This is a genomic window from Burkholderia arboris, from assembly GCF_038723655.1.
GTDB lineage: Bacteria > Pseudomonadota > Gammaproteobacteria > Burkholderiales > Burkholderiaceae > Burkholderia > Burkholderia arboris.
The window spans coordinates 230,687-288,357 of the sequence record NZ_CP109823.1; the positions used below are offsets into that span (position 1 = coordinate 230,687).

45 protein-coding genes and 1 pseudogene (1 of these 46 cut by a window edge) are annotated in these 57,671 nt (G+C 66.7%); 21 read left to right on the forward strand and 25 right to left on the reverse strand.

The annotated features are described in order from the left end of the window. Window positions 1-676: 676 nt before the first annotated feature. Both OHZ10_RS33745 and OHZ10_RS33750 read right to left on the reverse strand, forming a co-directional pair. A complete protein-coding gene (locus OHZ10_RS33745; protein ID WP_342706354.1) occupies window positions 677-2,047 on the reverse strand; it encodes an MFS transporter in 1,371 nt (456 codons plus the stop codon). Window positions 2,048-2,389: 342 nt separating this feature from the next. Beyond that, window positions 2,390-3,772: a spinster family MFS transporter gene (locus tag OHZ10_RS33750; RefSeq protein ID WP_226196021.1), complete on the reverse strand. Its 1,383-nt coding sequence runs from the start codon at window positions 3,770-3,772 to the stop codon at window positions 2,390-2,392. Between the two features lie 651 nt (window positions 3,773-4,423). On the opposite strand from OHZ10_RS33750, the gene OHZ10_RS33755 reads away from it, so the two are divergent. Together OHZ10_RS33755 and OHZ10_RS33760 are read left to right on the forward strand one after the other, a co-directional pair. After that, complete coding sequence (locus OHZ10_RS33755) at window positions 4,424-4,786, forward strand: hypothetical protein (protein WP_063805294.1); 363 nt, start codon at window positions 4,424-4,426, stop codon at window positions 4,784-4,786. Between the two features lie 56 nt (window positions 4,787-4,842). Beyond that, complete coding sequence (locus OHZ10_RS33760; protein WP_342706355.1) at window positions 4,843-6,087, forward strand: aromatic ring-hydroxylating dioxygenase subunit alpha; 1,245 nt, start codon at window positions 4,843-4,845, stop codon at window positions 6,085-6,087. A gap of 137 nt (window positions 6,088-6,224) precedes the next feature. Here OHZ10_RS33760 and OHZ10_RS33765 read toward each other — a convergent pair whose 3' ends face one another. From OHZ10_RS33765 to OHZ10_RS33775, 3 genes are read right to left on the reverse strand one after another with little or no spacing between them, the layout of a single operon-like run. Next, window positions 6,225-7,859, reverse strand: a complete 1,635-nt coding sequence (locus OHZ10_RS33765) for a GMC family oxidoreductase (protein ID WP_342706356.1) — start codon at window positions 7,857-7,859, stop codon at window positions 6,225-6,227. 3 nt (window positions 7,860-7,862) lie between these two features. After that, entirely contained in the window at window positions 7,863-9,359 is a 1,497-nt protein-coding gene (locus OHZ10_RS33770; protein ID WP_340626003.1) for an aldehyde dehydrogenase family protein, read from the reverse strand. 21 nt (window positions 9,360-9,380) lie between these two features. After that, window positions 9,381-10,274 carry an MBL fold metallo-hydrolase gene (locus OHZ10_RS33775; RefSeq protein ID WP_256087364.1) on the reverse strand — a complete coding sequence of 298 codons (894 nt, stop codon included), beginning with the start codon at window positions 10,272-10,274 and terminating at the stop codon, window positions 9,381-9,383. A gap of 521 nt (window positions 10,275-10,795) precedes the next feature. Between OHZ10_RS33775 and OHZ10_RS33780 the strand changes: the two genes are divergently transcribed. Together OHZ10_RS33780 and OHZ10_RS33785 are read left to right on the forward strand one after the other, a co-directional pair. Next, entirely contained in the window at window positions 10,796-12,451 is a 1,656-nt protein-coding gene (locus OHZ10_RS33780) for a methyl-accepting chemotaxis protein (protein WP_342706357.1), read from the forward strand. A gap of 276 nt (window positions 12,452-12,727) precedes the next feature. Next, a complete protein-coding gene (locus OHZ10_RS33785) occupies window positions 12,728-13,507 on the forward strand; it encodes an enoyl-CoA hydratase/isomerase family protein (RefSeq protein ID WP_059241631.1) in 780 nt (259 codons plus the stop codon). 25 nt (window positions 13,508-13,532) lie between these two features. Here OHZ10_RS33785 and OHZ10_RS33790 read toward each other — a convergent pair whose 3' ends face one another. The 6 genes from OHZ10_RS33790 to OHZ10_RS33815 all read right to left on the reverse strand — a co-directional run bounded on the left by OHZ10_RS33790 (window position 13,533) and on the right by OHZ10_RS33815 (window position 20,960). Then, window positions 13,533-14,543, reverse strand: coding sequence for a LysR family transcriptional regulator (locus OHZ10_RS33790; protein WP_342706358.1), 1,011 nt, complete (start codon window positions 14,541-14,543; stop codon window positions 13,533-13,535). A gap of 301 nt (window positions 14,544-14,844) precedes the next feature. Further along, window positions 14,845-16,026: a CaiB/BaiF CoA transferase family protein gene (locus OHZ10_RS33795; protein WP_059241636.1), complete on the reverse strand. Its 1,182-nt coding sequence runs from the start codon at window positions 16,024-16,026 to the stop codon at window positions 14,845-14,847. Between the two features lie 18 nt (window positions 16,027-16,044). After that, a complete protein-coding gene (locus tag OHZ10_RS33800; protein ID WP_342706359.1) occupies window positions 16,045-17,997 on the reverse strand; it encodes an AMP-binding protein in 1,953 nt (650 codons plus the stop codon). A gap of 15 nt (window positions 17,998-18,012) precedes the next feature. After that, window positions 18,013-19,218: an acetyl-CoA C-acetyltransferase gene (locus OHZ10_RS33805; protein WP_340626005.1), complete on the reverse strand. Its 1,206-nt coding sequence runs from the start codon at window positions 19,216-19,218 to the stop codon at window positions 18,013-18,015. A gap of 92 nt (window positions 19,219-19,310) precedes the next feature. Then, window positions 19,311-20,060, reverse strand: a complete 750-nt coding sequence (locus tag OHZ10_RS33810) for an SDR family NAD(P)-dependent oxidoreductase (protein ID WP_256087368.1) — start codon at window positions 20,058-20,060, stop codon at window positions 19,311-19,313. Between the two features lie 24 nt (window positions 20,061-20,084). Then, a complete protein-coding gene (locus OHZ10_RS33815) occupies window positions 20,085-20,960 on the reverse strand; it encodes a MaoC family dehydratase (protein WP_342706360.1) in 876 nt (291 codons plus the stop codon). A gap of 240 nt (window positions 20,961-21,200) precedes the next feature. Between OHZ10_RS33815 and OHZ10_RS33820 the strand changes: the two genes are divergently transcribed. From OHZ10_RS33820 to OHZ10_RS33850, 7 genes are all read left to right on the forward strand, one after another. Then, entirely contained in the window at window positions 21,201-22,352 is a 1,152-nt protein-coding gene (locus OHZ10_RS33820) for an acyl-CoA dehydrogenase family protein (RefSeq protein WP_069751392.1), read from the forward strand. 664 nt (window positions 22,353-23,016) lie between these two features. After that, window positions 23,017-23,211 carry a hypothetical protein gene (locus OHZ10_RS33825; RefSeq protein WP_342706361.1) on the forward strand — a complete coding sequence of 65 codons (195 nt, stop codon included), beginning with the start codon at window positions 23,017-23,019 and terminating at the stop codon, window positions 23,209-23,211. Between the two features lie 273 nt (window positions 23,212-23,484). Beyond that, window positions 23,485-27,003 (forward strand): pyruvate carboxylase, encoded by a 3,519-nt coding sequence (locus tag OHZ10_RS33830; protein ID WP_342706362.1) that lies wholly within the window; start codon window positions 23,485-23,487, stop codon window positions 27,001-27,003. 437 nt (window positions 27,004-27,440) lie between these two features. Continuing rightward, window positions 27,441-28,310, forward strand: coding sequence for an IclR family transcriptional regulator (locus tag OHZ10_RS33835; protein WP_176042088.1), 870 nt, complete (start codon window positions 27,441-27,443; stop codon window positions 28,308-28,310). Window positions 28,311-28,317: 7 nt separating this feature from the next. Further along, on the forward strand, window positions 28,318-29,106 hold the full coding sequence (locus tag OHZ10_RS33840) for an IclR family transcriptional regulator (protein ID WP_059241651.1): 789 nt from the start codon (window positions 28,318-28,320) through the stop codon (window positions 29,104-29,106). Between the two features lie 103 nt (window positions 29,107-29,209). Further along, complete coding sequence (locus OHZ10_RS33845; RefSeq protein WP_342706363.1) at window positions 29,210-29,923, forward strand: nitroreductase; 714 nt, start codon at window positions 29,210-29,212, stop codon at window positions 29,921-29,923. A 120-nt stretch (window positions 29,924-30,043) separates the two neighbouring features. After that, window positions 30,044-30,457 carry a YybH family protein gene (locus tag OHZ10_RS33850; protein WP_256087371.1) on the forward strand — a complete coding sequence of 138 codons (414 nt, stop codon included), beginning with the start codon at window positions 30,044-30,046 and terminating at the stop codon, window positions 30,455-30,457. A 47-nt stretch (window positions 30,458-30,504) separates the two neighbouring features. On the opposite strand, the gene OHZ10_RS33855 is transcribed toward OHZ10_RS33850, so the two are convergent. Continuing rightward, window positions 30,505-31,392, reverse strand: a complete 888-nt coding sequence (locus OHZ10_RS33855; protein WP_342706364.1) for an alpha/beta hydrolase — start codon at window positions 31,390-31,392, stop codon at window positions 30,505-30,507. A 573-nt stretch (window positions 31,393-31,965) separates the two neighbouring features. Here OHZ10_RS33855 and OHZ10_RS33860 point away from each other — a divergent pair. Next, window positions 31,966-32,589 (forward strand): TetR/AcrR family transcriptional regulator, encoded by a 624-nt coding sequence (locus OHZ10_RS33860; protein ID WP_059241659.1) that lies wholly within the window; start codon window positions 31,966-31,968, stop codon window positions 32,587-32,589. A gap of 51 nt (window positions 32,590-32,640) precedes the next feature. Here OHZ10_RS33860 and OHZ10_RS33865 read toward each other — a convergent pair whose 3' ends face one another. The 5 genes and pseudogenes from OHZ10_RS33865 to OHZ10_RS33885 all read right to left on the reverse strand — a co-directional run bounded on the left by OHZ10_RS33865 (window position 32,641) and on the right by OHZ10_RS33885 (window position 38,355). Beyond that, window positions 32,641-33,540: an alpha/beta fold hydrolase gene (locus tag OHZ10_RS33865; protein WP_059242455.1), complete on the reverse strand. Its 900-nt coding sequence runs from the start codon at window positions 33,538-33,540 to the stop codon at window positions 32,641-32,643. 246 nt (window positions 33,541-33,786) lie between these two features. Further along, window positions 33,787-34,896 (reverse strand): porin, encoded by a 1,110-nt coding sequence (locus tag OHZ10_RS33870; protein WP_256087375.1) that lies wholly within the window; start codon window positions 34,894-34,896, stop codon window positions 33,787-33,789. Between the two features lie 776 nt (window positions 34,897-35,672). After that, on the reverse strand, window positions 35,673-36,494 hold the full coding sequence (locus OHZ10_RS33875; protein ID WP_256087376.1) for an SDR family NAD(P)-dependent oxidoreductase: 822 nt from the start codon (window positions 36,492-36,494) through the stop codon (window positions 35,673-35,675). 82 nt (window positions 36,495-36,576) lie between these two features. Continuing rightward, window positions 36,577-36,771, reverse strand: a pseudogene (locus tag OHZ10_RS33880) (aldehyde dehydrogenase family protein); the annotation flags it as partial. Between the two features lie 144 nt (window positions 36,772-36,915). Then, window positions 36,916-38,355, reverse strand: coding sequence for an MmgE/PrpD family protein (locus OHZ10_RS33885; RefSeq protein WP_342706365.1), 1,440 nt, complete (start codon window positions 38,353-38,355; stop codon window positions 36,916-36,918). Window positions 38,356-38,675: 320 nt separating this feature from the next. Here OHZ10_RS33885 and OHZ10_RS33890 point away from each other — a divergent pair, with 320 nt between their 5' ends. The 8 genes from OHZ10_RS33890 (at window position 38,676) to OHZ10_RS33925 (ending at window position 48,894) form a co-directional block, all read left to right on the forward strand. Next, the gene (locus tag OHZ10_RS33890; RefSeq protein WP_340626014.1) at window positions 38,676-39,488 is read left to right on the forward strand and encodes an enoyl-CoA hydratase/isomerase family protein; all 813 of its coding nucleotides are present in this window, start codon (window positions 38,676-38,678) and stop codon (window positions 39,486-39,488) included. A gap of 61 nt (window positions 39,489-39,549) precedes the next feature. After that, on the forward strand, window positions 39,550-40,440 hold the full coding sequence (locus OHZ10_RS33895; RefSeq protein WP_342706366.1) for an SMP-30/gluconolactonase/LRE family protein: 891 nt from the start codon (window positions 39,550-39,552) through the stop codon (window positions 40,438-40,440). Window positions 40,441-40,469: 29 nt separating this feature from the next. After that, the gene (locus OHZ10_RS33900) at window positions 40,470-41,960 is read left to right on the forward strand and encodes an aldehyde dehydrogenase family protein (RefSeq protein ID WP_342706367.1); all 1,491 of its coding nucleotides are present in this window, start codon (window positions 40,470-40,472) and stop codon (window positions 41,958-41,960) included. Between the two features lie 35 nt (window positions 41,961-41,995). Beyond that, a complete protein-coding gene (locus OHZ10_RS33905) occupies window positions 41,996-43,471 on the forward strand; it encodes an aldehyde dehydrogenase family protein (protein WP_342706368.1) in 1,476 nt (491 codons plus the stop codon). 43 nt (window positions 43,472-43,514) lie between these two features. After that, window positions 43,515-44,585 (forward strand): zinc-binding dehydrogenase, encoded by a 1,071-nt coding sequence (locus tag OHZ10_RS33910; RefSeq protein ID WP_342706369.1) that lies wholly within the window; start codon window positions 43,515-43,517, stop codon window positions 44,583-44,585. A gap of 36 nt (window positions 44,586-44,621) precedes the next feature. Further along, on the forward strand, window positions 44,622-46,031 hold the full coding sequence (locus OHZ10_RS33915; RefSeq protein WP_256087380.1) for an MmgE/PrpD family protein: 1,410 nt from the start codon (window positions 44,622-44,624) through the stop codon (window positions 46,029-46,031). Window positions 46,032-46,120: 89 nt separating this feature from the next. Beyond that, on the forward strand, window positions 46,121-47,410 hold the full coding sequence (locus OHZ10_RS33920) for an MFS transporter (RefSeq protein WP_256087381.1): 1,290 nt from the start codon (window positions 46,121-46,123) through the stop codon (window positions 47,408-47,410). 59 nt (window positions 47,411-47,469) lie between these two features. Next, window positions 47,470-48,894, forward strand: a complete 1,425-nt coding sequence (locus OHZ10_RS33925) for an MmgE/PrpD family protein (protein WP_059241674.1) — start codon at window positions 47,470-47,472, stop codon at window positions 48,892-48,894. A gap of 162 nt (window positions 48,895-49,056) precedes the next feature. On the opposite strand, the gene OHZ10_RS33930 is transcribed toward OHZ10_RS33925, so the two are convergent. The 6 genes from OHZ10_RS33930 to OHZ10_RS33955 form a co-directional block, all read right to left on the reverse strand. Beyond that, entirely contained in the window at window positions 49,057-49,908 is an 852-nt protein-coding gene (locus OHZ10_RS33930) for a CoA ester lyase (protein WP_342706370.1), read from the reverse strand. A 3-nt stretch (window positions 49,909-49,911) separates the two neighbouring features. Continuing rightward, on the reverse strand, window positions 49,912-51,102 hold the full coding sequence (locus OHZ10_RS33935; RefSeq protein ID WP_342706371.1) for a CaiB/BaiF CoA-transferase family protein: 1,191 nt from the start codon (window positions 51,100-51,102) through the stop codon (window positions 49,912-49,914). 10 nt (window positions 51,103-51,112) lie between these two features. Beyond that, entirely contained in the window at window positions 51,113-51,970 is an 858-nt protein-coding gene (locus tag OHZ10_RS33940) for an FAS1-like dehydratase domain-containing protein (protein ID WP_342706372.1), read from the reverse strand. 80 nt (window positions 51,971-52,050) lie between these two features. Further along, a complete protein-coding gene (locus OHZ10_RS33945; protein ID WP_342706373.1) occupies window positions 52,051-52,983 on the reverse strand; it encodes an electron transfer flavoprotein subunit alpha/FixB family protein in 933 nt (310 codons plus the stop codon). Window positions 52,984-52,999: 16 nt separating this feature from the next. Beyond that, window positions 53,000-53,749 carry an electron transfer flavoprotein subunit beta/FixA family protein gene (locus tag OHZ10_RS33950; RefSeq protein WP_340626022.1) on the reverse strand — a complete coding sequence of 250 codons (750 nt, stop codon included), beginning with the start codon at window positions 53,747-53,749 and terminating at the stop codon, window positions 53,000-53,002. A gap of 20 nt (window positions 53,750-53,769) precedes the next feature. After that, window positions 53,770-54,942, reverse strand: a complete 1,173-nt coding sequence (locus tag OHZ10_RS33955; protein WP_059241687.1) for an acyl-CoA dehydrogenase family protein — start codon at window positions 54,940-54,942, stop codon at window positions 53,770-53,772. Window positions 54,943-55,054: 112 nt separating this feature from the next. On the opposite strand from OHZ10_RS33955, the gene OHZ10_RS33960 reads away from it, so the two are divergent. Then, window positions 55,055-55,984, forward strand: a complete 930-nt coding sequence (locus OHZ10_RS33960; RefSeq protein WP_059241689.1) for a LysR family transcriptional regulator — start codon at window positions 55,055-55,057, stop codon at window positions 55,982-55,984. Between the two features lie 101 nt (window positions 55,985-56,085). Here the strand turns inward: OHZ10_RS33960 and OHZ10_RS33965 are convergent, their stop codons facing one another. Then, entirely contained in the window at window positions 56,086-56,919 is an 834-nt protein-coding gene (locus OHZ10_RS33965) for an AraC family transcriptional regulator (protein WP_059241691.1), read from the reverse strand. A gap of 143 nt (window positions 56,920-57,062) precedes the next feature. Beyond that, window positions 57,063-57,671: the end of a class I adenylate-forming enzyme family protein gene (locus OHZ10_RS33970; protein ID WP_342706374.1), read on the reverse strand. The gene runs 888 nt beyond the window's last position; 609 of the gene's 1,497 nt are visible here — the last part of the coding sequence; the start codon falls outside the window, past its right edge — the gene reads right to left on this strand; it ends in the stop codon at window positions 57,063-57,065.

Here is a 57,671-nt window from a genome sequence, read left to right on the forward strand (position 1 = left end):
CTGTGAGAAGGGGCGATATTCTAACGCTGCGCGAGGATTCACCGAAAATCGGCCGTGACGTGCGATGGCCGCGGTCGCGGCGACACAGGCCGGCCGCGCGTTGCTTCGACGCGTGACATTCGACAGCGATGGCATGACGCTGGACCATTTGTCTGGATCCGTTCTCGAAGGTTGCGGGATCGCACCTCAGTCTGGCAAGTCGATCGTCGCGGAGCAGGCGGGACATGAAACAGGATCGCGAACGAGACGAGCGATTCGGGTAAGGGGCCGCTTGCGCAGTGTCGGCATGTTCTCCGGCGAAGGCGACGGCAACATGCTTGTGCGCTTCGGCGCGCGTACGGAGATCACGCCGCACGCGATCGCCCCCCCTGGCCCCGTACGGCGGGTAGGACAGCGTGGCAATGGCGGCCCCGGCAGATCGCAGGAACGACGCAGGTGAGCGATCCGCCGCCGATCTTGACGGTACAGGCGCGCCATCCATGATCGCGTCTACACGCGAAGCACAATCCGCCGGGGAAGCGTCCGACCTCGCCGGGCTCCCGAGCTTCATCGATGCGATGGCTCACCGCGCGCGTCGGCACGACCATCCCATCCCCCGGGTTCGCGCGTCGTCCCGTTGCGCGCTCCGGCACGCCGGGGGATCGGTCGTCATCGCCGGCCTGAGCCGGCCGGTTCGTCAAGTCACCGGCGGTGCGTGCCCGTGATCCCCGAACCCCCGAGCGTCGTCGTATTCCCGCGAAATATCCTTGTTCGTATAGTCCCCGAGCTTCGACGCGGCGGCCACGCTCAGCACCGCACACACCAGCACGTACACCGCGATCGCATACCCCGAGTGGTAGTAGGCGAACAGCGCCGTGGCGATGAGCGGTGCCGGACCACCTGCAATGACCGAAGCGAGCTGATAACCCATCGACGCGCCGCTATACCGCAACCGCCCGGTGAACGACTCGGCAATCAATGCAGCCTGCGGTCCGTACATCATCGAATGCGGAACCAGCGACAATACGATGGCCGCGAAGATCCATACCGGATTCCGGCTATCGACCATCGCGAAGTAGACGAATCCGAACACGCCGACGGCAACCGCACCGATCATGTACATCCGCCGCCGCCCGATCAGGTCCGACACGTGCCCGAACAGCGGAATGGTGAAGAACTCGACCACGGATGCGACCAGCACCGCCGCCAGCAGCAGTTCGCGCGTGACGCCCAGCGCCGTGATCCCGTAAGTGAACACGAACGCCGTGTAGATATAGAACGGCGCCTGTTCGGCCATCCGCGCGAACGCCGACAGCACGATATCCTTCGGCTGCTTGCGCAGGACTTCAAGCATCGGCGTCTTCTCGATCCGGCGCTCGGCCAGCAGCTTCGCGAAGATCGGCGTCTCGAGAATGTTCAGACGGATATACAGCCCGATCGCAACCAGTACGATGCTGAGGAAAAACGGTACGCGCCAGCCCCACGCGACGAACGCACTGCCGGAAATCCAGCTCATGGCCAGCACGGCCAGGTTGGCGAGGAACAATCCCGCTGGCACGCCGAACTGCGGCCACGACGCGACGAAGCCGCGATGCGCATTGGTGCGCGCCCACTCCATCGACATCAGGACCGAGCCGCCCCATTCGCCACCGACACCGACGCCCTGGATGAAACGCAGTACCGTGAGGATAACCGCGCCCCAGATGCCGATCGCGGCGTAGGTCGGAACGAAGGCCACGGCGAACGTGGCGAACCCCATCAGCAACAGGGTCACGATCAGTGTGGCCTTGCGTCCGATGCGGTCCCCGTAATGGCCGAAGATCGCCGCGCCGACAGGCCGTGCGACAAAACCGACGGCATAGATCAGGAACGCCTGCAGCGTGCCGACGAGGGGGTGGGATTGCGGGAAATACAGCTTTGCGAAGACCAGGCCGGTGACCGTGCTGTAGAGGAAGAAGTCATACCATTCGATCGTGGTGCCAATCGTGCTGGCGATGACGGCGCGGCGCAACTGGCGCCGGGATTCCTCGTCGGAGAGGGGCGTGGCCGCGGATTGCATGGCAGCCATTTTGATATCTCCCGGGAAAGGGCGATAGAGAAATAAACCATACGCCCGGCGACAGGTTCCGGCAAGCGCGATCTGCGGCGCCCAAATCTTTCAATCAGGCATCCTTATATATCATCATATGATGTTGAATTGTCATTCGCCGAGACGGCAATGAGGTTGGCGTGATGGACGAACTGAATGCACGCGGATGTGACGTGAGGCGGAATGTTGCGACCAATCAGGCAGTGAGTCTCGCGTCGAATAAAAGAGAAGTCACTTGCCGAATGGCTGCAAAAAACGTCTCGGGTCGGCAGCGCGCGACGTCGGCCGCGGCGCTTACCGATCCTGTCCAAATCCCACAAGTCAGCCCACCTGAACGCCACGCTCCTCCGCAAGCAACCGACGATAGTGAGGCAGTGCGCCGAACAGCAACCACACCGCGAGCGCGGACGCGATCGTACAGACGATCCCGATCGAATCGCCGACCATCTTCGGATTGCCGAACACGCGATCGGTGAAGAGGGCGATCAGCGTCGGTCCGAGCCCGAAGCCGATCAACTGCGCGAAGAACGAGTAGAGCGCGCCGACGGTGCCGCGCATGCGGCTGGGCGCGACGAGTTGCAGTGCGGCGGCCATGCACCCGGTCGGCAACGTGAAGAAAAACACGGTGCCGCCGGCTGCGACCAGCGTGCCCGTCGCACCGGGCGCAAACGGGATGCTCGCGCAGCACAGCAGCATCGGGATCATCGCGAACGCGGCCGTGCGCAACGGCGCGTCCTCGTAGCCGCGCCGTTCGAAGCGGCGCACGATCCAGGGGCCCGCCAGTGCGCCCGCAATCCCGCAGCAGACCACCAGCGCGCCGAAACGAAACCCGACGAGCGCAGCGGGCATGCCGTGCGAACGGATCAGGTAGGTCGGCATCCACGCGGGCATGCCGAGCACGACGATGGCGAGCATGCCGACGCCGAGCAAAATGCGCGCGTAGAACCCACGCCGCGCCCACAGAAATGCAGCGGATTCGCGGGTCGAGAACTGGCGGTCGTCCGCACTGCCGCTGACGACCCTGCTGCGCATGGGCTCGCGCACTGTCAGCCAGACCAGCAACGCAAACAGCATGCCCGGCAGCCCGATCAGCACGAATGCAAGCTGCCAGGTCTCGAACCCGGCGAGCATCGGAAACTGCTGATGAACGTCGCGGGCGAACGAGATGACCAGGCCGCCGGCGACGAGCGAGAGCCCGCCACCCAGCATCGGGCCGAGAATGAACACGCTCATCGCGCGCGGCATCTGCTTCGCCGAGAAGCAGTCGGCGATCATCGACAGCGCGATCGGGAACACGCAGGCTTCGCTGGCCCCGACACCGAAACGCGCGAGGAACAACCCCTGGAACGTCGTGGCCTTGCCGCACAGGGCCGTGAAGATGCACCACAGGCAAATGCCGACCAGCAGGATGTTGCGTCGATTGGTGACGTCGACGAGGCGGCCGAAGAGCGGCGACGCGATCAGGTACGCGGAAATGAACGCGATGCCCTGAACGAGACTGAGCTGCGTGTCGGAAATGGCGAGCGAATGCCGGATCGGGTCGACGAGCAGGTTGAGAAGCTGGCGGTCGATGTACGCGAGCGAATACGCGAACGTGATGATGCCCAGGATGTACCACGACCGGAGGCTGTCGTGAACGACCCTCGTCGAGGATCGTCCCGATAGCGCGTCTTCCAGGCCGCCGACGGGCGGCACTTCATTCATGGCATTCCTCATCTTGTCTCCGGTACGATCGTTTGATGCGTGTAAAAGGGGATGTCGACGCGGCATGCCGCTTGCGCGTCAGGCCAGTCATGGGCATCCGGTCAGCCTGGGTGGTCGTTCGACGCATCGACGATTCCGCCGGTACGCATTCGATTACCAAACTATCGTTAGGTAGTTTGGCGTGACGCAAAGTGATGTGCCATGAGTGTTATCCACTAAGCATGGCCGCCGCGGGCCGTGAAACGTGTGACGACTTTCGTGCGATGCGCCCCGGCATGCCGTTCGCAGCGTTCGGCGCGCTCGACTCCGATCCGCAAGCGCGCCGCGTTCCTGCCGGAACCGGCATCCGCGTCCGGGTTAGACCGGATGGAGTGATCGCCAGCATCGAATCAATCTATCGTTCGTTAGGTAAACGGGCGATGCCGAAGAGGCCGTATCCGCTTGCAATCCGCTCCTTGTTTCCACGTACGAAATGCGAAGCGTCGACGGTGGAACACGCATTTGCCCGCGTTGCCGGTCGACACCGGAGATGAGGCCGCACGAACGGCCCGGTGCCGATGCCGCGAGGTCACGTATCACGCTGTGACACGACGCAATGCGCTGCGGCCCATCCCGGGCGCAGGCATTGCGTTCCGGAACTGGAGGAGCACGATGACTGACGATGTATCACGCGATTCGCAGCGCTTGCCGGAAGGCTTCGAGGCGCTCGAACCGTTTCTCGACCGATGGAACGCGCCGACGTCGCACGCGCGCTGGATCCATCGCGCGGCCATGCCGTACGCGGAGATCGTGACGTTCTACGAAGCGATGTCCGGGCGGGCGGAGGAGGCGACCGTCCATCTCGAGCAGTTTCCGCTCGACGACATGCCGGTGCCCGCGCAGAACCTGTTTCGCCTGCTGCTCGCGATGTGCCATGCGGCGATCGCCGTCGAAATGCACGAGGCCTCGGGCATCCGGCATGCGCCGCCCGTTCACGCATTGACGATCACGACCGGCTTTCAGCCGCACGGCTGATCGCGCGTCGTCGGGCCGATCAGGCCCCGCCGTCCCCATCCCTTTCAGGAGCTGGCATGAACCACCCTGGTGAACTCAAACCGAGCTTGACCGAATCCGTCGGCCTGTCGACGAAACCGATGCCGACCACGCTGTACACGGATCCGGAGCAATACGAAATCGAACGCGAACGGATCTTTCGTCGCGCCTGGCTGATGGTGGGCCGCGTCGAGCGGATTCCGAAACCGGGCGATTTCTTCGTCAAGGATCTTGCGGTCGCCAAGGCGTCCGTGATCGTCGCACGTTCGGAGGACGGCAAGGTCCGCGCGTTTCACAACGTCTGCGCGCATCGTGCGAATATCGTCGAGCACCGGCCGAGCGGCAACGCAAAGCGTTTTGTCTGCCGTTATCACAGCTGGGGCTACAACAACGCTGGCGAGCTGGCGAACGTGCCTGACGAAGCCGGCTTCTTCCATCTCGACCGAAAGAAATGCGGGCTGACGCCCGTCGCGGTCGATGTGTGGGACGGCTGGATCTTCATCAACCTGGCGCCGGCGCCGGAGGTCGGTCTCACGGAATTCCTCGGGCCGATGGCCGACGCGCTGTCCGGCATCGACTATCCGGACGCCGACAACGCGATCGTGCTGCGCGGGGAGTTCAAGGCGAACTGGAAAGCAGTGGCCGAAAACTTCAGCGAGGTGTATCACATCGCGTCGATCCACCCGAAGACGTTCGGGCCGATCTACACGGGCAAGGAAAATCCGTTCGGGCGGCCGCTGGGCGCGAACCTGCGCGGCGCCCATCGCTCGTTCTCGCTGTGGCTGAACCAGAGCGTCCCGGTGCCGGAGCACGCGAAAGTGATGCGCTGGCTGTTCTCGGCCGGCGAGACGGTGACCGGCACGCGCAACGTCACGCAGGCCAATCCGCTTACCGAGCACCGCGGCGTGAACCCCGAGCGGCATCCGGACTGGTCGCAGGACGTGAACTGGTTCTTCCCGAACTGGCATCTGCAGATCTCGGCGAACCAGTTCTGGACGCATGAATTCTGGCCGACGTCGGCGAATACGACCATCTGGGAAGCGCGCTTCTACAACAAGAAACCCAAGAGCGTGCGGGAACGCCTGCAACTCGAGCATTTCACGTCGCACATCTCCGACGGCATGCTCGAGGATCTCGGCAACATCGAGTCGATGCAGGCCGGCATGGAGACGGGCGCAAAACCGTTCATCCATTTCAACGAGAGCGAGATCCTGTGCCGGCACGGGCTCGAGCAGGTAGTCCGGTGGTCGTCGGCGTCGACCGTGAAGGACGCGATCGCGTAGCGCCTGCGTCGGCGACCGGCTGCCGCTGATCGCCGACGCATCGGTCTGCCTGCTTGTAACGACGCGTGAAAGCAGCAACGTGCAACTGCCGGGCCTGCCCACGGCCGCCCGGCGTGACGCGATGTGCAAACGCGTGCTCAGAACGCCGCTTTCGCATCCTGTACCAGCATGTCGGCCGCCTTCTCGCCGATCATGATGGTGGCGGCGTTGGTCGCGCCCGAGATCGGCATCGGCATCACGGACGCATCGGCGACGCGCAGGCCCTGCAAGCCGCGCACGCGCAGCCGCGCATCGACCACCGCCATCGGGTCGCTGTCGGGCCCCATGCGCGCGGTGCCGTTGTGGTGATAGACGGTGCCGCCACGCTGGCGCGCGAACGCGAGAATCTCGTCGTCGGTGCGTACGTGCTTGCCGGGGAACATCTCGTCGACGTAGTACGGCGCGAACGGCCGCGCCTGCAACACGGCCCGCGCCATCTTCACCACGGCCACCATCGCGCGCTGGTCCGATTCGTCGGCCAGGTAGTTCGGTTGCACTTCGGGCAACTCGTCGATGTTCGCGGAACGCGCACGGACCCAGCCGCGACTGTCGGGGCGCTGCTTGTGGCCGCCCAGCGTCATGCCCGGATAGTGATCGAGGAGGCCGGGCAACCCTTCCTGATAGCTGCCGGGCGTGAACGAAACCTGCAGGTCGGGCCGCGTCAGCGAGGGTTCGGAGCGGAAGAAGAAGCGCATCGGCACCGGGCCCATGCTGAGGATGCTCGGCCGGCCGAGGAAATACCGGGCGATCTCGCGGGCAAGCGGCAGCCCGCGCCCGCGCTCGTTGATGGTGGCGACGTCCTTCACCTTGACGGCCACGCGCAGGTTGAAGTGATCGACGAGGTTCGCGCCCACGCCGGGCAGGTCGATCTGCGGTTGCACGCCGATGGCGCGCAGATGGGCGCTTTCGCCGATGCCGGAGATCTGCAGCAGGCGCGGCGTGTTCAGCGCGCCCGCCGCGACGATCACCTCTCGGTTGGCGCGCACCTCGCGCTCGGGCGCACCGGTGCCGCCGGACCGATACCGCACGCCCACCGCGCGGCCGCCTTCCAGCAGCACGCGCGTCGTGGGGCTATCGGTGCGCAGCGCCACGCGTCCGGTCCTGATGGCCGGATGCAGGTAGGCCCTCGCGGCGCTCCAGCGCCGCGGCGTGCGGCCGCGCGTGTCGATCATGAAATGCCACGGGCCGACGCCGTCCTGCGCTTCGGCATTCGAGTCGGCCACATACGGATAACCGAGGCTCTCGACAGCTTCGATGAACAGGTCGCACAGCGGCGCCGGCATGATCGGGTCGGTCACGATCAGCGGGCCGTTGCGGCCGCGGTAGCGATCGTCGCCGGGCCCGATGCGCGTCTCGGCCTTCTTGAAAAACGGCAGCACGTCGTCGTAGCCCCAGCCCGCATTGCCGAGCGCGGCCCAGCCGTCGAAATCGGCATGCTGCCCGCGGTTGTAGACCATCCCGTTGATCGAACCCGATCCGCCCACGACCTTGCCCTGGGTCAGTTCGATGGTGCGCCCGTCGGTGCCCGCGATCGGCCCGCTGCGAAAGCGCCACACCAGCCGGTCGTTGAACAGGTTCTTGATGTAACCCGCCGGAATGTGGATGAACGGGTTGGTATCGGGCGGGCCGGCTTCCAGCACGCACACGGTATGGCCGGCCTCGGCCAGCCGCGCGGCCACCACGCTGCCGCCGCTGCCCGCGCCGACGACCACATAATCGAAGGTTTCGGTCATGACTCAGGCATCCAGATTGAAATTGATGGTCTTCAGCTCGGTGAACGCCTCGATCGTCGACCAGCCGCCTTCGCGCCCCACGCCCGAGCGCTTGATGCCGCCGAACGGCGCGTTCGGAATGCTGGCGAAGCCGTTGACGCCGATCGAGCCGCTCCTCACCGCGCGGGCGACGCGAAACGCGCGGCTGACGTCCGTGGTGTACACGCAGCCGGCGAGACCGTATTCGCTGTCGTTGGCGATGCGCACCGCTTCCTCTTCCGTATCGAACGGAATCACCGACAGCACGGGGCCGAAGATTTCTTCCTGCGCAATCGTCATGTCGTTGCGCACGTTCGCGAAAAGCGCCGGTTCGACCCAGTTGCCGTTGCCGGATGCGCCGTCGGGAGCACGGCCGCCGGCCAGCAGCGTCGCGCCTTGCTGCCGGCCGCTTTCGACGTATTCGAGCACGCGCGCCTGGTGGCGCCGGGAGATCATCGGAGCGGACGTGGTGGCGGCGTCGAACGGATCGCCGAACCGCACCTTCGCGAGCTGTTCCTGCGCGTGATGCAGGAACTCGTCCATGATCGAACGATGCACGAGCGCGCGGGAAGGCGTGGTGCAGACCTGTCCCGACAGGAAGGTCGAACAGAGGCCCATGATCGCCTGCGCCGTGGCCGGCACGCTGCGCGTGTCGGGAAAGACCAGCGCCGCGCTTTTGCCGCCCAGCTCCAGCGACAGGCGTTTCATGGTCGGCGCGCTCGCCACCGTGATGCGTTCGCCGACGAGCGGGCTGCCGGTAAACGTCACCTTGTCGACGCCGGGGTGCGATGTGAGCGCCGTGCCCGTTTCGGTCGCGCCGGTCACGAGGTTGAACACGCCGGGCGGCAAATCGCTGTCGGCCAGGATCTGCGCGAGCCGGCTCACGGCGAGGTTGGTGAGTTCGGACGGCTTGACGACGACGGTACAACCGCAGGCCAGCGCGGGCGCCACTTTCATTGCGAACGTCATCACCGGGCCGTTGTACGGCAGGATCGCCGCGACGACGCCGACCGGGTCGCGGAAGGTCATGTACTGCATGTTCGACGCGCCCGAGAAGATCGGCAGCGTGTCGCCGTTGATCTTGTCGATCCAGCCGAGGAAATGGTCGAAGATGTCGGCGGCCGCTTTCGCCGACACGCGCGAGTTGCGGCTGAACGTGTACGGAATGCCGTTGTCGAGGGTCTGCAACCGGGCGATTTCGTCCTCGGCTGCGTACAGTCGCTCGACGATCGGCTGCAACATGCGCTTGCGATCCTGCGCGCGCATGCGCGGCCACGGGCCTTCGTCGAACGCCTTGCGTGCCGCGGCCACTGCGAGCGCGACGCCGCGCGTGCCGGCTTCGGCGAAGCTGGTCATGACCTCGTTCGTGCAGGGGTTGATCTGGTCGAAACGCGCATCGGGCCAGTCGAGCCACTGGCCGTCGATGAAAAGGCGGCCCGGGCTGACATTCAGCGCATCGAGCCGGGAAACGAGACTGAGCATGGGTTCAGAGAGATAAGGGGGTTACTTCGTCACCCCGGTGAAGACGTAGCCGCCGTCCGGGTCCTTGCTGATCAACCCGAACGACGGGGAACAGAAATGCGTGCAGGTAAACAACGTGGCGCTGCCGTCGAGGCGTGACAGCAGCGTGTGCCGAGTGGCCGCCGACTGCGCGTTGTCGTAGTCCAGCACCAGCGCCATGTCCGGCCTGGCGACCTGCACCGGATGATGCATCGCGTCGCCGCCGATGATGAATTTTTCCGTGCCCGCGTCGACCTCGATCGCGATGTGGCCGATCGAGTGCCCCGGCGTGGAGAACACCGAGATGCCATCGCCCAGGTCGGTGTCGCGGTCGATGAAATTCGCGAGCCCCGCATCGACGACGGGCTGGATGGATTCCTGGAACGAGATGTCCTGCGCGGCGTACATCGCGTCGTTCGGGTCACCCTGTTGCGCAAACGCGTATTCCGTCTTGCCGAAGTGGTAGGTCGCGTTGGGAAAGGTGGGCTGCCACCGGCCGTCCTGCTTGTACGTGTTCCAGCCGACGTGATCGAAATGCAGGTGCGTGCACAGCACGTCGGTGACCGCGTGGCGGTCGATGCCGGCCTGCTCCAGCGTCGCCAGGAATTCCAGCCGCAGATCGGCGAACGCGTCGAAGCCCGCGACGTGCTTGTCGTTGCCAACGCAGGTGTCGACCACCAGCACGCGCGTGCCGGTCGTGACGATGAAGCACTGGCTGACGGCGCGCATGCGGTGTTCGTCATCCACGTAGGGCGGTTTCATCCACGGAATGGACTTCATCACGTCGGGCGTGGCTTCGGGCAACAGCACGCCCAGAATTCCGCTGATGTCCATCTCGACGATCTGCACGATTTCCGCATGGCCGATCCGGGAACGAATGGTATGCAGCAGCGGCATGGCGTTTTTCCTTGGAGAGGGTTGGAGTGAGCGCGTTGTCGAAGGGCGCTCCGGTGGATTGACCGACCTCCACCTTCGAGAAAGGTCTTATGAGGGCCCGTACGTGGATATCCGATTCAACCACGGCGTACGTCGTTAGCGTCGCGTTTGCCGAGTGCTGTTCCGTACATCGGAGAATGCAGGCGTGATCCGCGCTTCGTCCATGCAACGCGACCTGATCGGCGCGAAATGCATTTGCTGGCGATGGCCCTCCCGCCAGAGCACATGAATGCACTGTGCTCACCAATGTACGGAACACTAAATAATGCAAAATTGACGGGGAATTATTGCCATAAGTAGCATGGGTCTCGCTGCTTGTCGTTGATTTCAGGCTGCTGCTGCGCTCGTTCGTTGATCGCTGCGCCGGCGTGGCAGACGCGGGCGAAAGTCGGGGGAGGGTAACGCAACCCCATGCGGGTGACCGGATGGATCGGCGCCCGATGCCAAAAACATATCGATAACAACGAGGAGATGCCACGATCATGAAGTTGTCATTCAAGCAGAAGCTCGGGGTGCCGCTGGTCCTGAGCTTGCTCTGCCTGATCCTGCTGTCCGTCACCGATGCGTACCGCAGTCGCGAGATGCGCCTCGACGAGCGCAAGTCCGATCTCGTGCATGCAACCCAGATTGCGCTCGCCACGGTCGAGTTCTATGTGAAGCGAGCCACTGCAGGAGAAATGAGCGCCGAGCAAGCGCAAAAGCAGGCGATGGACGTGATCCGCGGCATGCGTTACGGTGAAGCAGGCAGCGGCTATTTCTCGATCGTGAATTCGAAGGGCGTGGTGTTGATGTACCCATTCGACGCGTCGATTCAGAACAAGTCGTTGAGCGAACTGAACCCGAAGGCCGCCGCGATCGTCCAGCAGCAGATTGACCTGGTGGCAAGAACCGGCAGCGGATTCCAGCGCTTCGACTATCCGAAGGAAACGTCAGGGGTAACGACGGACGCTGCGCGGGTCGCATACATCGACACCTATCGTCCGTGGGACTGGATCATCAATACCAGCCTGTTCGTCGATGACATCGACAGCGCGTTTCAGGCGAGCCTGCTGCAAAGCCTCGGCCTGTGTGCGCTGATCGCGCTGGCGATGAGCGGCATCGTCGTGGCGCTCAATCGCGGGATCGCCCGGACGATGGGCGGGGAGCCGGGCTATGCGGTCGAGATTGCCGGGCGAATCGCGGCCAACGATTTTACGGCGGCCATCGTGACCGCGCCGAACGACCGCGCCAGCCTGCTCTACTCGATGAAGCGCATGCAGGCGAATCTGTCCGGCGCAATCAACGGCATCAAGGTGAGCGCCCATTCGATTGCATCGGCGGCCGCGCAGATCTCGGCCGGCGATCAGGATCTGTCCCGGCGTACGGAGATGCAGGCCGCTTCGCTGCAGGAGACCGCGGCGAGCATGGCCGAACTCTCGTCGAGAGTCGGCCAGAACACCGACAACGTCCGGCAGGCGAGCCAGGTCGCGGTGCAGGCCGTGCGGGTGGCCGAGCGTTGCAACGGTGTCGTCGCGCAGGTGGTCGATGCGATGGGCAGTATCGATGCCAGCTCCGGCCGGATCGCCGAGATCGTCGGCATCATCGAAGGCATCGCGTTCCAGACCAACATCCTGGCGCTCAACGCTGCCGTGGAAGCGGCGCGGGCCGGCGAGCAGGGGCGCGGCTTCGCGGTCGTCGCGTCGGAGGTGCGTTCGCTCGCTCAGCGCTCTTCATCGGCGTCGAAGGAAATACGGGGCTTGATTCACGAATCCGTCGGGCGCGTCAGGGGCGGCGTGGAACTCGTGAACGCGGCAGGTACGTCGATGGCCGAGATCATGCAGGCGATCGCGCGCGTGACCGACCTGATGGAAGAAATCGCGGCCGCCTCGGTCGAACAGGGCCACGGTATCGATCAGGTCAATCAGGCCGTGTCGGAAATGGACCGGGCAACGCAGCACAATGCCGCGTATGTCGAGGAAGTGGCCGCCGCTGCGCAGTCGCTGGACGATCAGAGCAAGCAGCTCGTCGCGATGATTTCGAGTTTCATCGTTCGCGAAGACGATGCGCCGCCGGTGCACGAAGCGCCCGGTGCGCGGCGGTATGGCTCGCCTGCGATCGAGTCGAGACCGGTTGTGGCGAGCGAGTCGTATGCGGTGTAGCGGGGGATGCAATGCCGCTATCGCGTCGCATCCCCATCGCGGGTGGCGGTCGTGTACGGACTTCGGAACAGGCCGCCGAAATGCCGTGCGAAACGCGCGCGTTTCCAGCTAACGGAACAACGCGTGGCCCGCATGGCGAATTCCAGCGGAACGGGCTTTTAATGCAGGCACGGAAAACGTGCGACGGATGAACGGCGGTTCCGGCCGACAACGCGTTCCCGCAGAACGGTGGCGCGCCGGCCGGCCCGGATCGATTCGTCCGGACCAGGAGACAACATGACGAACGCACTGCTGACAGACGACTCGACGCCCGGTATCCGCGTCATCACGCTGAATCGCGCCGAACGGATGAATGCGCTGGACGGTGCGACGCTCGCGGCACTGAACGACGCGGTGCGCACGGCCGCCGATCCGGCCCGCGATATCCGCGTAATCGTGATTCGCGGCAGCGGCCGCGCATTCTGCGCGGGCAACGACCTGAAATGGCTCGCGAGCGGCGTGCTCGCCGATCCCGCCGCGCACATGCGGCACCAGGACCTGATGCAGGACACGTTCGCGCTGATGGAAGCGTCGCGGCAGATCGTGATCGCGTCGGTCAATGGTTTTGCGGTGGCGGGCGGGTTCGAACTGGCGCTGGCATCCGACATCGTGGTCGTCGACGAAAACGCGGAACTGGGCGACGCGCATCTGCAGCGCAACCTGCTGCCGAGCGGTGGCGGCTCGCAGCGGCTGCCGCGCAAGATCGGGCTCGCGCGTGCGATGTACTACCTCGTCACCGGGCGGCGCATGACAGGCCGAGACGCAGAGCGGATAGGGCTCGCGTCGCTCGCGGTGAGCGGCGATGCGCTTGACGCGGCGACGATGCAGCTCGCCCGCGAGATCGCGCACACCGACGCCGATGCGCTGGCCGCGATGAAACACATGACCCGCCGCGCGCTCGAAATGCCGCTGAACGACGGGCTGTCGATGGAGCGGTGGATGCAGTACCGCTATCGCACCGAGTCGCCGTCGCTGGTGGCGTCCGTGCAGGATTTCGCGCGGCGCGACCCAGGCTGAGCGGCGCGCTGCGACACGCGGCCGTTCATGCGCGCGTGGCTCGCCGGGTACCCGTGGCGCGCGGCTTGCGGGATTTCGGCGCGGCGGCCTGCGCAGGGTTGGCCACGCGCCTGGCCATATCGACGGCCAGGTGATCGCGCTTCTCGACGAGGAAATCCATCAGCGCACGCACCTTGGCGGGCATCTGCTCGCGCGACGGCGTGTACAGGTAATAGCCGGGAAACGGCTTGCACCAGCGATCGAGCACGCGCACCAGTGTGCCGGCGTCGAGATGTTCGCGCAGCGCGATGTCCTGGTGCTGGATCAGGCCGATCCCCTGCAGTGCGGCCCGAATCATCCCGTCGTCGTCGTTCGTGACCACGCTGCCGTGCGGCTCCACTTCGAACGCATGCCCCTCGATCTCGGGCGACGTGAACTCCCAGCGATAGATCGCGCCGCTCGTCGTGTGCCGATAGCACAGGCAGTTGTGCCCGATCAGGTCGGCGGGCGTGGCCGGCGTGCCGTGGCGCGCGAAATAGTCCGGTGAGCCGACCACGGCCATTTCGAGCATCGGCGTGATCGGCACGGCCACCATGTGCTCGGCGAGGCTCTCGCCGAGCCGGATGCCCGCGTCGTAGCCGTCGGCGATGATATTCGACAGCCCGTCGTCCATCACGAGCTCAACCCGTAGCAATGGATAGCGCGCCATGAATTCGCCGAGGTGCGGCTCGACCAGGTTTCGTGCGGCGACCCGCGACGTGTTGATGCGCAGCAGCCCGGACGGCTCGTGCCGGACTTCGTGCAGGTTGCGGATCGCCAGCTCGATCGAGCCGAATGCCGGCCGCAGCGTGTCGTAGAGCCGTTGCCCGTCCTCGGTCAGCGACATGTCGCGCGTGGTCCGGTACAGCAGCTTCACGTTGAGCTGCCGTTCGAGCGCTTTCAGGTTCTGCGACAGCGCGGCGCGCGACACGCCCATTTCGGCGGCGGCCTTGGTGAAGCTGAGATGGTGCGCGATGTGCACGAACCACGCGAGGGAAGGGAGCTGGGACGGGTCCATGATTCGATTGTCAAGTCTGGCTGACGAATATAGTCGATATTTGATTTTCCGGTAATCGGCGAAATGCCGGTGTCGGCCGCGCAAAGGCGTGCAGCGGCGAGCCGCGCGTCAATGCGCCAGGCAACGGGCGGGAAACGAGCGGGAAACGGGAGGCGGCGGCGGGCTGCTTCAAGCCACGTCAACGGGCGACGCGGGCATGCGGATGTGCGGGGGCCGGCTGGCGTGCGACACGGGCACCGAAACGGGCGCGCACCGGCCGTCGTTGCGACGGCGGTGCGCGGCGACGACGCGACCCGTTCCGTCAGACGATCTTGCGCGACCGCAGATCGGCCACCGCGCGTGCATCGAGCCCGATGCCGGCAAGGATCTCATCCGTATGCTCGCCGGTCAGCGGCGGCCGCGTATGGATTTCCGGCGGCGTGCGCGACAGCGAAACCGGCGTCGCGAAGATCGGCACCGGCTTCGGCGCGCCGGGATAATCCATCCAGCGGATCACGTCGGCGGCCTTGATGGTTTCGTCCTCCAGCGCCTGGCGCGGCGAGTTGACGGGGCTGGCCGGGATGCGCGCCTGTTCGAGCGCGGCCAGCGCGTCGGCGAGCGTCTTGTCCGCGCACCATGCGCTCATCAGTTCGCTCAGCAGCGCGCCGTTTTCGCCGCGCAGCGCATCGTCGGCGAAGCGCGGATCGTCGAGCAGTTCCGGCCGGCCCACGAGCTGCGTCCAGCGCTTGAACATCGGCCGGCCGATCACCTGCGTGATGAACCAGCCGTCCGTTGCCTTGAAGATGTCGGACGGCGCATAGCCGGACGCGCGGTTCAGCGTCGCCTGGCGATCCAGCCCGAGCAGCGCTTCCTCGATCAGCGCGCCGCTGGCCATGTTCAGGCCCGTGCACAGCAGCGACGCGCTGACTTCCTGGCCCATGCCGCTGCGCTGGCGTTCGTAGAGCGCCAGCATCACGCCGAGCGCGCACGAAAACGCGGTGGCGAAATCCACCACCGGCACCATCGCCTTTTGCGGCCGGTCGGGCGTGCCCGCCATGTACACGGCGCCGCTCAGTGCCTGCCCGACGCCGTCGAAGCCCACGCGGTCGCGCACGGCTTCGCTGTTGCCGAACGCGTTCGACGCGACGAGGATCACGTCGGGCTTGATCGCGCGCAGGCTGTCGTAGTCGAGCCCGAGGCTCTTGAGCGTGCGGGGCGGCATGTTGGCGATCACCACGTCGGCATCGGCGACCAGCTTGCGCACGATGTCGCGCCCCTCGGGGCTGTCGAGATCGAGCGTCATCGAACGCTTGTTGCGGTTGACCTGCAGGAACAGCGCACCTTCGCCGTGTTCGGTCACGGGCACGATGAAGCGGTCCTCGCCGCCACCGACGCGGTCGATGCGGATGACGTCCGCGCCGTAGTCGGCCAGCAGCGCCGAACAGAACGGCCCGGCGATGAAGCGGCCGAAATCGAGGACCTTGATGCCTTCGAGTACTTTCATGTTGCGTTCACGGTTGGGTCAGGCGGAGGTCGCGGCCGCGCGCACTTCGTCGAGCGCGCCGGGATTGTCGAGCGACGACAGGTCGCCCGGCGGCTGGCCGCAGTACACGCTGCGGATCACGCGCCGCATGATCTTCGAGCTGCGCGTCTTGGGCAGCTGCGCGACCACATGCACGCGTCCGGGCCGGAACGGGCGGCCCAGGCGCTTGTCGACGTGGCCCGACACGATGGCTTCCAGATCGGCGGCCGCGACGCCGGCGCCGGGCTTCGGCACGACGAACACGACCAGCTTCTGCCCCTTGTCGGCATCGGCCACGCCGATCGCGGCGGCTTCCGCCACGTCGGGCAGCTCCAGCACGACTTCCTCGACCTCGGCCGGCCCCAGGCGCTTGCCGGCGACCTTCAGCGTGTCGTCGGAGCGGCCCATCATGAAGTAGTTGCCGTCGGGCGTGCGCAGCGCGAGATCGCCGTGCACCCAGATGCCCGGGAGGGTTTGCCAGTAGGTTTCCAGGTAGCGCTCGTCGTCGCGCCAGAACGAGTGCGTCATGCCGACGAACGGCGCGCGGATCGCCAGCTCGCCGACTTCGCCGGTCACGCTCTGGCCGTCGGCGTTGACGACGTCCACGGCCACGCCGGGCGAGACCGTGTTGAAACCGCTCGGCGGAATCGGCCGGATCGGGACGCTCGCGAGCAGCGCGCCCGATGCTTCGGTGCCGCCCGTGTAGTTGATGACGGGCGCCGTGCCGTCGCCGAAGCGCTGCAGGAACCAGTTGAAATGCTCGGGCGCGATGCCTTCGCCGGCCGTGATCAGCAGGCGCACGGTGGAGCGGTCGCCCGCGAGCGCGAGCGCTTCATGGCTGGCCATCCCGCGGATCAGCGTCGGCGCCGAGCCGAAGTGCGTGACGCGGTGGCGTTCCACCACGCGCGACATGCGCGACCAGTCGGGGTAATCGGGCGCGCCGTCGTAGCACACCAGCGTCGCGCCGCGCAGCAGCGCGCAGCCGAGCACCAGCGTGCCCGCGATCCAGCCCATGTCGGCGGGCCAGCAGTAGACGTCGCCGGGATGCACGTCGAAGTGAATCAGCGAATCGTGCGCGATCTTGATCGGGAAGCTGCCGTGGGTGTGCACGACGCCCTTGGGCTTGCCCGTGGTGCCCGACGTATAGATCACCATGAACGGCGTATCGGGCGTGACCGACACCGGCTCGATGCCCTGGCCGCGTGCGACGCTCGCCGTTTCCTGCCAGTCGAGATCGCGTGCGTCCTGCGCGGTGTCGCCTTCGCCGCGCTTCCAGATCACGTGTTCGAGCAGCGGCAACTGGCGCCATGCGTCGCGCAGCGCGCCCTGGACGTCCACGCGCTTGGTGCGGCGCGAGAAGCCGGTGGACGCGATCACGATGCGCGCGTCGGCCGCCGACAGGCGCGCCACGATCGCGTCGACGCCGAAGCCGCTGAACAACGGCACGACCAGCGCGCCCAAATGCACGATGGCCAGCAGCGAAATGGTTGCCTCGATACCGTTTTCCATCAACAGGCCGACGCGATCGCCTTGCTTGACACCGCGCCGCGCGAGGCCCGCCGCGAAGTCGCGCACGCGCTGCTCCAGCTCCGCATAGGTCAGCTCGCTGACGCTGCCGTCCTCGCGTTCGGCGACGACGGCCTTCTGCTGCGCGGTGGCCGGATTGCGCGCCCAGCCGTAAATCGTATTGACCCAGTTGAGCCGGCCGCCGGGGAACCAGGCCGGAAACTGCGGGCCGCGCGACAGGTCGACATAAGCGGTGGGTGGCGCGTCCCACGCGATCGCGCATTCGCGCATCACGGTGTTCCAGTAGCGCTCGGGTTCGGCGATCGACACGCGCATCAGTTCGTCATACGACGGCACGTCCAGCGCGCGCATCAGCTTCACGATGCCGGCGTTCTGCAGCTCGCGCTGGCCGGGTTGCCAGGTCTGGCCGGATTCAGGGTTGCTCATGGTCGGTCTCCAGCCTTATGCGCGTTCGACGATCATCGCGATGCCCTGGCCGCCGCCGATGCACATCGTTTCCAGCCCGTAGCGGGCCTGGCGGCGCTGCATTTCGTGCAGCAGCGTGGTCATGATGCGCCCGCCCGTCGCGCCCACCGGGTGGCCCAGCGAGATGCCGGAGCCGTTCACGTTGAGCTTGTCTTCGAGCGCGTCCATCGAGCTGCCCCAGCCCTTCACGCAGGCCAGCGCCTGGCACGCGAACGCTTCGTTGAGTTCGATCAGGTCCATCTGGCCGAACGTCAGGCCCGTGCGCGCCAGCACCTTCTGCACGGCGGGCACCGGGCCGATGCCCATGCGGGCCGGGTCGCAGCCGGCGGCGGCCCAACCGACCAGCCAGCCGATCGGCGTGAGGCCGAGCTCGTCGAGCTTGTCCTCGGCCACGATCAGGCACGCGGCGGCCGCGTCGTTCTGCTGGCATGCATTGCCGGCCGTGACGACGCCGTCCTTCATGATGGTGCGCAGTTTCGCGAGGCTGTCGGGCGTCGTTTCGCCACGCACGCCTTCGTCGCGCGCGACGATCAGTGGATCGCCCTTGCGCTGCGGCACGGCGACCGGAACGATCTCCGCATCGAAATGGCCGGCCTGCTGCGCGGCGGCGGCGCGTTGATGGCTGCGCGCGGCGAAGCGATCCGACGCTTCGCGCGTGATGCCGTACTCGCGCGCCAGCGTCTCGGCGGTTTCGATCATGCCGCTGATGCGGCCGAAACGGCTTTCCGGCTGCGAGCGCTCACGGCCGCGATCGAGCCGGTCGTGCATCGTGACCGAACCCGCGCGCTTGCCCCAGCGCATGTCGGTCGTATAGAACTCGACGTTGCTCATGCTTTCGACGCCGCCGGCCATCACCACGTCGGCCGCGCCGGTCTGCACCATCATCGCGGCCGTGGCCAGCGCCTGCACGCCGCCGCCGCAGCGCCGGTCCAGCTGCATGCCCGCGACTTCGATCGGGAAGCCCGCCTGCAGCGCCACCCAGCGCCCGGTGCACGGCGTCTCGCCGCTCGCATAGCTTTGTGCGAACACGACGTCGTCGATGCGCGCGGGATCGAGCCCGGTACGTTCGACGACGGCGCGCGCGACGGTCGCGCCGAGTTCCTCGACGGGAACGCCCTTCAGCGTTCCGCCGAATGCGCCCACGGGCGTGCGCAGCGGGGCGACGATGGCTGCTCGTTTCATTTCGAATGCCTCTTCAATGTCATCAATATTCAGCCACCCGTGCTCGCGTGTCACGCGCCGGCAGCTATCGTGGTTGCGGTGCGGTTGCCGGATCAGCCGTAGCGGCCGCCCGTGACGTGCAGCACTTCGCCGCTGATGAAGCCGGCGCGCTCGCTCGCCAGGAAGGCCACCGCGTCGGCGATGTCGTCCGGACGCCCAACGCGCTTGATCGGCTGCGCGGCCACCGCGCGTTCCTTGATCGTTTCGTAGGTCGGCAGCGCCTGCACCATTTCCGTTTCCATGAAGCCCGGCGCCACGCAGTTCGCTGTGATCCCGTAGCGGCCTTCCTCCATCGACAGTGCCTTGGCCATGCCGATCAGGCCGGCCTTCGCGGCCGAGTAGTTGGCCTGCGTCGGGTTGCCCAGGTGCGCGCGCGAGCTGATGTTGATCAGCCGGCCCCAGCCCTGCTCGATGAAGTGCGGCATCACCGCGCGGGCGGCGAGGAACGCGCCCTTGAGCATCACCGTCATCACGAAATCCCAGTCGTCCTCGCTCATCTTCACGAGGTACTTGTCGCGCGGCGCGCCGGCGTTGTTCACGAGAATGTGCACGCCGCCGAAATGCGCGACCGTTTCGTCGACGAGGCGCTGCACGTCGGCGGCCTGCGTGATGTCGCCCACGACGCAGTGCGCGGCCAGGCCTTCGTCACGCAGCGTTTGCGCGGTGGCCTGCGCCAGTTCGGCGTTGATGTCGGTGACGACGACGCTCGCGCCTTCCTGCGCGAGCCGGCGCGCCGTGGCGGCGCCCAGGCCGCGTGCCGAGCCGGTGACGATGGCGATCTTGCCGGTCAAACCCAGATCCATGTGTGTCTCCTGAAGAATTGCGATTCAGCGCAGGTCGACCCGCGCGTTGGTCAAAACCACCACGTTGCGCTCCACGGCCGTGACGCGCAGTGAAACCGTGTCGCCGCGCACCCACATCTCGGTACGCAGCGTGTCGCCGGGCCACGCCGGCGCGGTAAAGCGCACGCGCATGCCGGCGAAGGGCGTGTCGTCATAGCCCAACACCGTGCGCAGCACCGCGTGCGCGGCTACGCCCATCAGCGCCATGCCGTGCAGGATGGGGCGTGCAAAACCGGCCGCCGAGGCCACCGACGGGTCGGCATGCAACGGATTCAGGTCGCCGCTCAGGCGGTAGATCAGCGCCAGTTGCGCGGGCGTGGTCAGCTCGCAAACGTGATCGGGTTCGCCGTCCGGCATCGCATGCGGCACCGGCAGCGGGCCGGTGCTGCCGCCTTCACCGAAGCCGCCGTCGCCGCGCAACAGGCTCAGTTGCACGACGGTCGCGAGCAGGCGGCCCGTGTCGGCATCGGCGATCTCGCGCGTCTGCTGCAGAAATGCGCCCTTGTTTTCGCCCTTGTCCCACAGGCCGGTGATGCGCGTCGTGCCCGTGACGCGGCCGCTGGCCGGCAACGGCGCATGAATCCTGATTTCCTGCTCTGCGTGCAGGATCTTTTGCCACGTGATGGCCGTGTCCGCTTCGCGCGCCCAGAAGCCCGGGTACGCGAGCACGTTCGCCATGGTCGGCAGCGCGCGCAGCGACGCGCCGTCCCGGCCTTCGTAGACGTAACGCAATTGCCCTGCGTCGAGCGGATCGGCGCCGAGGCCCAGGCCGAGTGCGTAAAGCTGGGTATCGCGCAGCGAGTACGCGTGCTCGATGGGCGGGAACGGGCGGGACAGCAGGTGATCGGGCTGGAGCGGCATGGCGAACGTAGCGGCAGTGGATTCGAGCTCCTACGATGGAACCGCCGGGTGAGCCGGTCAACGGATCGGCGCACATTGTTCCGTACCTTGGCAGACGACCGGGGCGCGGCGGCCGCAGGGCCAATACCGGCCTCGTCGACGCGATTTCATCCTCCGGAACGTTTTTGGCCGGGCGATTGTTTCGCGTCGGCCGCCGGCGCAGCATCGGGTCGTTTTCTCTATCTTTTCAGGCGTACCGACATGATTCGCGATCAAGAAACGCTCAACGGCCTGCTCGACTCCATCGCCCGGTTTGTGCGCGAGCGGCTCGTGCCCAACGAGGAGCACGTGGCCGACACCGACGAGATTCCCGACGACATCGTCGCCGACATGAAGGCGATGGGCCTGTTCGGCCTCACCATTCCGGAGCGCTTCGGGGGCCTCGAGCTGACGATGGAGGAGGAGGTGCTGGCGGTGTTCGAGCTGTGCCAGGCGTCGCCGGTGTTCCGCTCGCTGCTGGGCACCACCGTGGGCATCGGCTCGCAGGGCATCCTGTTCGACGGCACGCCCGAGCAGCAGGAGAAGTACCTGCCGCGTCTCGCGACCGGCGAGCTGATCGCGTCGTTCGCGCTGACCGAACCGGAAGCCGGCTCCGACGCGGCGTCGCTGCGCACCACGGCGATCCGCGACGGCGACGACTACGTGGTCAACGGCACCAAGCGCTTCATCACGAACGCGCCGCACGCGGGCATCTTCACGCTGATGGCGCGCACCAACCCGGAAGACAAGGGTTCGGGCGGCATCTCGGCGTTCATCGTGGATGCGAAGACGCCCGGCATCAGCTTCGGCAAGCGCGACAAGAAAATGGGGCAGAAGGGCGCCCATACGTGCGACGTGATCTTCGACAACGTGCGCGTGCCCGCCGCGAACCTGATCGGCGGGAAGGAAGGGCAGGGTTTCAAGACGGCGATGAAGGTGCTCGACAAGGGCCGCATCCATATCGCCGCGGTATGCGTGGCCGTGGCCGAGCGGATGCTGTCGATGGCGCTGTCGTATGCGATGGAGCGCAAGCAGTTCGGCAAGCCGATCGCCGATTTCCAGCTCGTGCAGGCGATGCTCGCCGACAGCAAGGCCGAGATCTACGCGGCCCGCTGCATGGTGGTGGATGCGGCGCGCCGGCGCGACGACAAGCTGCCGGTCAGCACCGAGGCGTCGTGCGCGAAGCTGTTCGCGTCCGAGATGTGCGGCCGCGTGGCCGATCGCGCGGTGCAGATTTTCGGCGGCGCCGGCTACATGTCCGAATACGCGATCGAGCGTTTCTATCGCGATGTGCGCCTGTTCCGCATCTATGAGGGCACGACCCAGATCCAGCAGATCGTGATCGCCCGCAACATGGTTCGCGACGCGCAATGACGCACGACGCAACAGGTGCCATGGCCGGTTCCGGCGCGTACGCCGGAGCAGGCCGCGACAATGCGACGGAGGGCGGAGGATCGTCCGCGCGCCCGGGCCCGGGCGGCGCGCGGCACGATGCCCCGAACTGGGCATGGGCGGGCGGCAGCGCCCACTACGACTGGATGGATCACGCGCCGCTTGTCAGGCAGCGCGACTGACGCCGTTTCCGGTCATCCGCCTGCCGCCCCGATAGCGTCGACAGGTCGGCTGAATGCTGTTCGCCATCGCGATGCCGATAACGGTTTTCGCTCAATCCTGATCGAGCGTGTTCGAGCAGGCGATCCCCGGCTTTCCTGCGTGCGGAGCGCTTCCAGCCAGTCACGTTGATGGCCGGGTGAACAGGCCAGCGGTGTGCCGGTTTGCGGGCGCCCCCGATCGCGACAGGACCGGGCGTCACCATTTCAAAAACAGAACCGAAATTTCAGAATTGAACGGTTTTGAAACCTGGTGTTGAACGATCTCCCCGCGAACCGGGGCCGTTCGTTCGACGTTCGATGTGGCCTGCTTTTTGCGTGATTGAGCCTGCAACGTATGCGGCGCCATCCGGTCCAGCAGGAATTTTCCTCGAGTCGGGCGGGCTCGGCCGCGGAACGGAAAGCTTTTTCAAACCTGAGGTGATGCAATGACTGGCTGCCACAAACGAGATGTCGTCCCGGGGGACGGCGCGTGCGGGGTTGTGCATGAGCACGGCGCGGAGGGCGTTCAACCGACGGCGCGGTCCGGCGACCGGCGCGGCGATGCGAACTGGGCGTGGGCGAAATCCGGTGCGGGCTACGACTGGATGGATCACGCGCCGCTTTTCGAGCACCGCGACTGAAGTCGGGCGGGCCAGGCCGCGGCACGGGCCCGCCGTGCCCTGATTGACGACCGGCCAGCCGGTCTGCTGTTCGTCTTCCCGGTTGGTCGGCTGAATGCTGTTCGTCGTCGCGATGTCGATAGCGGCTCCACGGCGATATGACGAAGATGTTGACTGGCGAAAGCCGGGACGATGCAACCGCGAATGACCGATGCGACGATCCGCATGCCGTCCAGTGAAGCAGGCGGGCGGAGGACGGCGCGTCAGCGAGCTTAATTCAACTATTCACTATCCATGGTCGCCGTGACACCTACTCCCATCCAGTCCATCCTGATCGCGAACCGCTCGGAAATCTCGATTCGCGTGATGCGCGCCGCCGCCGAGCTGAACATCCGCACCGTGGCGATCTATTCGAAGGAAGACCGGCTCGCGCTGCATCGCTTCAAGGCGGACGAGAGCTACCTGATCGGCGAGGGCAAGAAGCCGCTTGCGGCCTATCTCGACATCGACGACATCCTGCGCGTCGCGCGGCAGGCGAAGGTCGATGCGATCCACCCGGGTTACGGCTTCCTGTCGGAGAACCCCGATTTCGCGCAGGCCGTGATCGACGCCGGCATTCGCTGGATCGGCCCGTCGCCCGACGTGATGCGCACGCTCGGCAACAAGGTGGCCGCGCGCAACGCGGCGATCGCGGCCGGCGTGCCGGTGATGCCCGCGACCACGCCGCTGCCGGACGATCTCGACGCGTGCAAGGCGCTGGCCGCGGAAGTCGGCTATCCGCTGATGCTCAAGGCAAGCTGGGGCGGCGGCGGACGCGGGATGCGCGTACTGGAAAGCGCTCAGGATCTCGAGACCCTGCTGCCGGTCGCACGGCGCGAGGCGCTGGCCGCGTTCGGCAACGACGAGGTATATGTCGAGAAGCTCGTGCGCAACGCGCGGCACGTCGAGGTGCAGGTGCTCGGCGATCTGCACGGCACGGTCGTGCACCTGTACGAACGCGATTGCACGGTGCAGCGGCGTAACCAGAAGGTGGTCGAGCGCGCGCCGGCGCCTTATCTCGATCATGCGGGCCGGCAGGCGCTGTGCGAATCGGCGCTGCGCCTGATGCGCGCCGTTGGCTATACGCATGCGGGCACCGTCGAATTCCTGATGGATGCCGACAGCGGCCAGTTCTATTTCATCGAAGTGAACCCGCGCATTCAGGTCGAGCACACGGTGACCGAGATGATTACCGGGATCGACATCGTGAAGGCGCAGATCCGCATCACGGAAGGCGGCCGGATCGGGCTCGCGGAGGACGTCGCGAACGGCGACGGCGCGATCGTCGAGCGCGCCGCCGGCGTGCCGGCGCAGCAGGCGATTCCGCTGAACGGCAATGCGCTGCAATGCCGGATCACGACCGAGGACCCGGAGAACGACTTCCTGCCCGACTACGGGCGGCTCACTGCGTACCGCAGCGCGGCAGGCTTCGGCGTGCGGCTCGACGCGGGCACCGCGTACGGCGGCGCGGTGATCACGCCGTACTACGATTCGCTGCTCGTCAAGGTGACGACGTGGGCGCCGACGGCGGCAGAATCGATTCACCGGATGGATCGCGCATTGCGCGAGTTCCGCATTCGCGGCGTCACGTCGAACCTGCAGTTCCTCGAAAACGTGATCAACCATCCGGCGTTCATCGCCGGCGACGTGACGACACGCTTCATCGACAAAACGCCGGAGCTGCTCGAATTCGCGAAGCGCGGCGATCGCGCGACGAAGCTGCTGCGCTATCTCGGCGAGCTGAACGTGAACGGCAACGCCGAGATGAACGGCCGCACGCTGCCGGCGCTGCCGCTGTCGAAGCCGGTGCTGCCGAAGATCGATACGGCCACGGCGATTCCGGCCGGCACGCGTGACCGGCTGCGCGAACTCGGGCCGGAGAAATTCGCGCGCTGGATGCTCGACCAGAAGCAGGTGCTGCTGACCGACACGACGATGCGCGATGCGCACCAGTCGCTCTTCGCGACACGCATGCGCACCGCCGACATGCTGCCGATCGCGCCGTTCTACGCGCGCGAGCTGTCGCAGCTGTTCTCGCTCGAATGCTGGGGCGGTGCGACCTTCGACGTCGCGCTGCGCTTCCTGAAGGAAGACCCGTGGGAACGCCTCGCGCTGCTGCGCGAGCGCGTGCCGAACATCCTGTTCCAGATGCTGCTGCGCGGCTCGAACGCGGTCGGCTATACGAACTACGCGGACAACGTCGTGCGTTTCTTCGTACAGCAAGCGGCGAGCGCGGGCGTCGACGTGTTCCGCGTATTCGATTCGCTGAACTGGGTGCGCAACATGCGCGTCGCGATCGATGCAGTGGGCGAAAGCGGGATGCTGTGCGAAGGCGCGATCTGCTACACCGGCGACCTGTTCGACACGTCGCGTTCGAAATACGACCTCAAGTATTACGTCGGCATCGCGCGCGAGCTGCAGCAGGCCGGCGTGCACGTGCTCGGCATCAAGGACATGGCGGGCATCTGCCGCCCGCAGGCGGTGGCCACGCTCGTGAAGGCGCTCAAGGAGGAAACCGGGCTGCCCGTGCATTTCCATACGCACGACACGAGCGGCATCGCCGCGGCGTCGGTGCTCGCGGCGGTCGAAGCCGGCTGCGACGCGGTGGACGGCGCGCTCGATGCGATGAGCGGGCTCACGTCGCAGCCGAACCTGTCGAGCATCGCAGCCGCGCTCGCGGGCAGTGCGCGCGATCCGGGGCTGAATGCGGACCGACTGCACGAAGCGTCGATGTACTGGGAAGGCGTGCGCCGCTACTACGCGCCGTTCGAATCGGAGATTCGCGCGGGCACGGCCGACGTGTACCGCCATGAAATGCCCGGCGGCCAGTACACGAACCTGCGCGAGCAGGCGCGCTCGCTCGGTATCGATCATCGCTGGACCGAGGTGTCGCGCGCGTATGCGGACGTGAACCGGCTGTTCGGCGACATCGTCAAGGTCACGCCGACGTCGAAGGTGGTCGGCGACATGGCGCTGATGATGGTCGCGAACGATCTGGCCGTGGACGACGTGCGCAACCCGGACAAGGACATCGCATTCCCCGAGTCGGTCGTGTCGTTGTTCAAGGGCGAACTGGGCTTCCCGCCGGACGGCTTCCCGGCGGACCTGTCGCGCAAGGTGCTCAAGAGCGAGCCGCCCGCGCCGTATCGCCCCGGCGACCAGATCGCGCCGGTCGATCTCGACGCGGCGCGCACACAGGCCGAGGCCGCGTGCGAGCAGCCGCTCGACGACCGGCAACTCGCGTCGTACCTGATGTATCCGAAGCAGACGGTCGACTATTACGCGCACGTGCGCGCGTATAGCGACACGTCGGTGGTGCCGACGTCCGCGTTCCTGTACGGGTTGCAGCCGCAGGAGGAAGTGGCGATCGACATCTCGCCGGGCAAGACGCTGCTCGTGTCGCTGCAGGGGCAGCACGCCGATGCGCAGGACGGCATCGTGAAGGTGCTGTTCGAGCTGAACGGTCAGTCGCGTTCTGCGCTGGTCGAGCAGAAGACGGTCGTGCATGCGGGCAAGGAGCGGCACGGCCTGCAACGCGCCGATCCGGCGAATCCGCTGCACGTGGCCGCGCCGATGCCGGGCTCGGTCGTGACGGTGGCCGTGCAGCCGGGCCAGCGCGTGACGGCCGGCACGACACTGATCGCGCTCGAGGCGATGAAGATGGAAACCCACATCGCAGCAGAGCGCGATTGCGAGATCGCGGCCGTGCACGTGAAGCCCGGCGAGCGCGTCGCGGCGAAGGATCTGCTGATCGAGCTGAAGGGCGCGGCGTAACGCGCGCCGCGCCGGATGCGTGATGCGACAGGCTGTTGCGACACAACGGCCTGTCGCGCGGCACGGCTCGAATCGATCGGGTTCGGGGATGGCGGGCCGCGCGCCGGCCGCCGTACCGGAGCGCCTCGATGGACGTCCGGAATCGATTTTGTGTTCCGTACATCGACTGATCTCCCTGCACGCGTTCCGTCTCGAAATTGTCGGGAAAGCCCCGCTTCAGACCGGGGGCAGCCGATTTTTTGCGCCGATTTTCGTTTCAAAGTACGGAACATATCAGCGCTACAATTGACTCGTTTCCCGGTTGGCTCGTGTAATGAAGCCATCCGACGGTCGCATGTGGCGAGCGCCGCCACCGCGTGCGGCGTCCCGCCCCGACCGATCGGGACGAGCAGTTCATGGCCGCTTCCAGAGCCAGATCGAGACAAATGGAGCAATCGATGTCGCCGCAGGCAAACCGGGCAGCGCTGCCCCTGTCAGGACAGGAAGACGCGAGTTGGCACGACGCGCCGATCGGAGACAGCGAGCGTCCGGACGGCGGGCCCGCTTCCGGCGCGATGGTCGTTCCGCTGGCGCGCAGCCTGGCGATCCTGGCCGCGTTCTCGCCGCACGAGCCGTGGCTCGGCAATCAGGAACTCGTGATCGAAACGGGCATTCCCGCGCCGACGGTGTCGCGGATGGTGCGCTCGCTCGTCGCGCTCGGCTACCTTCATTACTCGCCGCAGCGCCGCAAGTACCGGCTGGCGGCCCCCGTGCTGTCGCTCGGCTATGCGGCGATCGCGCATTCCAACGTTCAACTGCTCGCGCGACTCGAAATGCAGGCGTTCGCGAACACGAACGACACCTACGTGATGCTCGGCACGCGCGACCGTCTCGACGTGATCGTGCTGGAAACGTGCGCGAGCAAGCCGGCGTCGGTCGACCTGAAGCTGTACGCGGGCACCCGCCTGCGCATCGCCTCGTCGCCGATGGGCTGGGCGTTGCTGGCCGCGTTGCCGGAGCTCGAACGCTTCTACCTGCTCGGTAACATCGAACGCAAGACGGGCCGCGACTGGCCGAACCTGCGCCGCCGCATCAGCGAGGGCATTTCGCAGGTGCACAACGTCGGCTATTGCATGTCGCTCGGCGAGTGGGAGCCGGATCTGACGATTCTCGCGGTGCCGCTGGTGGTCCAGGATCACACGCCGCTCGTGCTTGCCTGCATCGGGCGCAGCGCGCGGCTCGGCCGCGCGCGGGTCGAACGGGAACTCGGGCCGCGGCTGGTGGCCGCGGCACAGCATCTGCAGGAGCAGGCAGTCGTCATCGACTGACACGAACATGAACAGGTCCGACAAGCAACAGGGCGTCACGCTGACCGTCGAACGCGGGCTCGAGGTGCTCCACGCGTTTCGTGCGGCCCGCGCGCCGCTGTCCAACGCGGAGCTGGTGCGACGCACCGGCCTGCCGAAAGCGACGGTATCGCGGCTGACCACGACGCTGATCTCGATCGGCTACCTGCGCAGGGTGGGCGGCGGGCGCCAGTTCGAGCTCAGCGCCGGCGCATTGAGCATCGGCCACGCCTATCTGGAAGCAAATCCCGTCACGCGTCTCGTCACGCCCGTGATGCAGAAGCTGGCCGACAAGCTGAACCTGTCGGTCGCGCTCGCGGTCCCGCATCGGCTCGACATGGTGTATATCGCGTGGCGCGCGAGCGCCCGGATCGCGACGCTGCGCCTGGGCGTCGGTTCGCTGCTGCCGATGGCGACGACCTCGGTCGGCCGCGCGTATCTGTACGGGCTGCCGGACGCGATGCGCGAGCCGTTGATGGCCGAATTGCTCGACGCGGCGGGAGACGATGCGGGCGCCGTGCGCGAGAACCTCGATGCGGCGTTCGACGATCTGAAGCAGTCGGGCGTGTGCATGTCGGTCGGCGAATATCAGCGCAACGCGTACGGCATCGCATTGCCGATCGTGGTCGGCCGGACCCGTACGCTGATGGCGCTGAATTGCGGGGCCGTGGAACTGGAGCCGGACATGATGGCGATCCGCCAGCGCGTGATGCCCGAATTGAAGGCGGCGGCCGAGACGCTGTCCTTCATCCTGAGCGACGTCGACTGCGAGCCCTGAGAATCAGGCCGGACGCGGGCGCAAGCCGGCTTCGATGACTAACTAATGATCGTTATATTTGATGGAGACGGTACCGTCAGGTGCCGGTAACCGGAGAAGTTTCATGCAAGCGCAAGCCAAGTACGAGGATTCGGGCATTCGCCCGATCGCCGACGCGGAAGCGATCGACCGCCTTTCGTCCGGGCGTTTCACCTGCCGCGCGTACCTGCCGGATGCCGTGCCGACTGACGTGATCGAGCGCATCGTCGACATCGCGAAACGCGCGGCGTCGTGGTGCAACGTGCAGCCGTGGCACGCGACCGTGACGCCCCGCGACACGACCGAGCGTTTCCGCTCGGCGCTCGTCGCGCATGCCGCGCAGCATTCCGGGATCGATTCCGACATTCCGTTCCCGGACGAATATCGAGGCGTGTACGGCGAGCGGCGCAGGGAAGTCGGATACGCGCTCTATGCGGCGCTCGGCATCGCGCGCAGCGACAGGCCGGCGCGCGAGCGTCAGGTTGCCGAGAATTTCCGGCTGTTCGGCGCGCCCCATGTCGCGTTGCTGACGATACCGGCCGAGCTGGGGCCGTATGCGGCACTCGACTGCGGCGCGTTCGTCGCATCGTTCATGCTGGCGGCGCGCGCGCATGGCGTTGCGACGACGGCCCAGGCGGCGCTGGCTCATCACGCCCGATTCATCCGCCGCTACTTCGGGATCGGCGATGAGCGGAAATTCGTTTGCGGCATCGGGTTCGGTTATGCCGACATGACCCATCCGGCAAACGCGTTCCGCTCGTCGCGCGTGGCCACGGCGGACGTGATGCAGATGGTCTGAACGGTGTCGCTCCGGTCGGCATCCGTCATGCGCCGGCGTGACGGCAACGGCAGGGCGGATCGGCGAACGCATGCGCTCGGTAATGGCGCCGGCAGGCGTCCCAGGAAAGGAGAGGAGACGATGGTTGGAACGAACGACACGCCCGGCCCCGCGCTGGCAATCGTGCAGGCCGCGTGGAACGCGGCCGCGCGCGACTGGAATCCCGACGCGCTGACAAGCATCTACACGGCCGATGCGCTGTTCTTCGGTGGCCGGCCCGGCCATTCGGCCGGGCGTGATGCGATTCGTGCGTACTTCGCGTCGTACGATGGCGTGATCCGGTCGGCCACGCTGGCGCTGGTGGAGCAGCACTTCATCCGCCTGGGCGACGACTGCTTTCTCGCGCAAGGCTACGGCGAATTCGCGTTCGTGCTCGGTGACGGCAACACGTCACGCTCGCGCTTGCGCACGACGCTCGTGATCGCGTTGCAACAGGGCGACTGGAAAGTCCGCCAGCATCATTTTTCGACGTCGCCGGACACACCGCCGCTCTGAATCGGCCCATCTGCACGCGCGAACGCCCGCGCGTCCGCGCGCCACGGTCATGCAGCGGGGACGTGGCGCGCGAGAAACTGTTCGGCGGCCTGGCCGAACACGTCGTTGCGGTCGCCGGCAACCATATGTCCCGCCGCCGCGACATTCACGTATTCCGCGTGCGGGCAGAGTTCGAGAAACTCGCGAACGCCGGCTTCGCTGACCACGTCGGAACTGCCGCCGCGCACCAGCAGCGTGGGGAGCGCGAGGTTGCGCGCGCAGGCCGAGAAGCGCGCGTGACGGGCAGCAAGATCGGTCGTTCCCGACAGGAAGCGCGGGTCCCAGTGCCAGCGGTAGCGGCCGTCGTCGCCGAGCCGGACATTCTTCGACAGGCCGGCATGACTGCCCGGACGCGGCGGGCTCGAGCGGTAGCGGCCGATCGCGTCGGCGACTTCGTCGAGCGAGCCGAAGCCGTCGGGATTCTGCTGCATGAACGTCCTGATGCGCGCGACGCCGGCCGGCTCGGTGTACGGCACGATATCGACCAGGATCAGCGCGCGCGCATCGATCCGGCGTTCTCCGATCGCGACAAGACTGGTGCCGCCGCCCAGCGATGCGCCGATGAGTACCGGACGGCACCCGCCCAGCGCGCCGACGATGTGCCGCAAGTCGTCGACGAACGCGTCCTGGCTGTAGTCACCCGCGGCGCTCCAGTCCGAGTCGCCATGTCCGCGCGCATCGTACGCGACGGCGAAGTAGCCAGCGCTGCCCAGCAACGCGCCCGTGCCGCCCCAAGCGTGACGCGTCTGGCCGCCGCCGTGGAGCAGCACGACGAGCGGCGCGTCGGGATGCCCCCACGTATCGCCCGCGAGCCGCACGCCGTCCGCGGTGCGCCACAGGTGCGCGGGATCGGGGGTGCCGGGCAGCCGGTTTCCCGGTTTGGCCGGGGCTCGCAAGACGGATTCGATTGATGAGGGCATGACGGGACGATGATCGACGGATGGAGAAGGGCGGGCCGCTCGTGCGGGCCGCCGTGCCCTCGAACTTCGCCGGTGGGCGCATGCGTGTCAACGCGAGCGGCCACGGTGTTCCGTACAGTGAGCGCGCGGACGCTGCATGGTTCGACGCCATCGTGCGAACGCTGCGCAACGTCGAACCGCCGACGAGAGATTCAGGCAATCGTGCGGCCGGCGAACCCCGCGCGGCAGGCTCGCCGACGGTGTTTTGGCTCACTGGCTCGCGCCCTGAAAATACGCTACCCTCTCAAACATTAGTTTTGTGCCGCCGCGTGGCGGCATGCGAGAGGATCAGGCAGTACCCGGGGAGACGGAGACACGCCGCCGGCCGCCATCGGCGAGCCGGAACGGCAACGGGATGATCATGCGGGCGGTGCCCTCCACGACGCCGCGCGGCCGGGCACTGCGCATGCGGCATCCGGATCTCTTCACTTCATCTTGATAACAGCGGACGGCTGATACACGAACGTGCGAAAGCGAAATGTAAATCCCAGCGCGGATACCCGGGAAACCTTGCTGCGGCTGGCCGCGCGCTCCTTTGCGACGCAGGGCTATGCCGCGACGACGATGCGCGCCATCGCCGACCAGGCCGGCATCGAGGCGGCCAGCATCTACTATCACTTCTCGTCGAAGGAAGAACTGGTCGACGTCGTGATGGAGCACGGCGCGGACAGCATCGTGCAGCACATCAAGGAACACTTCGACGCGCTGCCGCCCGATGCGACGGCCGACGCGCGCTTCAAGGCAGCGCTGGTCGGGCAGATGAGCGCGCTGATCAAGTTCGGCGACTACGCGCTCGCGCATGGCCGGCTGCTGACCCAGCTTCCGGACAAGGTGCGGGAGCGTCAGGTCAAGCGGCGCGAGCGCCACCAGCAGCTGTGGACCGCGGTGTTCGACGACTTGCGCGCCGAAGGGTTCCTGCGCGAGGACGTGGACATCGCGCTGTGCCGCGTGTTCGTCCTCGGTTGCATCAACTCGGTCCAGACCTGGTTCGACCCGAAGAAGGGCTCGCTGGACAAGGTCGCCGACCAGCTCGCCACGATGTTCTTCGATGGCGTGAAGCCTGCGGCAGGTGCGAAGCCCGCGGCGAAAGCCCGGCGCGGCAGCCGCAAGGCCGAACTGGCCGCATCGTCCTGACGCCGCGCGGCTGAGCGGCCCGCGGTGCGCTGCACGGCGCACGCAACCGGCTCACGCGACCGCGCGATCGCGCAGCGCCGGGCCGCGCGGAAGCCGGCGTTCGAGAAAATCGAGCACGGTATGGACGAACCGGTCGTTGTGTTCCCCCGCGACCGTGTGGCCGGCATCCCGCACGTCCGCATGTTCCGCGTGCGGGCACAGGTCGAGGAACTCGCGCGCCCCCGCCTTGCTGACGATTTCCGACTCCTCCCCGCGCACGAGCAGCGTCGGCAGCTTCAGGCGGCGCGCGCTGGCTGCAAAGCGCGTATGGCGTCGCGCCAGGTCGCGCGGCCACGCGAGAAAGTGCGGATCCCAATGCCAGCGATATTTCCCGTCGTCGTAGCGCAGGCTGCGGGCCAGGCTTTCCTGCGTGAGCGCATGCGCCGGGCGCGCGCGATAGTTGCGGATCGCGTCGGCCGCTTCGTCCGGTGATCCGAAACCGTCCGGCGGCTGCCGCATGAACGACTGCAGGCGCAACACGCCTGCCGGTTCGATGTACGGTGCGATGTTGACGAGCACGAGCGCTTCGGCGTCGAGATACCCTTCGCCGACCGCGAGCAGGCTCGTCCCGCCGCCGAGCCCCGCGCCCACGAGTACCGGCCGCCGGCCTTCGAACATCGCGGCGACACGCTCGAGGTCGCGGATCATCGCCCCCTGGCTGTAGTTGCCGGTCGGCGACCAGTCCGATTCTCCATGTCCGCGCGCATCGAACGCCACGGCATGAAAGCCCGTCGCGCCGAGCGCGCGGCCCATGCCGCTCCACGCATGGCGCGTCTGCCCGCTGCCGTGCAGCAGCACGACCGGCGTGCCGTCGGGGTCACCCCACGAGCGGCCCGCGAGCCGGATTCCGTCGGCGCCTTTCCAGGTGTGCGTGGTGCCGGCCGGGCCGACCGCACGTGTTCCCGTCGTCATCGCATGGTTCATGATCCGATTGCATTCGCGTTGCGCAGCCCGGGCCGGAGCGCCCGCCATTGGCGATCCTCGTCCGGCCGGCTTCCGGCGCTGCATTGCCGAAATGTCATGCATGCCGAACGGAATTCGGCACGCCCCCGCATACGTTCGCGGCAGTTGGCAATCGAGTCAATCGCGGCGGCCGGAATGTTCCGTACTCCGGCCGAATGGGGCAAGACACATCGCATCGTGCCCCATGAGGCACCGCTAGAACCGCTTGTTGATCCCGATGATCGCGCCGATCGTCGTGCCCGGCGCGCCGTACAGCGCGTTGTCGATCGACAGGCCGAATTTTTGCCGGCCGTGATTGTTCACCGCGCCGACTTCCGCATACAGCGAGGTTGCCTTCGACAGGAAATAGCGCGTCGTCAGCGCACCGAGCAGCGTGTGATTGTTCGCATCCTGCGGATCGCGGATGTACCACACGCCCGAGTTGATATCGAGCTGCGGCAGCGGATAGTAATCGAAGCCGAGATTCCAGACGTTGTTGGTGCCGCCGTTCGTCACCCCGCCGGCGACCGTCGTCGGCAGCTTGTAGCTCGTGAACGAACCCTTCACCGCGAACGTGCCGAAGTGGTAGCTGAGCCCGAGCATCCGGCCCAGGAACGGCTGCTGGAAGATCGTCAGCCCCGCGGAATTCCTGGCCGAACTCGAGTCGTACATCGCGGCGTTCACGACCAGCCCGCGAAACTCGTAGCGCGCGCTGACCGAATACTGCTGCGCCGCGCGGTAGTCGCCCGGTATGCCGCCGAATGCATACATCGCGCTGGCGGAAAACCCGGCGAACTTCGGGCTCGTATAGGTGATCGCATTCGGATTGAAACTGCCGACGAACGTATTGGCGCCGTAGACGGAAAACGCCGTGCCGAACTGGCCGGCGTTGCGCGGGTCGGCCTCGTAGATCGCCAGCACGAACGGCGAATACTGCACGCCGGCCTTCAGTTGACCGAAGTTGCCGTCGACGGCCAGCCAGGCCTGACGGCCGAAGAAATTGCCGTTGCTGTTGTCGAAGCCGCCGTTGACGACGCTCACGCCGCTTTCCAGCCTGAAGGTCGCCTTCAGTCCGCCGCCCAGGTCTTCCTGCCCGAACAGGCCGAAATTGGAGGGTTCCAGCCCGCCGTTGATGAGGCTGACCTGCTTGCCGCCGTTCGTACCGGTCGTCGGGTTGTGCGTCTTGCTGGTGAACAGCAGGCCCGTATCGAGCGTGCCGTAAAGCGTGACGCTGCTTTGCGCCCACGACCATGCGGGCAGGAGAGCGATGCCAAGCGCGAGGATCGTCTTCTTCGTGCCCAACCCTGATGATCGGCTTACATTCATTTCGGTATCCGAATTTAATGAGAAGTGAAGGAGCGGAGTGTGTCGAACTGCCGAGGCTGTGCGGCGGATTCAGGACCGGACGGATGGGCCGGTTCGTTCTCGATGTCCGGGTGCGGACAGTCGTCTTTTGGTACGACGACAATCTAACGTTCGGTAGATTGAGGGGCGTGACATCGAATCTCCATCGGGTATAACCCGAGGCGGATTCGTGCTTTCAGGCAATGATCCGTTGGCTGAATACCGGCGTTCCGTACTTCAACTTATTCAACCGATCGCGGTGCCGGGAAACATGATCCGTTCTACGTAATAAAGCGCGTGGAAGCGTTCCCATGCGGGCATTGGGGGCCGTGTTTACTCGATTCGGAGGCGATGCCGCTGTCGAACGGCGTTTTACCCGACGGAACGAAATTTTTCAGGTTCGCCGTCACTGCAAGTGCAGCTCGATCCGAAAATCGGCGCGCTCGTCCATGGATGGATCGTTCATCGCGAGCATCGAGGCGCGATCCATACCGTGCGCCGCTTCGTCGAAGGTCGGATGGACGTGCGGATTCGCGCGGCCGATGCAACGTGTAGTGGGGGAGATGGAGCGGAGAAGGCGTCGTCAGCCGTGATCCGGGCCCGCATGCGGGGGATCAGGCCGGAGGTGCCCGCAGCCCGGTCATTCGCGTCGGGTGATGCGGGTGATGCCGGTGATGCAGGCAATGCGTGCGAACGCCGGCGGCGAAGGCCCGGGCGAGCCCTCGCCGCACACGGCGCACGTATTTCGCGCGGCGCGCTTACTTGCCCATCGGCTTCGCGAACATCATGTGCGACATGCCGCCGTCGCATGCGATTGCCTGGGCCGTGATGTAGCCGGCCGCGGGCGACGCAAGATACACGATCAGGTCGGCGACTTCGTCCGGCTGGCCGACCCGGCTCATCGGCAGCATCGCCGCAAGCTGGTCGAGCAGTTCCTGCGGTACCGAGCCGCGCGCCATCGGCGTGTCGATCACACCTGGCAGCACGACATTCACGCGCACGCCGTAGGATGCCCACTCGTGCGCCATCTGCCGGCTGAGCGTGATGAGCGCCGCCTTGCTCGGGCCATAGGCACCGCCCTGTGAATAGCCATGCACGCCCGCCAGCGAAGCCGTGTTCACGATCGCCGCATGCGGGCTCTGCTTCAGGTGCGGCAGCGCGCTGCGCGCGAGCATCAGCGCACCGTCCACGTTGACCTGGAAGCCGCTGCGCCATTCGTCGATCGACACGTCCTCGAGCATCCCGGAACGCACCAGCGCGGCCGTGTTGATGACGACGTCGAGCCGGCCGAAGCGCTCGACCGTTCCGGCGATGGCCGCGTCGATGTCCGACTGTTTCGATACATCGAGGCCGAGCGCGAGCGCGTGGCCGTCGCGTCGCGCGATCTCGCCAGCCACGCGTTCGGCGTTGCCCGCGTTCAGGTCGGCAACGGCGACCGCACCGCCGTTCGCCGCGAAGGTTTTCGCACTGGCCTCGCCCATGCCGCTGCCGGCGCCGACCACCAGCGCGACCAGCCCCTTGATGCGAGAATGGATCATCCAGTCGTGCGGTGCTGCGTTGTTGAATTCGGTTTTGCTCATCGGTTGCTCCTCCAAAAGTTTGTTCATGCGCCGGCACGCATTCGGCCGGCGGGTCAGGTACGACGGTCTTGACTTCGAGAAATGCTTCGAGGCCGCCCGCGCTCGATTCCTTGAAGCCCCCGAAGCCGATGGAGAAATCGGTGCGAGACGCGTTGTGTCCCACCAACCCCGCATGCAGCCGCCGCGCGACGCGCAGCGCCCGCTCTGCGTCGTGCGTGAACACCGCCACATTGAGGCCGAAGGTCGTGTCGTTCGATATGGTTGCGCGCGCAGCCAATTCATCGGTCGCTCAATTGAACGCGGCGAAGGTGTCGGTGCACGAGGGTGCCACCCAGCGTCCGCCGATGCAGAGGCGATCCGCGTGCGGCATGTTGACGGCATGAGGGGTCATGGTCGTGGCTTTCGAGGTTGCCGTCGGTGCTCAGTGGCCGGACGAGCGCACGAACTGGCGGATGACGGTGCCGAAGTCCTCCACCTTTTCGAGGTTCAGCACGCTGTCGACGACCCGCTCGACGGTCGATACCGGCAGCAGGCCGTCGACGAACGTGCGGAACTTGTTCACCAGTTCGTCGGTGGTCATGTAGGTCGCGGGATCCACCGACGGCGTGCCTTTCGGGAACATCTTCTCGCCGGCGAAGACTTGCCCGCGCGCACGCACTTCCACGCGCGACGGGCGGCTGGTGATGTCCGCCGAGATCGACTGGAAATAGGCCGGATGGGTTTCCAGCGACACGCGATTCATCAGCGCCATCACGGACGGGTCGAACACGACGGACGGGTCCTGCCAGCGGGGGCCGGGCGGAATGCGATGGGCCGCGACGGCCAGGCCGTGCGAGAAGCAGAACTGCGCGTCGTGCACCTCCAGGATTTCGCGGTTGGTGAAGCAGGGCAGCACATAGGCCCAGCCTTCGCCGAACGATGTGATGCCGTCGATCTCGTGGGGCTTCAAATCGTGTTGCGTGACGATGTCGATCAGCAGATCGAGCGGCGCGTGCATCACGCGGCAGTGCGGATACGGCTTGAACATCTGGAAGCCGGGAAAGCGCCACTCGTCGCCCAAATCCCGCGTGATGATCTCGGGCATCCAGCGGTCGGTACCGATGAAGCTCGCGTAACCGTTGACCGCGTCGTCGAGGATGCGCACATCGCCGCGATGGCCCAGTTCGCCCAGGTCGGCGGCCGTGAGCGCGATGTTGGTCAGGCCGCCGGCCAGCTGGTACTTGATGGTGGCGGTGGGCGCGTGCGTGAACCACGCGCGCTGCGCATTCACCGGTGCCGATGCAGCGGCCAGGCCCAGCGCGTTGGCCAGTTGCGCCGCCGACAGCCGCTTGAGCTTGCCCGCGGACGCGGTCGCGCCGAACACGGTGCTGCTGTAGCCCACGACCGATGCGGGATTGGCCGACTTGCCGTCCTTGGTGTCGCGGTAGCCGCTCATCGCGGCGCCGAAGCGATACGACATCTCGTGCGACACCGCCACGGCGGCGATCAGGTCGCGGCCGGCACGCCGGTGCGTCTCGGCCGTCGCGAATGCACCGGGCAGCACGTACGGGCTCACGTGGCCCGGCAACAGCACCGAGTCCGCATCGAGCGCGTTCAGCAATTCGCTGTTGGCGAACGCCGCGCCGTAGGCGGTCGAGCGTTCGCCGGTGCCGATGATGGTCGCGTCGCCCGCGCGGCCGCCGATGCGCCGGCCCGTTTCGATGCCGATGCGTCCCCTCGGATGATCGATCCCCGCCAGCGCGACACCCAGCGAGTCGAGAATGTCGCGCTTGCACTCCTGCACGACGATGTCGGGTAGCCGGGCGATGTCGACGCCGACCGAGAAGTCGGCCAGTTGCTGGATGAGGGTCGGGTGACTCATGTGTCTCGCTCCTTGTTCTGATTCTGTTCCTGCGAATGCCTTCAGGTTTGGCGCTGAACCCGCCGCACGCAACGTTTGTGTCGAAAACGTTCCGCGCGTCGAAAAGCGCGCGCCGGAAGGCGTGCATTTGACTCGCGGCATGCGGGGATTCCCTGATGGGAAATCCCCGCAAGCAAAATAGAATAACAACTGTTAGTTAGATTGCAGGGTATCCTGACGGTCCCTTGCGTTTTCCCCGGTACCGCGAACCGTCGCAGGTCACTTCATCGGCGGGCGTCGACACACGCCGCCCGCCGTTCCAGACAATCCCAGGGCCCAGCATGAAATACGAAGATTTCCAGTTCCTCCTGTTCGATCGCCAGCCGGACGGCGTCCTGCTCGTCACGCTCAATCGTCCGGAGGTCATGAACGCCACGAACAACCGGATGCACTGGGAGTTGACCAAGGTCTGGGGCGTCGTCGGCGATGATCCGAACGTGAAGGTGGTCGTCGTGACGGGCGCCGGCGATCGCGCGTTCTCGGCCGGCGGCGATCTTGCCGTGGTCGAGGAAATGGCGGCCAGCCAGGAGGCCACGATGCGCGTGATGAAGGAGGCGTCCGACATCGTCTACAACATGCTCGCGTGCGACAAGCCGATCATTTCCGCGATCAACGGCACGGCCGTCGGCGCGGGCCTCGTCGTCGCGCTGCTGGCGGACGTGAGCGTGATGGCCGAGGACGCGAAGCTGACCGACGGACATGCGCGCCTCGGCGTGTCGGCGGGCGATCACGCGGCCATCGTGTGGCCGCTGCTGTGCGGGATGGCCAAGGCCAAGTATTACCTGATGACCGCGGATTTCGTCGACGGCAAGGAAGCCGAACGGATCGGCCTGGTCAGCTTTTGCGCGCCGCGCGCCGAGGTGCTGTCGCGCTCGCTGGCCATCGCGGCCAACCTCGCGCGCGGCAGCCAGACCGCGATTCGCGCGACCAAGAAATCGCTCAACAACTGGATGCGCGTGGCGGGGCCGGTATTCGACAACTCGCTCGCGCTTGAAATGCTGTGTTTTCTGGGGGCGGACGTCAAGGAGGGCGTCGCCGCGTTGCGCGGCAAGCGCCAGCCCGAATTTCCGTCGGCCCGCCTGCCGCAGTCGTGACCGCTCGAACCCACGGACCGCGATCACGCTGCACCCTTCAATCTAACTAACGACAGGTTAAATGAGACAGCTCACCCTGCTTCTCGACGGCATGACGCATACCGAAGCCGCACGCTGGCACGACGGCCGCTTCTGGTTCAGCGATCTCTATACCGAATGCGTGTACTCGATGCGCGAGGACGGCAGCAACCTCTGCGAGGAGATGCACGTGCCCGAATGTCCGTCCGGCATCGGCTGGCTGCCCGACGGGCGGCTGATCGTCGTGTCGATGCACGACCGCGCGCTGTTGCGCCGCGAGCACGACGGCTCGGTCGTGCGTCATGCCGGCCTGTCGCCGCACCTGGAATTCGAACCCAACGACATGGTGGTGGACGCGCAGGGCCGCGTGTGGGTCGGCAACCTGGGCTTCGACGTGATGAAGCTCGCGCCGCGCCGCCCGGGCCGGCTCGCACGCGTCGATCCGGACGGCACGGTCACGATGGTGAGCGAACCGCTGCACTTCGCGAACGGCGCGACGATCATCGACGGGCGCACGCTGGTGGTGTCCGAATCCTGGGGCAACCGGATGTCGGCGTTCGACATCCGGCCCGACGGCTCGCTCTCCGCGCGTCGCGACTGGGCGACCTTCGGCCCGGTGCCGCAGGACGAGGACGTGATCCGCTCGATGGCCGAGATCGTCGTGGCTCCCGACGGCATCTCGCAGGTCGATGCGGAGGGCGCGATCTGGGTCGCCGATTTCACGAAGACGCGCGTGCTGCGCGTGGCGCCCGGCGGCACGATTCTCGAGGAGATCCAGACCGGCGAGCGCAACTGCTACGCCTGCGCGCTGGGCGGCGAGGATCGACGCACGCTGTTCATGTGCGTGACGCCCGCCGATTTCAATCCGGAGGTGCGCCGCGCCAATCCACTGAGTGCGGTGCTGTCGACACGCGTCGACGTGCCGCTGGCCTGATGCATCACGCCACCCCAACTGGAGCATTCATGACGACTATCACGGACACCGCGCAAGCCGCGCGCGCAAAAGCGCTCGCGTGGATCGGGCAGAGCGCGAAGCGCCTGCTGATCGGCGGGCAATGGGTCGATGCCGCATCGGGCAAGACCTTCGAGACGATCAACCCCGCGACCGAACAGCTGCTTTGCCGGGTCGCCGAGGCCGACAGTGCCGATGTCGACGCCGCGGTGATCGCCGCGCGCAAGGCATTCGAAGCGCCGTCATGGTCGGCGCTGTCGCCGCACGCCCGCACACGGGCGCTGCTGAAGATCGCGGACCAGATCGAGGCCCACATCGACGAGCTGGCCGCGATCGAGTCGCTCGACAACGGCATGCCGCTGTGGTTCGCGCAAGGCGCGGTGACCGCCACGGTGGACATCGTGCGCTACTACGCGGGCTGGTGCTCGAAGGTGCTCGGCACCACGATCCCGTCGGACGGCAGCACGCTGATCTACACGCTGCGCGAGCCGCTCGGCGTATGCGGCCAGATCATCCCTTGGAACGTGCCGATCCTGATGGCCGCGATCAAGTTCGCCAACGCGCTGTGCTGCGGCAACACGGTGATCCTCAAGCCCGCCGAGCTGGCCTGCCTCACGTCGATCCGCCTCGCGGAGCTGATCCAGGAAACCGACCTGCCGCCGGGCGTGATCAACGTGCTGCCGGGCTTCGGCGCGACGGCGGGCGCGGCGCTGGCGCAGCACCCTGGCGTGGACAAGATCGCGTTCACGGGCTCGACGGCGGTCGGCAAGCAGATCACGCGCGACGCCACGGGAAACCTGAAGAAAGTGACGCTGGAACTCGGCGGCAAGGCGCCCAACGTGGTGTTTGCCGACGCCGACATCGAGAAGGCCGTGCAAGCCGCCGTGAAGACCTTCTGCGGCAACTCCGGCCAGGTGTGCTCGGCCGGCACGCGGCTGTTCGTGCAGGAGAGCATCCACGAGCAGGTCGCGGAGCGCGTGGCGCAGGTGGCGGCCGCATGGAAGGCCGGCGATCCGTTCGCGGCCGACACGAAGATCGGCCCGCTGATTTCGGCGACGCAGCGCGAGCGCGTGCGGTCGTACATCGGCGTGGGCCAGGAGGGCGGCGCGACGTTGCGGCTCGGCGGCCAGCCGTGGAGCGGCGCCGGCTACTTCGTCGAGCCGACGGTGTTCGACAACGTGCGCAACGGCATGCGGATCGCGCAGGAAGAGATTTTCGGGCCGGTGCTGTCGATCATCCCGTTCAAGGACGAGGACGATGCGGTGCTGCAGGCCAACGACACCAGCTACGGCCTTTCCGCCGCGGTATGGACGCGCGACGTGGCACGCGCGCACAAGGTCGTGCGCGCGCTCAAGGCCGGGCGGCTGTGGATCAACACCTTCGGCGAATCCGATCCGGCGATGGCGTTCGGCGGATACAAGCAATCGGGATGGGGGCGCGAATTCGGCCAGGAGTCGATCGACGCCTACACGCAAACGAAGTCGATCATGCTTCGCATGTAACTTCGTCATCCAGAACAATTCAGAAGGAGACACTCTTGAGCATCAACCCGAGCATGCCGGATTTCGTACGTGGCACCAAGAAGCTGCTGATCGGCGGGGAATGGGTCGAGCCCGTCGGTGGCGAACGCATCGAGGCCATCAACCCCGCGACCGGCGAAGTGCTGTGCCATGTCGCGCAGGGCAACGCGGAAGACGTGAGTCGTGCCGTGGCGGCCGCGCGCCGCGCGTTCGAGGGGCCGTGGAGCCGCTTCACGCCGCACGAGCGGCGCAAGCTGCTGCTGCGCGTGCACGACGTCATCCTCGATCACTTCGACGAGCTCGCGCTGATCGAGACGCTCGACATGGGCGCGCCGCTCGCCCGCACGCGCGGCTACAAGGAATGGCTGTCGCAACTGCTGCAGTTCTACGCGTCGCAAACCGGCGCCGGCGCGGTGGAAACGCCGCCGATGTCGATCGCCCCCGGCTTCACCGCGCTCAAGCAGTTGATGCCGGTGGGCGTGGTCGGCGGCATCATCCCATGGAACGGCCCGCTGATGGGGCTGTGGTGGATCTACGGCCCCGCGCTCGCCACCGGCTGCACGGCAGTGCTGAAACCGGCCGAGGATGCGTCGCTGTCGTCGCTGCGCGTGTCCGAGCTGATGATGGAAGCGGGCGTGCCCGACGGCGTGATCAACGTCGTGACCGGCTACGGCAAGGACGTCGGCCAGGCGCTGGCCGAACACCCGGACGTCGATCGCGTGGCGTTCACCGGCTCGGTCGGCACCGCGCAGGCCATCGTGCGCGCGTCGGCCGGCAACCTGAAGCGGCTGCAGCTCGAACTCGGCGGCAAGTCGCCCGACATCGTGTTCGCCGATGCCGATCTCGACAAGGCCGTGCCGGGCGCGGCGATGGGCGTGTTCACCAACACCGGCCAGGTGTGCGTAGCAGGTACGCGGATCTTCGTGCAGCGCGCGATTCATGACGAATTCGTGCAGCGCATGGCCGCGTTCGCCGGCTCGATCCGGATCGGCGACGGCCGCGATCCCGATACGCAGATCGGCCCGCTGATCTCGCGGCGCCAGCTCGATCGCGTGATGCATTACGTGGACATCGGCGCCACGGAGGCTCGGCTCGTGCACGGCGGCCGGCGCCCGGACGGCGCACCGGCCGGCGGCTTCTTCGTCGAGCCGACGGTGTTTGCCGATGTCCGCAACGACATGACGATCGCCCGCGAGGAAATCTTCGGGCCCGTCGCGTCGGTGATTCCGTTCGACACGATGGACGACGCGCTGCGGCTCGCGAACGACACACCGTACGGCCTCGCCGGCGGCGTGTGGACGAGCAGCCTGTCGACCGCGCACAAGGTGTCGCAGGGGATTCGCTCGGGCACCGTCTGGATCAACTGCTACGGCGTGATCGACCCGGCCGTGGGCTTCGGCGGCACGAAGATGAGCGGCTACGGATGGAAGGGCGGGAAGGAGCACGTCGAGAGCTTCCTGTACCCGAAGGCCACCTATATCAATCTGGTCTGAGCCGGCACGACGCCGCTGCCCGACCGCATAGGAGACACAAGACATGAAAGGCGTAGTTTTCAGAGGCGAACGCACGCTGGAGATCCTGGATTTCGACGACCCGACGCCCGGCCCGGGCGAGGCCGTGATCGAGATGAAGGCATCCGGGATGTGCGGCAGCGACCTGCATTTCTATCGCAACAAGCCGGCCGACGTGATCCGCTCGCTGGGTTTCAAGGATCTCGCGTCGCGCGGGATGTCGGAGGACACGCCGATCATCGGCGGTCACGAGCCGTGCGGCCAGGTGGTCGCGGTCGGCGCGGGCGTCGATCCGCGCGCGTTCAAGGCCGGCGACCGCGTCGCGGTGTTCCACTACGAAGGCTGCATGCACTGCGATCACTGCCGTACCGGCTGGACGCAGATGTGCAGCCACGGCGCGGATATCCACGGCGTCATCAAGCACGGCGGCCATGCGCACTACATGAAGGTGCCCGTGACGTCGCTGGTCCACCTGCCCGACGAAGTGTCGTATGCCACTGGCGCCGCGATTTCCTGCGGCACGGGAACGGCGTGGGGCGCGCTGCTGCGCCTCGACATCAGCGCGCGCGACACGCTCGCGGTGTTCGGCCTCGGCCCGGTCGGGTTGTCGGCCGTGCAGCTGGCCGCGGCGATGGGCGTGGAAGTGATCGGCATCGACATCGCGGCCGATCGCGTCGCGCGCGCGAAGGAATTCGGCGCGACCCACGTGATCGACGGCAGCCAGCAGGACCCGATCGAGGAAATCCACAAGCTCACCGGCGGCCTCGGCGTGACCTGCGCGATCGATTGCGCGGGCGGCGACGTGCCCAAACAGCAGGCCGTGCGCAGCACGCGCCCGTGGGGCCGCATCGCACTGGTGGCCGTGGGCGGCAACCTCAACGTCGACGGCATGAAGGACGTGATCGGCAAGCAGCGCACCATCATCGGCTCCTACACGTTCTCGGAAGTCGGGATGAAGGATTGCATCCACTTCGTCGCGAAACACGGCGTGGACGTCGACAAGCTGTTCACCGACCGCTGGAAACTGGAGCAGGCCGACGAGGCTTACCGGTTGTTCGACGCGCAGGCGGGCGGCAAGGGCGTGTTCCTGTTCTGAGCACGCCACGGCATCCCGCGACCAGGAGACGGAACAATGGCGAAATTTGAACGGCAAGGGGTCGAAGACCCGATGGCCACGCTGTGCCGGATGGCGCTGCAAACGCAGTATGCCGACCTGCCGGCCGGCGTGACGCGCCATGCGAAGCAGACGCTGCTCGACGCGATGGGCGTCACCATCGGCGGCTCGGCCATGGAGGGCATCCCCGAGATCGTCGCGCTCGTGAAGGAGCGCGGCGGCAACCCGCAGACACCGCTGCCGTTCTACGGCGGCCGCGTGCCGGCCCACGAGGCGGCGCTCGCGCTGGGCCCGATGCCGCGCGCGATGGATTGCGGCGACCTGCACGAAGAAGCCGGCCACGTGACCGAATACGTGGTGCCGACGCTGCTGGCCGCCACCGGCCTGCGCGGCAAGGTGTCGGGAAAGGAATTCCTCGCGGCGATGGCGGTCGGGCAGGAAATCCTGGTGCGGCTCGGCACGGCCTACAAGGTCATCAACCGCGCGATCAAGCATCACGAATGCGGCGGCCACTACATCTTCGGCGCGGTGGCTGCCGTGGGCAAGCTGCTCGGGCTGACGCAGGAGCAGCTCGAAAACGCGCAGGGCATCGCGCGGACCATGACGCAGCCCAACACCATGGGCATCTATTCGCCGGCCACGCTGATGGTGCGCATGCATCACGGGCTGGTGAGCCAGGCCGCGATCACGTGCTGCCAGCTGGCTCAGCGCGGCATCACGGGCCCGCGCGCCGAGGTGCTGACCGGGCCCAAGGGCTATCTGAGCACGGCGCGCTGGGAGACCGATCCCGACTTCATCCTGCACGCGCTCGGCGAGCACTGGGAGATGGAGAACATCATCACCAAGGGCTACAGCGCCTGCTATTTCTCGCATTCGTCGATCGACGCCATCCGCGAGCTGATGAAGGCGCACCGGTTCGGCGCGGGCGACATCGCCGGCATCCACATCGAGACGTCCACGCCGAGCTGGCGCGCGGTGTGCGAGCCGCAGGAGAAGAAGTGGCATCCGGTCACGGTGCCCGAGTGCCAGTTCAGCCTGCCTTACGTGGTGGCCATTGCCGCGTTCGACGACAAGGTGTTCCTCGAGTCGTACAACGAGGACGCGCGCAACCGGCCCGAGGTGCGCGAGCTGATGACGCGCATCACCGCCGAGGAAAACCCCGACGTGTCGGACTGGGGGGCGCGCCTCGCCGTCACGCTGCGCGACGGCCGCGTGCTGAAGCAGGAATGCGTCTACGTGAAGGGGCACCCGCGCAACCCGTTCACGGAAGAAGACTTCGTCGCCAAGTTCAGGCTCTGCGTGCCGTATGCCGCGATCGAGCTGTCGAAGCAGACGGTCGACAACATGATCGGCGACATCCTGCACCTCGACGAAGTGGACGACGTGGCCGCCACGCTGCTCGATCCGCTCGTGCCGTCCGGGCACTGACCGATACACGGACGAAACCGGCGCGGAAAGTTCGTGCCGGGCGAATCGCGGTGATCGCCCGGCACCATAAAAACATGTGAGGAGACCTCATGCATTCGCTCGAGCAGGTCACGATGGCCAAGGTGTTCCGGCGCCTCGTCCCGTTTTTCATGCTGTGTTATTTCATCTCGTTCCTGGATCGCGTCAACGTCGGCTTCGCCAGCCTGCAGATGAACGACGCGATCGGCCTCACGCCCGCGCAGTACGGCCTGGGCTCGGGGCTGTTCTTCCTGCTCTATTTCCTGTTCGAGGTGCCGTCCAACCTGTTGCTGGTGCGGGTCGGCACCCGCATCTGGATCGCCCGCATCCTGATTACCTGGGGGCTGATCTCGGGCGCCACGGCCTTCGTGACCGGCCCTTGGAGCTTCTATGCCGTGCGCCTGCTGCTCGGGCTCGCGGAAGCCGGGTTCTTCCCCGGTGTCGCCTATTGCATCACGCTGTGGTTCCCGTCGGCGTATCGTGCGCGCGTGATGGGCTATCTGCTGGTGGCCGCGCCGCTGTCGTCGGTGATCGGCTCGCCGATCTCGGGCATGTTGCTGGGGCTGCGCGGGCTCGACGGCCTGGGCGGGCTGCAAGGCTGGCAGTGGATGTTCCTGATCGAGGCGGCGCCCGCCGTGATCATGGGCTTCGTCACGCTGCGCTACCTGAAGGGTTCGCCGCGCGATGCGCACTGGCTGCAGGCGGACGAGCGCGAATGGCTCGCCGCGCGCATGACGAGCGAGGACAACCGGCGCCGCGACGAGCACGACATCCCGGTGGCGCGCGTGTTCAGCGACCGGCGCGTGTGGATGCTGGCGGCGATGGCGTTCGGCTTCTTCCTGACGATCTACGGCATCGGCTTTTTCCTGCCGCAGATCGTCAAATCCTTCGGCCTGACCAACGTGCAGACCGGCTTCGTCACGGCAATCCCTTACGTGATCGGCTCGGCGAGCCTGGTGTTCTGGGCGCGCCGCGCCGACCGGACCGGCGAGCGGCGCTGGAACATTGCGATTCCCGCGCTGATCGCCGCCGCGGCGCTGGTCGGGGCCGGCCTGATCGATGCGCCGGTGCTCAAGCTCGGCTGCTTCTGCGTGCTGGCCTTCGGCGTGTTCGGCGCGCTGCCCGCGTTCTGGGCGATCAATACCGACCTGCTGTCAGGGGCGGCTGCCGCGGCCAGCATCGCGTGGATCGGCGCGGTGGGCAACCTGGGCGGTTTCGCCGGGCCGTACCTGCTCGGCGTGACCAAGGCCCGCACGGGCGGCTATACGGCGGCGCTGCTGCTGATGGCCGTCGTCACCTTGCTGGCCGCCGGCATCGCACTTTCGGTGGGGCGGCAGCGCCGTACTTATCGCCCCGCATGAACCGACGTGGCCCGCACGCATGCCGGGCCATTCATCCTTCGATCATCCAGGAGACTGCAATGACCGTCACCCACGACACCCGGCCGGTTGCGCCGGACAACTGCCCGCCGCTCGAGCAAGCGGTGGTGCGCTTCATCCAGGAACTGAAATACGAGCATCTCGACGCGCGCGCGCATGCCGGCATCAGCCGGTTGATGCGTGACCAGATCGCGTTGCAGGTCGGCATTTCGAAACTGCCGTGGTCCGAGCAGCTGCTCGCGTATGCGACGGCCCAGCAACGCCCGGGCAACAGCCGCGTGAGCGCGTCGGCGCTGACGATGAGCGCGGCCGACGCCGCGTTCGTCAACGGCTCGTACGGGCACGGCTTCGAGTACGACGACGCGCACGGCCCCAGCTACAGCCACCCCGGCAGCTGCGTGATTCCGGCCGCGCTCGCGATCGGCGAGGAACTGGGTTCGTCGCTCGAGGAGATCATCGTCGCGATGGTGGCCGGCTACGAGGTCTATGCGCGCATCGGCATGCTGGCCGCGCCCGAGCTGCTGCAGCGCGGTTATCACCCGCACGGCACGCTGTCCAACTTCGGCGCGGCGGCCGTCGCGGCCAAGCTGCGCGGGTTCGACGCCGAAACGACGCTGCACGCGCTGGCGGTCGCGCTGAGCCACGTGTCGGGCACGACCGAATACACGTCGACCGGCGGTTCGATCAAGCGCATCCACGCGGGCATCGGCACGCGCAACGGGATGGCGGCGGCCGACATGGCGCGTGCCGGCATCACCGGCCCGCGCGCGTTCCTGAGCGGCAACAAGGGCTTCTTCCGCACCTTCCTGCAACGCACGGCCGGGGACAATGCCGAAAAGCGCTTCGTCATCGACCGGCCGTTCGAGATCGGCACGGTGTGGCTGAAGGCGTACTGCGCGTGCTACTGCACGCACGCGTACATCGATGCGCTGCGGCCGTTCGCGGCACGCCGCGACGAGATCGCCGACATCCACCTGAAGATCACGCCGCACTTCAACGTCGTCGTCGGCACGGCCAATGTCAACGCGTACGCGCCGAAGAACATCGAACACGTGCAGTTCAGCCTGCCGATCCAGGCCGCGTTCACGCTGCTCGGCAAGGGCAACGGCTATCCGGTCCACCGCGACTACCTGGCAGGCAAGGTGGACATGGCGCCCGTGATCGACATCGCGCGCAGCATCCGCATCACCGAGGAACCCGAACTCGAGAAGCAGTATCCCGGCAAGTTCGTGGCCGACGTGACCGTCACGTTCAAGGACGGCCGCAGCGAGCACGTGTTCGTCGGCGATCCGATCGGTACCGACACGAACCCGATGCCGGAGCACGAGCAGGATGCGAAGTTCATGGACCTGACCACCGACGTGCTGGGCGCCGAACGCTCGCGCACGCTGCTGGCCGCGCTGCGCGAGCTGAATCCGGCGACGAAGGCCGCCGAGCTGACCGCTCTGTGGGCCGTCGAAGGCTGACCGTGAAAGCCGTCCGGGGCGCCCTGTGCGTCCCGGGCGGGCGCCACACAAGACAATGGGCGGCGCCGGGAAACCGGATGCCGCCCATCTTTTTCTGCGTTGACCCTCGAATACCGGGCCGTCAATACCGCGAGTGAATCGCGAACCGCCTGCCGATCGCGCCTATTTCCTCACGCTCGCGACGATCGCCTCGGCCGCGCGGATCACCGGGAGATCGACCATGCGGCCGTCGAGGTTGAACACCGCGCCGCCGTGCTTCGCGGCTTCGTCGATCACGCGGCGCGCCCACGCCTGTTCCTCATCCGAATGGCCCAATGCGTCGTTCACACCGGCGACCTGCGCCGGGTGGATGCACAGCTTGCCGCCGAAGCCGAACGCGCGCGCGCGCCGGGCATCGGCCGCGAGGCGCTCGGCGTCGTCGGTGCGAACGGTCACGCCGTCGATCGGCGCGGGCAGCCGCGCGCGGCGCGCGGCGGCCACGAGCGCGTTGCGCGCAAAGGCCAGCTCCGGTTCTTCCGCCGATGCGCGCATGCCGAGGTCGAGCTGGAAATCCAGATGACCGAACGCGAGCCGAACGACCTGCGGATCGCGCGCCAGCGCATCGGCCGCATCGAGCCCGGCCAGCGATTCGATCAGTGCGACGATGCGCGCCGCGTCGCCGAGTTGTTGCGCGACGTGGCGCAGCGCAGTCGCGTCTTCGGACTTCGGCAGCATCACGACGACGCCTTGGCTGGTCCAGTCGCGCAGCAATGCGATGTCCGCGTCGTGCCACGGCGTACCGACGGCATTCACGCGCACGACGGTGCGCGAGCGCTGTTCCGGCGTCAGGAGCGGCAGGTGCTGCGCGAGCTGATCGCGCGCGGCATCCTTGCTGTCCATGGCGACCGCATCCTCGAGATCGATGACGATGCAGTCGGCGGCCGAATCGAGCGCCTTCGCGAAACGTTCGGGCCGGGTGGCCGGCACGAACAGGAAACTGCGCGCGTGATGCACGGGAGAAGAGGGCGTGGACATGGTTCAGATCGCGCCCGCGGCGCGCAGTTGTTCGATATCGGCGTCGGAGCGCCCGAGTTCGCGCAGAATCGCCATGCTGTGCTCGCCAAGCGCCGGCACCGCGTCCATGCGGACGTCGAAGCTGTCGATCGTGGCCGGCGGCAGGAGCGCCTGCAGTTCACCGGCGGGCGAGTCGATGGTGCGGAAGCGCTCGCGCGCATGCAGTTGCGGGTGCGTCCACAGATCGCTCACCTGGTTGACGGCCGCGTTCGCGATCTGCGCGTCGTCCAGGCGTGCAATGACTTCCTGCGCGGTGAGGCCCGCAAACGCCGCTTCGATCACGGCCTTCAGTTCGGCCCGATGTTCCGAGCGCCGGACATTGGCGTCGAAACGCGGGTCGGTTGCCAGCGCCGGGTCGCGCAGCACGGTGTCGCAGAACGCTTTCCACTCGCGCTCGTTCTGCAGGCCCAGCATCACGACGCGGCCGTCGCCCGCCGTGAACGGGCCGTACGGATAGATCGTCGCGTGCGCGGCGCCGTTGCGGCCCGGCGGCTGCTGGCCGTCGTACGCGTAGTACATCGGGAAGCCCATCCACTCGGCCAGCGCTTCGAGCATCGAGATTTCCACGTGCGAGCCTTCGCCCGTCACGCCGCGCTGCAGGAGTGCGCTGAGAATGCCCGTGTACGCATACATGCCAGCCGCGATATCCGCGATCGAGTTGCCGGCCTTGCTCGGCTCGTCGGGCGTGCCGGTGATCGACAGGAACGCCGCCTCGCTCTGGATCAGCAGGTCGTAGGCTTTCTTGTCGCGATAGGGACCGTCGCCGCCGTAGCCGGAGATGTCGCACACGATCAGCCGCGGATATTTGGCGTGCAGTGCGTCGAACGACAGGCCCATGCGCGCGGCCGCGCCCGGTGCGAGGTTCTGCACCAGTACGTCGGCCTGCGCGACGAGCTCGCCCAGCACTTCCTGGGCGGCGGGCTGCTTCAGGTCCAGCGTGAGGCTTTCCTTCGAGCGGTTGGTCCAGACGAAGTGCGACGCGAGTCCGCGCGTACGGTGATCGTAGGCGCGTGCGAAATCGCCGACGCCGGGGCGTTCCACCTTGATCACGCGCGCGCCGAGGTCGGCGAGCTGGCGGGTGCAGAAGGGCGCGGCGATCGCGTGTTCGAGCGTGACGACGGTCATCCCGCTCAGGGGGCCTTTTCGAGCTTGCATGGTCGGATCGTTATTCCAGTTCGGCGCTGGCCTGCATGGCCAGCTGTCCTTGCGGGCCGCGTGCCCACACGCGGGCGGTATGGCCTTCGAGCGCGCCGTTCACCGTGAAGGGCGCGGTGTCGAACAGCGGGCTGACCGCCTTGAATTCGAAACTGCGAATGGTCTTGCCGGGGTGCGTGAGGCGCAGTTCCTCCATCAGCAGCATCGCGATCAGCGGGCCGTGCACCACCAGGCCCGGATAACCTTCTTCCTGCATCGCATACGGGCGGTCGTAGTGGATCCGGTGGCCGTTGAAGGTCAGTGCGGAAAAACGCATCAGCAGCACCGGGTCGGGCGTGATGGTGCGCGAATACTGTTCGTCGGCCGGTGCCGGCTGCGGAGCCGGTGCGGGGGCGCCGGCCGACGCGGGCGGCGGGGCGTCGCGATACACGATGTCCTGTTCCTCGCGGATCGCCACGCCTTGTGCGTCGCTGATTTCGTGCAGCACGGTCACGAACACGAGCTGGCCGCTGCGGCCGGACTTGCTCTGCACGTTCGTGATCGTCGACCGGCGCTGCACGGGCGCATCGACGGCCAGCGGGCGCAGGAACTGCAGCCGTCCGCCGGCCCACATGCGGCGCGGTAGCACGACCGGCGGCAGGAAACCGCCGCGTCGCGGGTGGCCGTCTGCACCGATGTTCGACTGGCGCTCGCCCGGCAGGAAGTACAGCCAGTGCCACAGCGGCGGCAGGGCGGCCGGCAGCGCTGGCGTATCCGCGTAGTCCAGCGCGGCCTGCAGGAGGCGGATCGGCGCCTGGGTGATCCGGTCCGCGCTGTCCTCGCTGCGGCCGATCCAGGCGTCGAATGATTCGGGTTGCTCGACACTCATGTCGTTTCGCGCTCTCGAAATGGGATGCGTCGTGAAGGCTGCAAGCGGCTCGCGCGAACGCGCCGTTGCAGCCATTCGCGTCAGAGTTCGTTGACCAGTTCCGGCACCAGCGCGAACAGATCGCCGACGAGGCCGTAGTCGGCCACGCTGAAGATCGGTGCTTCCGGATCCTTGTTGATCGCGACGATCACCTTCGAATCCTTCATGCCGGCCAGATGCTGGATCGCACCCGAGATGCCGACCGCGATGTACAGCTGCGGCGCGACGATCTTGCCGGTCTGGCCGACCTGGTAGTCGTTCGGCACGTAGCCGGCGTCGACTGCGGCACGCGATGCGCCCAGTGCTGCCGACAGCTTGTCGGCCAGCGGCTCCAGCACCAACGCGAAGTTCTCGCCGCTGCCCAGACCGCGGCCACCCGACACGATGATCTTCGCGCTCGTGAGTTCCGGACGGTCCAGCTTCGTCACTTCGCGGCTCACGAACTGCGACTTGCCTGCATCGGCCGCCGCTTCGATCTTCTCGACCGCCGCGCTGCCGCCTTCAGCCGCAACCGGATCGAAGCCCGTCGCACGCACCGTGATCACCTTGATCGGATCGCTCGACTGCACCGTCGCGATCGCGTTGCCCGCGTAGATCGGGCGCTCGAACGTGTCGGCCGAATCGACTGCCGTGATGTCCGAGATCTGCGCGACGTCCAGCTTCGCGGCGATACGCGGTGCGATGTTCTTGCCGTAGGCGGTCGCCGGCGCGAGGATGTGCGAATAGTCCTTCGCAATGTTCAGCGCGGTCGCTTCGACGTTTTCCGCGAGGCCCGCTTCGAGCTGCGGCGCGTCGGCCAGCAGCACCTTCGACACACCCGCGATCTTCGCCGCTGCGTCCGCCGCTGCTTGCGCGTTGTGGCCCGCGACCAGCACGTGAACGTCACCGCCAATTTTCGCCGCCGCCGCCACCGTGTTCAACGTCGCGGCCTTGACCGACGCGTTGTCGTGTTCTGCAATCACCAGAATCGTCATTTTCTTGCGCTCCCTCTTACAGCACCTTGGCTTCGGTCTTCAGCTTCTCGACCAGCGTCTTCACGTCCGGCACCTTCACGCCGGCTGCGCGCTTCGGCGGCTCGACCACCTTCAGCGTCTTCAGACGCGGCGCGACGTTCACGCCCAGGTCTTCCGGCTTCACGGTTTCCAGCGGCTTCTTCTTCGCCTTCATGATGTTCGGCAGCGTCACGTAGCGCGGCTCGTTCAGGCGCAGATCGGTCGTGATCACCGCCGGCAGCGTCAGCGACAGCGTTTCAGCGCCGCCGTCGACTTCGCGTGCGACCGTTGCCTTACCGTCGGCCACCGTCACCTTCGACGCGAACGTCGCTTGCGGCAGGCCGGCCAGCGCGGCCAGCATCTGGCCCGTCTGGTTCGAATCGTCGTCGATCGCCTGCTTGCCGAGGATCACCAGTTGCGGCTGTTCCTTGTCGACCAGCGCCTTCAGGATCTTCGCGACGGCCAGCGGCTCGACGCTGTCGGTCGACTCGACGAGGATCGCGCGATCCGCGCCGATCGCCAGCGCCGTACGCAGCGTTTCCTGCGCTTGCGTGACGCCGACCGATACGGCGATCACTTCGGTCGCCACGCCCGCTTCCTTCAGGCGCACCGCTTCTTCAACCGCGATTTCGTCGAACGGGTTCATCGACATCTTCACGTTCGCGATGTCGACACCGGATCGATCGGACTTCACGCCGACCTTCACGTTCGCGTCGACCACGCGCTTGACGGGTACGAGAATCTTCATGAAAAGGTTTCCTTCGGAAATCAGTACGACCGGGGCAGTTGCAGCACGTGCTCGGCCACGTGCCCCAGAATCATGTTGGTGGAAATCGGCGCGACCTGGTACAGGCGCGTTTCACGGAATTTGCGTTCGACGTCGTATTCGCATGCGAAGCCGAAACCGCCGTGCGTCTGTAGGCACGCATTCGCGGCTTCCCAGCTCGCCTTCGCGGCCAGGTACTTGGCCATGTTGGCCTCGACGCCCGCGTTCTGGCGCGCATCGATCTTCTCGCACGCACGCCAGCGCATCAGGTTGGCGGCTTCCAGCTCGATGAACGATTCGGCCAGCGGAAACTGGATGCCTTGGTTCTGCCCGATCGGGCGGCCGAACACCTTGCGCTCGACCGCGTAGTCGCGGGCCTTCTCCAGGAACCAGTAACCGTCGCCGATGCACTCGGCCGCGATCAGCGTGCGCTCGGCGTTCAGGCCGTCGAAGATCACCTTCAACCCCTTGCCTTCGGTGCCGAGCAGCGCGTCTTCCGGCAGTTCGAGGTTGTCGAAGAACAGCTCGTTCGTCTCGTGGTTGACCATGTTGAGGATCGGACGCACGGTGAGGCCGTTGCCGATCGCCTTGTCCAGCTCGACGATGAAGCACGACAGGCCGTCGCTCTTCTTCTGCACCTGGTCCAGCGGCGTGGTGCGCGCGAGCAGGATCAGCAGGTCGCTGTGCTGCACGCGCGAGATCCACACCTTCTGGCCGTTGATGACCCAGCGGCCGTCCTTCTTCACCGCGGTGGTCTTGAGCTTGGTGGTATCGCTGCCGGTGGTGGGCTCGGTCACGCCCATCGACTGCACACGCAGCTCGCCGGACGCGATGCGCGGCAGGTAACGCTGTTTCTGCGCTTCGGTGCCGCTGAACACGATGGTGTTCATCACGTACATCTGGCCGTGGCACGCGCCGGAATTGCCGCCGGAACGGTTGATCTCTTCCATGATGACCGACGCCTCGGCCATCGACAGGCCGGGGCCGTCGTATTCCTGCGGGATCAGCGCGGCCAGCCAGCCGGCCTGCGTGAGCGCGGTGACGAAGGCCTCGGGATAACCGCGCTCCTCGTCGATCTTGCGGTGGTATTCGGCCGGAAACTGGCTGCACAGGCCGCGCACGGCGTCGCGGATTTCCTGGTACTGGTCGGGGGCGGAAAAGATGGAGGCGCTCATGAATCCTGTCTCGTCATTGGCATCGGTTAGGTCCATAATAAGTTTTGATGGATCGATGAAAAAATAGAATTTTTTGATGGATGTATCAGTTTTCGGTATCGAGGACTCTGCGATGGATCTCAAGCAACTGCGCGCCTTCGTCACGGTGGCCGAAACCGGCAACGTCACGCGTGCGTCGAGCCTGCTGAATCTCGTGCAGCCGGCGGTGTCTCGCCAGCTGCGCCTGCTCGAGGAAGACATGGGCACCGAGCTGTTCGAGCGCGGCCGTCACGGGATGCAGCTCACGCCGTCGGGCAAGACGATGCTCGAATACGCGCGGCGCATCCTCAACGAGGTGGCGCGCGCCAAGGCCGAGATTCAGCCCACCGACGGGCCGGTCGCCGGCATCGTGAGCATCGGCCTGCTGGCCAGCACGTCGGATCTGCTGGCCACGCGGCTGGCGAGCGAGGTTGCGCGGCGTTACCCGCACATCCGCCTGCGGCTCACGATCGGCTACGCGGGGCACCTGCAGGACTGGCTCGAAGCCGGGGACGTGGACACCGCGCTGTTGTACGGGCAGAAGGAAACGCCCGCGCTGCACGTCAAGGCGCTGATCGAGGAAAGCCTGTGGGCGGTGGCCGCGCCGTCTGCCGGGCTGTCGCGCAAGCGGCCGCTCGCGCTGTCGCGCGTGGCGAGCGAGCCGTTCATCCTGCCGTCCGCGCCGCAGGGCCTGCGCGCGGCGATCGAGCACGCCGCGGCCGAAGCGGACGTGACGCTGCGGGTCGTCACCGAAACGAATGCACTGAGCGTGCAAAAGGATCTGGTCGCGCAAGGCCACGGCTGGACGATCCTGCCGGCCGTCGGCGTCACGCGGGAAGTCGAGCAGGGCACGCTGTGCGCGGCGCCGCTCGCGCCGCCGGGCATCAAGCGCACGATCGTGCTGGCGGCGCCCAGCAGCCGGCAGGCCACGGCGCCGGTGCGCTGCGTGGTCGCCGTACTGCTCGACTGCGTGAAGGCCACGTTCGACGAGGGCCACTGGCCCGATGCGCGCTGGCTGGGCTAGGGCGACCAACGCGCACCCCGGCGGGCGGGCCCGGCCGGGGTGTGCCAGCGCCAGCACCGGCGCCGGCAGGCTGCGGCTCGCATGCGCGAGCCGCGCAACGCTTACTTCAACGGCATGCAGATGCGCGTCTGCAACCGGGCGGGCGGCGTGGTGCGCGGGTCGTTCAGGTATTGCTCGAACATCGGGAAGTCGGCGGGCACCATGCCGCTGGCGGGCAGCCATTCCGAAAACATCCAGTTGTACGGCTGGTCCATTTCGTTGTACGGCCCGGTGTAGGTCAGGATCGCGCAGCGGCCGGCGGGAATCTCGAAGCGTTCCAGCTCGTCGCCCAGGTCGGCATCGGGCGCGACGGACATGCCGGCCATCGAGCGCAGCCGGTCGGGCGGCACCTGCTCGGGATCGTCGAAATACACGCCGAAGCCGATCGCTTCGGGGCGCGCCAGGCCACGGCCGGCGGCCAGCATGAACGCGCGGGTGAAGACCGGACCGATTTCCTGATAACTGCCGCGATGGGGCAACGCGGCCAGCACGGCGCCGGGGAAGGTTTCGATGGTGACGGGATACATGCCGAGCTCCTTGGGATTGAACGGAACGGAGCGGGCCGCGCGGTAGCGCCCCGGCGACATGCCGAAGGTCGCACCGAACGCGCGGTTGAAGGCAGCGTCCGACGCATAGCCGGCGCGCTGCGCAACGTCGCGCAATGGCGCCCCGGTCCCGCCCAGTGCGACCGCCGCGCGGTGCATGCGAATGCGCTGCACGGTGGCGTTCACCGTCTCGCCGATCATCGCGCGGTAGACGCGGTGAAAGTGATACGGCGACAAGCACGCGAGGTCGGCCAGCAGATACAGATCCGGGTCGGCGTCGGGGTGGCTTGCCAGCCAGCGCAGGACAGGGTCCATGCGCCGGGCGTACTGGGTAAGGGTTCGGGGTTTCAATTGCGGGCTCCTGGAGGAGCAATGTAGGGTCGGCGGGTTTGCAGATTTTGCGGTTTTCGGCGGGCGCGGGGAAGGGGGCGTGTGCCGGCTCGCGCACGCGTGACCGGCGCGGCGCGGGCAGGGAAAGGCGGGGCGGCAGCGGCCTACAGCCGTTCCAGCAATTGCCGCCGCATGAGCTTGCCGTTGCTGTTGAACGGCAGTTTGTCGATGGGGATGATGCGCGCGGGATGCTTGTACGGCGCGAGTTGCTCGCGCAAATACCGGCGCAACGCGCGTTCGTCCAGCGGATGCGCGGCATCGAGCTCGACGAATGCGATGACGGCCTCGTTGCCGTCCGCTTCTTTCTGGCCGACGACGGCCGAGTTCAGGATGCCCGGGAAACGGTTGAGCGCCTGTTCCACTTCGCCCGGATACACGTTGAACCCGGAGCGGATGATCATCTCCTTGAGCCGCCCGACGATGAACAGCGCGCCGTCGTCGTGCAGTTCGCCCAGGTCGCCCGATGCGTACCAGCCGCCATCGCGCATCACGTCGGCGGTGGCCTGCGGGTCGCGGAAATAACCGGGCATCAGGCCCGTGCCGCGCAGCCAGATTTCACCGCGCGCGCCGGCGGGCAGCGTCCGGCCGCTGGCCGGATCGACGATGCGCAACTCGGCGCCCGGGAATGCGTAGCCCGCGCTGGTATCGCCGCGCGTTTCGCCGAGGCGGGTGGCGTGCAGCGAGCCCGCGTATTCCGACAGGCCGTAGCCGTG

What these genes read in the sequence shown, in the direction of transcription:
- OHZ10_RS33775 (WP_256087364.1), bottom strand. Translation starts at nt 10,274, where the DNA reads ATGCCGCTGCTGCATACCATTCGTTCCCGGATCGGCCATGCGGAAATC.
- OHZ10_RS33945 (WP_342706373.1), bottom strand. Translation starts at nt 52,983, where the DNA reads ATGACGATTCTGGTGATTGCAGAACACGACAACGCGTCGGTCAAGGCC.
- OHZ10_RS33870 (WP_256087375.1), bottom strand. Translation starts at nt 34,896, where the DNA reads ATGAATGTAAGCCGATCATCAGGGTTGGGCACGAAGAAGACGATCCTC.
- OHZ10_RS33955 (WP_059241687.1), bottom strand. Translation starts at nt 54,942, where the DNA reads ATGAGCGCCTCCATCTTTTCCGCCCCCGACCAGTACCAGGAAATCCGC.
- OHZ10_RS33885 (WP_342706365.1), bottom strand. Translation starts at nt 38,355, where the DNA reads ATGAGTCACCCGACCCTCATCCAGCAACTGGCCGACTTCTCGGTCGGC.
- OHZ10_RS33850 (WP_256087371.1), top strand. Translation starts at nt 30,044, where the DNA reads ATGGTTGGAACGAACGACACGCCCGGCCCCGCGCTGGCAATCGTGCAG.
- OHZ10_RS33765 (WP_342706356.1), bottom strand. Translation starts at nt 7,859, where the DNA reads ATGACCGAAACCTTCGATTATGTGGTCGTCGGCGCGGGCAGCGGCGGC.
- OHZ10_RS33845 (WP_342706363.1), top strand. Translation starts at nt 29,210, where the DNA reads ATGCAAGCGCAAGCCAAGTACGAGGATTCGGGCATTCGCCCGATCGCC.
- OHZ10_RS33760 (WP_342706355.1), top strand. Translation starts at nt 4,843, where the DNA reads ATGAACCACCCTGGTGAACTCAAACCGAGCTTGACCGAATCCGTCGGC.
- OHZ10_RS33770 (WP_340626003.1), bottom strand. Translation starts at nt 9,359, where the DNA reads ATGCTCAGTCTCGTTTCCCGGCTCGATGCGCTGAATGTCAGCCCGGGC.
- OHZ10_RS33915 (WP_256087380.1), top strand. Translation starts at nt 44,622, where the DNA reads ATGGCGAAATTTGAACGGCAAGGGGTCGAAGACCCGATGGCCACGCTG.
- OHZ10_RS33840 (WP_059241651.1), top strand. Translation starts at nt 28,318, where the DNA reads ATGAACAGGTCCGACAAGCAACAGGGCGTCACGCTGACCGTCGAACGC.
- OHZ10_RS33825 (WP_342706361.1), top strand. Translation starts at nt 23,017, where the DNA reads ATGACTGGCTGCCACAAACGAGATGTCGTCCCGGGGGACGGCGCGTGC.
- OHZ10_RS33960 (WP_059241689.1), top strand. Translation starts at nt 55,055, where the DNA reads ATGGATCTCAAGCAACTGCGCGCCTTCGTCACGGTGGCCGAAACCGGC.
- OHZ10_RS33935 (WP_342706371.1), bottom strand. Translation starts at nt 51,102, where the DNA reads ATGCAAGCTCGAAAAGGCCCCCTGAGCGGGATGACCGTCGTCACGCTC.
- OHZ10_RS33755 (WP_063805294.1), top strand. Translation starts at nt 4,424, where the DNA reads ATGACTGACGATGTATCACGCGATTCGCAGCGCTTGCCGGAAGGCTTC.
- OHZ10_RS33815 (WP_342706360.1), bottom strand. Translation starts at nt 20,960, where the DNA reads ATGCCGCTCCAGCCCGATCACCTGCTGTCCCGCCCGTTCCCGCCCATC.
- OHZ10_RS33920 (WP_256087381.1), top strand. Translation starts at nt 46,121, where the DNA reads ATGCATTCGCTCGAGCAGGTCACGATGGCCAAGGTGTTCCGGCGCCTC.
- OHZ10_RS33800 (WP_342706359.1), bottom strand. Translation starts at nt 17,997, where the DNA reads ATGAGCAACCCTGAATCCGGCCAGACCTGGCAACCCGGCCAGCGCGAG.
- OHZ10_RS33940 (WP_342706372.1), bottom strand. Translation starts at nt 51,970, where the DNA reads ATGAGTGTCGAGCAACCCGAATCATTCGACGCCTGGATCGGCCGCAGC.
- OHZ10_RS33790 (WP_342706358.1), bottom strand. Translation starts at nt 14,543, where the DNA reads ATGGACCCGTCCCAGCTCCCTTCCCTCGCGTGGTTCGTGCACATCGCG.
- OHZ10_RS33750 (WP_226196021.1), bottom strand. Translation starts at nt 3,772, where the DNA reads ATGAATGAAGTGCCGCCCGTCGGCGGCCTGGAAGACGCGCTATCGGGA.
- OHZ10_RS33810 (WP_256087368.1), bottom strand. Translation starts at nt 20,060, where the DNA reads ATGGATCTGGGTTTGACCGGCAAGATCGCCATCGTCACCGGCTCGGCA.
- OHZ10_RS33785 (WP_059241631.1), top strand. Translation starts at nt 12,728, where the DNA reads ATGACGAACGCACTGCTGACAGACGACTCGACGCCCGGTATCCGCGTC.
- OHZ10_RS33930 (WP_342706370.1), bottom strand. Translation starts at nt 49,908, where the DNA reads ATGTCCACGCCCTCTTCTCCCGTGCATCACGCGCGCAGTTTCCTGTTC.
- OHZ10_RS33890 (WP_340626014.1), top strand. Translation starts at nt 38,676, where the DNA reads ATGAAATACGAAGATTTCCAGTTCCTCCTGTTCGATCGCCAGCCGGAC.
- OHZ10_RS33875 (WP_256087376.1), bottom strand. Translation starts at nt 36,494, where the DNA reads ATGAGCAAAACCGAATTCAACAACGCAGCACCGCACGACTGGATGATC.
- OHZ10_RS33900 (WP_342706367.1), top strand. Translation starts at nt 40,470, where the DNA reads ATGACGACTATCACGGACACCGCGCAAGCCGCGCGCGCAAAAGCGCTC.
- OHZ10_RS33795 (WP_059241636.1), bottom strand. Translation starts at nt 16,026, where the DNA reads ATGAAAGTACTCGAAGGCATCAAGGTCCTCGATTTCGGCCGCTTCATC.
- OHZ10_RS33830 (WP_342706362.1), top strand. Translation starts at nt 23,485, where the DNA reads ATGGTCGCCGTGACACCTACTCCCATCCAGTCCATCCTGATCGCGAAC.
- OHZ10_RS33865 (WP_059242455.1), bottom strand. Translation starts at nt 33,540, where the DNA reads ATGACGACGGGAACACGTGCGGTCGGCCCGGCCGGCACCACGCACACC.
- OHZ10_RS33820 (WP_069751392.1), top strand. Translation starts at nt 21,201, where the DNA reads ATGATTCGCGATCAAGAAACGCTCAACGGCCTGCTCGACTCCATCGCC.
- OHZ10_RS33925 (WP_059241674.1), top strand. Translation starts at nt 47,470, where the DNA reads ATGACCGTCACCCACGACACCCGGCCGGTTGCGCCGGACAACTGCCCG.
- OHZ10_RS33895 (WP_342706366.1), top strand. Translation starts at nt 39,550, where the DNA reads ATGAGACAGCTCACCCTGCTTCTCGACGGCATGACGCATACCGAAGCC.
- OHZ10_RS33835 (WP_176042088.1), top strand. Translation starts at nt 27,441, where the DNA reads ATGTCGCCGCAGGCAAACCGGGCAGCGCTGCCCCTGTCAGGACAGGAA.
- OHZ10_RS33910 (WP_342706369.1), top strand. Translation starts at nt 43,515, where the DNA reads ATGAAAGGCGTAGTTTTCAGAGGCGAACGCACGCTGGAGATCCTGGAT.
- OHZ10_RS33950 (WP_340626022.1), bottom strand. Translation starts at nt 53,749, where the DNA reads ATGAAGATTCTCGTACCCGTCAAGCGCGTGGTCGACGCGAACGTGAAG.
- OHZ10_RS33805 (WP_340626005.1), bottom strand. Translation starts at nt 19,218, where the DNA reads ATGAAACGAGCAGCCATCGTCGCCCCGCTGCGCACGCCCGTGGGCGCA.
- OHZ10_RS33745 (WP_342706354.1), bottom strand. Translation starts at nt 2,047, where the DNA reads ATGGCTGCCATGCAATCCGCGGCCACGCCCCTCTCCGACGAGGAATCC.
- OHZ10_RS33780 (WP_342706357.1), top strand. Translation starts at nt 10,796, where the DNA reads ATGAAGTTGTCATTCAAGCAGAAGCTCGGGGTGCCGCTGGTCCTGAGC.